Genomic DNA, 41,064 nt, shown 5'->3' on the forward strand with positions numbered 1-41,064 from the left:
GGATTATCAGCGCCACCGGTCGCGTGGGCCTCAGCCCTTCCCGCTACCAGAACTTCCTGCAAACCGATGCGTCGATAAACCGTGGTAACTCCGGCGGTGCGCTGATCAATTCGCTGGGAGAGCTGATGGGCATCAATACCCGCTCATTCGATAAAAGCGACAACGGTGAAACGCCGGAAGGTATTGGTTTTGCGATCCCTACGGCGCTGGCGGTAAAAATCATGGATAAGCTGATTCGCGACGGTCGGGTTATTCGTGGTTATATCGGTATCAGCGGGCGTGAAATCCCACAGTTGCGCAGCCAGAGCGGCGATCTTGACCATATTCAGGGAATTGTCGTGACCAACGTCGCCCCCGACGGCCCGGCGGCAAAAGCCGGCATTCAGGTCAATGACATTATTACCAGCGTAAATAACAAACCGGCAGTATCAGCCATCGAAACCATGGACCAGGTGGCGGAAATGCGTCCCGGTACGGTAATCGAGGTAAATATATTGCGTAACGATCAGCGCCTGCGCCTGAAAGTGACCGTGCTGGAATATCCGCAGTCTTAACCTGAAACCATAATAAAACTAAGGGCGGCCATCGGGCCGCCCTTTTGCTTCATGCCAATGGCAGTTTATTTCACAAAATCGACGCCCTGCTCGATATCTTTCTTCAGCGTATCCAGCATGCCGGTCATCGCGCTCTGTTCAAAAGCGCTCAGGGTGCCAATTGGCTTACGCTCCTGTACGCCGTTTTTGCCCAGCAGCAGCGGCTGAGAGAAGAAACGCGCGTGCTCGCCGTCACCTTCAACATAAGCACACTCCACCACGTTGCTTTCCCCTTGCAGCGCGCGCACCAGCGCCAGACCAAATTTTGCCGCAGCCTGGCCCATAGACAGCGTTGCCGATCCGCCACCCGCTTTGGCTTCAACAACTTCTGTACCGGCATTCTGGATGCGTTTAGTCAGATCTTTAGCTTCCTGCTCGCTGAAGCTAACGCCTGGGATCTGCGACAGCAGAGGCAGGATGGTCACGCCGGAATGGCCGCCGACTACCGGTACGTTCAGTTCTTCCGGATTTTTGCCTTTCAGTTCGGCAACGAAAGTATTCGAACGGATAATATCCAGCGTGGTTACGCCGAACAGGCGGTTTTTGTCATAAACCCCGGCCTTCTTCAGTACCTCTGCGGCGATGGCGACAGTGGTATTGACCGGGTTAGTAATAACGCCAATCAGCGCTTTCGGACAGGTATCGGCCACCTGCTGAATAAGATTACGCACGATGCCAGCGTTAACGTTAAACAGGTCAGAGCGATCCATGCCTGGCTTACGCGCCACGCCCGCAGAGATCAGCACCACATCAGCGCCCTTCAACGCAGGCGTTGCGTCTTCGCCGCTGAAACCTTCAATTTTCACCGCGGTGGGAATGTGGCTAAGATCTACGGCGACGCCCGGCGTGACGGGTGCGATATCGTAAAGTGAGAGTTGTGAACCGGCAGGAAGCTGAGTTTTTAACAGAAGAGCCAGCGCCTGACCAATACCACCTGCTGCACCGAGAACTGCGACTTTCATCCTAAAACTCCTATATAGTGAGCATAAAGCGCCAGGGGAACCAAAAGTTATCAATCTGAACAAACAGACCGGGCTGCGGTGATGACCTCAGTAAGGTTATGTACCTTGCCGCATTCACAGGAATAATCGCAACGGATGAAGCATCCACGGACAAGTCCTGCTGATTTTTAACCTCTGCAAACCCTGACAGCAATAGTTAATCCCGTAGTGATTTGACAAATCCACTGAATTTTATAACAACATATTAACTTATCCAGTCCACGCGTCGCAAAACAGACTTTTTTCCTCTTCGCCCATTTTGCTAAGCTGCACGTTATACGCACCGGGAAGCGACAAGCCACTCATTGCATAACCATGCAATAAAGTGCATAATCATCTATTATTCTGGTCACTCTCCTTCGAAGCATTTTTATTGAGCGGAAACTTATGCGAACTCCATCTAAACAGGAAGACTTGATCAAAGCCTTTAAGGCGCTGCTGAAAGAGGAAAAATTCAGTTCGCAGGGTGAAATTGTCATGGCGCTGCAGGAAGACGGCTTTGAGAATATCAACCAGTCAAAAGTTTCCCGTATGCTGACCAAGTTCGGCGCCGTGCGCACCCGCAACGCCAAAATGGAGATGGTCTACTGCCTGCCAGCTGAACTGGGCGTTCCCACCACCACCAGCCCGCTGAAAAATCTGGTGCTGGACATTGACTACAATGACGCACTGGTTGTAATCCACACCAGCCCCGGCGCCGCGCAGTTGATTGCACGTTTACTCGACTCACTCGGCAAATCTGAAGGCATTCTCGGCACCATTGCCGGCGATGACACCATATTCATCACGCCCGCGCGTACCTTTACCGTGCGTCAGCTGTATGCCGCAATTTTGGTTCTGTTCGAGCAGGAGCTCTGACGGCAGGCTATCCCACCCGCTACTCTGCCATTGACTTATGCAGGTTTTAATCATTACGACGTCAGCGCCGCCGCTGTCGTTTAGCGTTATTTACATAACAAATGATAAGAAAATAAAAAACTACAATACTGCCATCAGAACAGAATTTAGGACCAGCCTTACTCCTCTGGCGATGTAATCAACCAAAAACCTCGCACTAATCGCTAAATTTCACCAACCTGATGATTTCTCACGAAATTAACAGCGAAAGTTCACATTAAGTGCTTTTTTTATAACTTACAGTTATAAAAATGCCTCAAAGCGCAAAAGTCTCCCAACAAAACATTATTAGCCTGCTATTAATTTTTCTCGTTACCAGACCTATAATTATTTTCGTGATGTAAGTCACACCTAATAAATAGAACAAAACATCAGACGAGGAAAAAAACATGCCTATCAAAACTACCATCGCAGCCGTTAGCTTGCTTTCAATATTGTCATTCGGCGCTTTTGCCGCAGATTCTGTTAACAGTGACCAGGCGAAAAATCTTCAGTCCGTGGGCGTAGTTAGCGTCACCGTCGGCGGTGGTTCCCCCATGGATCTGCACAACGCATTAGATAATAAAGCGGCTGAACAAGGTGCTTCCGCCTATCGGGTAATCGAAGCCCGTGAGTCAGGTAACTGGCACGCAACGGCAGAGCTTTATAAGTAAGCCACGGCAGCATTTGTAGCGGTTAAACAACAAACAAAATACCCCCGACCGTCAAAATGATCGGTCAACCAGTCGGGTATGCGAAAAAATCAGGAGCGTTCACCATGAAAACTAAATTAGCACTCGCCATCGTAGGTCTGACATCCGTTCTTTCATTTGGCGCCAGCGCCGCCCAGTTGGTAACTGATGAAGTTGCTCAGCAGCAAAATCTGCAGCCAATCGGAACGATCAGCGTCAGCGGCATCGACAGTTCGCCAATGACAATTCGTCAGGATCTATCGCAGAAAGCCGATGCGCAAGGCGCCAGTAAATATCGCGTCGTTGAGGCTTATAACAACGGCAACTATCACGCAACGGCTGAAATATATAAATAAGCTGCGTTCAGACGCCTGCCCGGGCATCCGGCGTTTACCGCTGGCCGATACCGGTCCGTTGAATGCACTGAAATGAGGAGACAGTTATGAAAAATAGAAAAATCATCACCGTATTTGGTCTGCTGGCTGCCATGAGTTTCGGCGCGTCAGCGGCACAGCTGGTAAACGACCAGCAGGCAAGCGGTTTGCAATCCGTTGGAACCGTATCGCTGGGCGGCGTAGCCGGCGCACCGGCAGATATCCGCCAGCAGCTGTCGCAAAAGGCAGATGCTCAAGGCGCCGCAGCCTATCGTATCGTCGAAGCACGCAACAACGATACCTGGCATGTGACCGCCGAGCTGTATAAATAATTCCTCGTCAGCTTGAATGACGAACCCTTGACCCCGCTCGCCGGGGTCTTTTTTATTCCTTTAATTGCAGATTAAAACGTAGCTGACCTTCCAGCTCTTCTTCCGCTTCGTCAAATAAAAGAATCAATGCGCCATAGCGCCGCTTCTGCCCACTGCCCAGATTGGCGAAGACGATTTCCAGCGGGAGCGGCAGTAAGGATTCCGTCACAACATCCCACAGACTGTCCAAATCGACTATCCGCTTATCCGCCAGAAAAAATCGTTCGCTGAACTGACGATAAAAATGCGCCTGATCCACTATTTGGTTAAAATCAAAAACTTCGCATCTCATGCTGGTTTTTCCCGGCCTGATAAGGGCGGAGCAGACCGCCCGATGGTTTATAATCCACCAATGTGTAAGGCCTTCACTTCGAGGAACTCATCGAGGCCTAGCACAGAACCTTCGCGCCCTAAACCCGACTCTTTCACGCCGCCAAACGGCGCCAGTTCGGTGGAAACCGCACACTCGTTAACACCAACCATACCACTCTCTAACGCGGCAGAAACCCGGAATACGCGCTGCAGATTCTGCGTGTAGAAATAAGCAGCGAGGCCATACTCGGTGTCGTTGGCGCGGCGGATAACCTCTTCTTCGCTATCAAAACGAAAGCAGGCGGCAACCGGTCCGAAGGTTTCTTCCTGAGCCAGCTGCATTTTCTCGTTGGCATCGGCGATAACCGTGGGCTGCCAGAAATTACCGCCCAGCGGGTGATGATCGCCGCCGGTGGTAATCCGGCCGCCTTTTTCCAGCGCGTCTTTAACGTGTTCCTGCACTTTTTCTACGGCGTTTTTATCAATCAGCGGCCCAACGATCACGCCGTCGTCCATACCGTTCCCCACTTTCAGCTTGCCGACCTCTTCAGAAAGCTGGCTGACAAAGCGGTCATAGATGCGGCTATGAATAAAGAAGCGGTTAACGCTGACGCACACCTGACCGGCATTGCGGAATTTATTGGCAATGGCGCCTTTAACCGCAGCGTCGATATCGGCGTCTTCAAACACAATGTATGGGGCGTTGCCGCCAAGTTCCATCGACACCTTTTTCATCGTTTCAGCCGCATTGCGCACCAGCAGTTTTCCCACCTGCGTGGAGCCGGTAAACGAGATTTTACGTACCCGCTTACTTGCCATAATCGCGTCGCTAATCGCCGACGTATCGCCCGCAACCGCGTTGAGCACGCCATCAGGCACGCCGGCTTTTTTCGCCAGAGCCAGCAGCGCAAACGCACTCAGCGGCGTATTGTTCGCAGGCTTGATAATTCCGGTACAGCCGGCCGCTAGCGCTGGCCCCAGCTTGCGCGTTAGCATCGCCATCGGGAAATTCCACGGGGTGATCGCCGCCACCACGCCAACCGGTTCGCGGGTAGCCAGGATTCGGCTACCGGCTTTAGCCGGGGGAATAATTTCACCGTTAGCGCGCTTTGCCTGCTCGGCGAACCATTGGATAAAGCTGGCGGCGTATTCAACCTCACCTTCGGCTTCTTTCAGCGGCTTGCCCTGCTCCGCCGTCATCAGTTTCCCCAGCCAGCTTTTATGTTCGATCATCAGCTGATACCAGCGATAGAGAATTTCTGAGCGTGATTTTGCAATGCGGGCGCGCCAGTCAGGGAAGGCCTGATATGCGGCATCAATAGCCGCTTCAGTTTCGCTTTTGCCTGCGCGCGCAACCCTGGCGATAAGGTCGCCGGTTGCGGGATTGAGCACCTCGAAGGTATCACTGAGGCTAAGCCACTGGCCGTTGACGAGATAACCCGTCCGGAACAGTTCATGCTGCTGCAGGGTCTGCATATTCATCTTGTCCTCCAGTTGTTTAAGCATCCTGAAGGATAAGTATAGATGGCAATAGCGGCCTGCCGCCGTAGGTGGGTACGCTTTCAGACAACAGGCGCTCAGAACGACGCGACTTTATATTTGCACCAGCGCATTTTGATATTTTTTCAGCATCATCACCAGCCGTGAAACGGGCTCGCTAACGCTAACGGGGGCCTGGTACTGCACCAGTTTTTGCTGATAAATGTCCAGTTCATCCAGCAGATGTTGAAAATAAATTCGACGACGGCTGTCGCTGCGCGCGGCGATCACCCGATCCGCACTGTGGCGCAGCTGCTTATGAAAGCCAGAAAGGTCAGCATTGACCGGCACATCCGCATTACGTAAACGCTGGTGGCATATAATCAGCGTCAAACCGATGCGGTATTTATCGATATCGCCGGGGAACAGGTTCAGCAATAAAAACAGCTGCTGGTAAAGCGCTGGCAGATGGTTTTCCTGACGGCGCGCTTTGTTGGTGGTCATCGCAGATACTGCGGCATACATCAGCCGGTTAAGCAGTTTACGACCGGTTCGGGCGCGAGAATTATCGCGGATCAGCAGGATCACCATCAGAGAAACAAAGCAGCCAATCACCTGGCCAAGAGTGTTATCCAGAAAGGCGTTGATGTTAAAAGACATCGGATTATCCAGGACCAGCACGTTGATCGTTCCCACCAGAGCTCCCAGGGTACCGATCTGCCGGCGCTGGGTCAGAATCCCGGCAATAAAGGCCATGACGCCCAGCGAAATGCAGAGCAATAGCATACTTTGCTGGGTTGCCGGCATGATGAAAGCAAAATAGAACAACCCCAGCGGCAGAGCGACGATCATGCCGTAAAGAAAGTCTTTTGCCATCATTAGCGGATTGGGCGTACGCATTGCCAGCGCGGTAATCACCGCCAGCATCACCATACAACCGCTGCCGGAGCTCCAGCCGGTCCATAACCAGAATAACGAGCCGGCGGCAGTGGCGACAAAAGTGCGGATACCGTTAATCATTGCATGATGGGTTTCGGCAGATCGCGCTTTGATCACCACTTCGCCTTCCATCACTTCTTCTTCCGTGCGGCTAATACTGCAGTTAGTATGCACGCCCTTCATCAGCAGGGAGTAGCGCGTCGCCGCGCCCACCCAGTTGCTGATAGTTTCAGGTGAGTTGCTGTTGCCGCCGGCGGTAATCACACGACGTAGCAGTTTTAAACGCTTACGAACTTCCTGCGCGCTTTCCACTGGTTGTTCAAAAAAGACGCGAAAATGAGGCGGGATGTATTCGCTGCTCGAATTCTGGATCAGAAAGGTTTCACCGGCCTGGGTTATCAGCATCAGCGACAGCGAATTCAGCGCCTTAAGGCGCCGGTTAACCCGCAGCCAACGGGAGGACTCCATCATCAGATTACTACGCATGCCGTTTAACGCCGTGGTACGCCGCACCAGCGCTGCCCAGGATTTATCAACATCGTCACGATCCTGATGTGCAACGCACAGCTGCATCAGGTGGTAATGTTCGATCAGCAGCGCTTCTATTTCACGATCGATCTCATTTTTAATCGATCGCGGCGAAAACAGCAGATCCGCCAGCACCGCACAGACAATGCCGATGATGATTTCACTACAGCGTTCAACGGCAAACTGCGGCGCTAACAGCAGCGAGCCCTGCGCATCGGCGCTGACGACGATAATTAATGCGGTGTAGCCTGCCAGCGCCAGGGCGTATGAGTTCTCAACCCGCACCAGCGAAGAAAGCCAGACGCAGCCACCGGCCCAGATACAGCACAAAAGCAGCATCACCACCGGTGCGCGGATAGTGGTTATCATGATCGCCAGCGCGGCGATGCAGCCGATAAAAGTACCGATAATACGCAGCATGCCGCGATAGCGAAGCGCGCCGGAATAGGGATCGCCGCCGGCGACAAATGCCGTGCCGCCGGCAACAATACAGGCAGTCATTACCGCCCAGCGCGGTGTCTCAAGATTAAAGTGAAAACCGATCGTCAGCGCCAGAACCAGCGCAAACGTCAGTTTTACCGGGAAACGAAGCTGATGCCAGGACATAGACGGCGCTTAACCGAATTCACGCAGGCGATTAACCAGCTTCATCAGCGGCGAAGTTTCGCGCTGCTGACGATCTTTTTCGCCGGTCACCACCACGGTCGCGGTTGTTCCTGCCGGATAGAGATTGCCGGGCTGCCTGTCGAGGCGAATACGCACCGGGACACGCTGCGCCAGCCGGACCCACTCAAGGTTGGAATCGACGGTCGCCATCCCTTTGCTGTCAACACTGGTACTGCTATTGGTGACGCCTGCGGCAATGCTTTCAACCGTGCCTTTCAATATCTGATTACTGCCAAGCGGGGTGATTTCCGCCCGGTATCCGGGATGAACGCCCGCCAGCTTAGTCTCTTCCATATAAGCTTGCAGGTAATAACTGCCGGCTTTTACCAGCGCAACCGCCGTTGAGCCACGGGTAATAAATTCGCCGGTATAAACGTTCAGATTAGTGACCCAGCCATCGGCAGGGGCGCTTACCGTGGTACGCGCCAGATCGAGTTTTGCCATATCGCGCACGGCGATAGCTTTCGCCAGCTGATGCTGCGTGGTTTGCAAATCGTTATTGGCCTGATCGATGGCCTCACGCGACATTGCCGAGGTTCCTAAGCGGTTGCGGCGCGATGCTTCACGCTGCTTTTCGGCGGCCAGCGACTGGTAATAGGCAACGTCGGCTTCATCTTCTTCCAGCGCTTTCTGGTAGCGCAACCGGTCAATGACAAACAGCACGTCGCCCTGCTTAACCCGTTGGTTATCATGCACCATGACCTGCGTTACCAAACCGGTAACGTCCGGAGCAATCGCGACGACGTCGGCACTGAATTTTGCATCGCGCGTCCAGGGCGATTCGGTATAAAACACCCAGGCACGGAAAATAACCACTACCGCGATGATGACCAGAATAAGCGTGATGGCGAAACGGGAAATTTTTCTTGTTAGAGCTTTCACTGTGACCTCAAACGAACAGGCGTGATACCAGATAAAACAAACAGCAATATAGCGCAGTATTGAAAAGTGCCGGATGCCAGACGAAATCATAGATGCCGGTTGGCGTCAAAACGCGACGCGCTAACCAGAACAGCATCAGTGCGATGATGATTTCGACAAATACGGGGGGAAACGACAGCCCAAATATGACAATAACCGGAAACACACTCATTTTTAGTCCTCAGGAAAAACGGACCGGCGCTCCCCTGATTAGCACCCGGCGCTGCTCTGCGACCGGATTGGTAACAGTTAACGGCTTGCTGATGACCAGGCTTAAGGTACATTATCAATGATAATCGCCACCGCCAAACATAAAGCTGCCGTAAAAACCAAACGCGACGTTAAGGGGCGATTACGGCAGGGAACACTTGCCAGAAACCGTATAGTAACGTTGTTTACTATAACTAAGCTAGCAAATGTGATCTAAATCACTTTTAAGCCAGAGTGAATAATGGAAAGACTCAAGGGGATGTCCGTCTTCGCCCGGGTGGTAGAGATGGGGTCATTTACTGCCGCCGCGCGCCAGCTCAATATGAGCGTTTCAGCTATCAGCCAGATTGTATCCCGGCTGGAGGACGAGCTACAGGTTAAGTTACTGAATCGCAGCACCCGCAGTATCGGACTTACCGAAGCCGGACGCATCTATTATCAGGGCTGTCGCCGCATGCTTTCTGAAGCACAGCAGGTGCATGAGCAGATTTATGCGTTTAACAATACGCCGGTAGGCACCTTGCGCATCGGCAGCTCCACGACCATGGCGCAGAATGTCCTGGCGCTGATGACGGCTGAAATGCTGAGGGAGTTCCCCGGCCTGACAGTAAACATACTGACTGGCAACCCGGTTCCCGACCTGATCACCGACGGCCTCGATTTGGTTATCCGCGTTGGCACACTCCAGGACTCCAGCCTGTATTCACGACGTCTCGGCAGTATGCCGATGGTGGTGTGCGCCGCACGCCGCTATCTTGCCGAACAGGGAATACCAGAAAAGCCTGCCGATTTGAATAATTTCACCTGGCTTGAATACAGCGTGCGCCCGGATAACAGCTTTGAGCTGGTATCCCCTGAGGGCACGGTATCGCGCCTTTCACCCCAGAGCCGCTACGCAACGAACGATCCCCTGACGCTCAATCGCTGGTTGAAAAGCGGCGTGGGCATTGCTTACGTCCCAATGCTGTGGGTGATCGATGAGCTTAACAATGGCGAAATCGAGACCCTGTTCAATGGCTATCAATCGCCGCCGAAGCCAGTTTATGCGGTCTACACCGAAAAAGATAAGCTTCCGCTAAAAGTCCAGGTCTGCATTAATTACCTGACCGACTACTTCGACAAAGTTGCGCAAACCTGGCATGCGCACCGGGATCAAAATTAACAACAGGCGTTCAGTAAACTGAACGCCTGCCAGATTGTGGTTAAATTTAAACGGGCGCTGGCGCGATTAGGCGGTGCCGCCAACGGTGATTTTATCCAGCTTAAGGCTGGGCTGACCCACGCCCACCGGCAGGCTCTGCCCCTCTTTACCGCATACGCCAACGCCTTTATCCAGCGCCAGATCGTTGCCGACCATAGAGATCTGCTGCATAGCCTCAATGCCTGAACCGATCAGCGTTGCGCCCTTCACCGGTTTCGTTATTTTCCCTTTCTCAATCAGCCAGGCTTCAGAAGTGGAAAACACAAACTTACCGGAGGTGATATCAACCTGCCCCCCGCCAAAGTTAGGTGCATACAGGCCGTAATCAACGCTTTCAATAATTTCCTGCTGGGTTGATGTACCCGCCAGCATGTAAGTATTGGTCATGCGCGGCATCGGCAGATGCGCATAGGATTCGCGCCGGCCATTCCCGGTGGGCGTCATGCCCATCAGGCGGGCATTCAGCTTGTCCTGCATGTAACCCTTGAGGATGCCGTTTTCAATCAGGACGTTGTATTGCCCCGGAACCCCTTCATCATCAATAGCCAGCGAACCACGCAGCCCGTCAAGCGTACCATCATCGACGACGGTACAGAGTTCGGAGGCCACTTTCTGCCCCATCTGCCCGCTGAAAACGGAGGTACCCCGGCGGTTAAAATCCCCCTCAAGCCCGTGACCGACGGCTTCATGCAGCAGCACACCCGGCCAGCCGGCGCCCAATACCACGGGCAGCGTTCCGGCGGGAGCGGCAACCGCCTCCAGGTTTACCAGTGCCATGCGCACCGCCTCCTTCGCCCAGGCTTCTGCCCGGACTTCGCCGTTATCATCAGCGAGGAAGAATTCATAGCCGGTACGTCCACCGCCGCCGCTGCTGCCGCGCTCGCGCTTACCATTTTCCTCAACCTGAACGCTGACCGACAGGCGCACTAACGGGCGAACGTCGGCCGCCAGGGTGCCATCTGTGGCCGCAACCAGCACCTGCTCATAAACGCCGCTAAGGCTGGCGCTGACTTCCTGAACCCGCGAGTCAGCGGCGCGCGCGGCTTTATCAACCCGGTGTAGCAGCGCGATTTTTTCTTCGCGCGACAGGCTTTGCAATGGGTCCTGGGCGGTATACAGCTGACGATTGACCACCGCGCCCAGCGTATGCGCCTGGCCATTTCCGGCTTCGCGCACGATGCTGCGCGCAGCGGTAGCACTGAGCTGCAGAGCATTCAGGGTTATCTGGTCGGCATACGCGAAGCCCGTTTTCTCGCCGCTAATGGCGCGTACGCCCACCCCCTGATCGATATTCCAGGAGCCATCTTTAATGATGCGGTCTTCGAGAACCCAGGACTCATGAAAGCTCGACTGAAAGTAGAGGTCGGCATAATCCACTTTACGCTCGGAAAGCTGACTAAGCAGCGTATACAGGTCTTGTGGATTGATGTTATTGGCAGCTAGTAACTGCTCACTTACCATATTTAGAGTCATGAATTCTCGCTCTGGCGTGTAGTACCAGCCGGGACTGGTAGCAGAAAAAACTTATAGTCTAGCCTGAGGCAATTCTCAGACGGCGTCAAATTCACTTCGCCTTGCTCTGTCTTGGCTGGCGCAGTACTTCATCAATTTTAGGTTTATCCAGCGGTCCGCTGATGTGATAACGCAGCACTGATATTTTACTCCATAGCGGACCCAGCACTTTGCTGGCGGCAAAAACCGCCGCGCCAACCACTGGATTTACCGCAAATGCCGTCGCCACCCCCACCGTTGTTGAGATTTCCGGCGCAACAACCGCCTCCATACTCAACTGACGGTTTACCAGATCAACCTCACCCTGCATCGCAATATCAGCTTCCAGACCATCCACTAACAGGTTGTCGCTATGCATGACGCCGTTTTCAATCCAGGCCGTGCCGTTGATTGAATCAAATGAGAATCCCTGGTTAAAGGTATCGCTGAAATCCAGCTGGAGCTTGCGTAACAGCGCATCGACGCTGAACAAACGCAAAATTTGTCCGGCACGGCCGGTATTCACATCAGCAATTTCCCCGGCGCCAAAATGCGTTTTCAGCGTGCCGCTCAGCGTCGATACAGAAGGCTGCCACGGCGTTGAACGCCAGTGCAGATCATAATCAATATTAAAGGGCGCATTGCGGATGGGTGACTCAACGCCAAACCAGTTAGCCGCATCATTCACATTTTTACCGCTGAGCTTGCCCTTCAGCGACGTGCGCATGTCTCCCGGTTTGTTGACCCACTCGCCGCTGAGCTGCAAACGCGCTTTTCCGATATCAATCAGGCCCTGGCTGAGGGTCAGCGTGTCCGCATTATGGGTCAGTCTGCCCTGAACCTTGCCGAAATTTTGCCCGCGCAGCCAGCACTGCTGGCAGCTCAGCTGTAGCGAAGGCCAGCGGCGGAAATCGACGGCGTTACTATCCTGCGGCAAAGGAGACGAGCCTTTGCCATTCGAGGCCCACTGCGGGTTGTAATAAAGGTACTTCAGGTCGACGTTCCACTGCGAACCCGGCGCGACTGCCAGCGTACCGTCAATTTCCTGACCTTTGGCCCGCACATTTAGCCCGCCGTGCTGGTCGTGCGTCAACGACGCATCCAGGTCGTGCCACTGCTGGCCGCCCAGTTCGAGCATCGGCGTATGCAGCTTCAGGTTACCAGGCAACTGCGAGGCCTGCGGCAGCGCAACGCTGTTTGCCGCAGAAGATGCGCGCCTGCCGCGTTTATTTTCCGAAGCCGGCTCATGGGAAGAGCCTAACAGCGCCAGCCAACGGTCGCCGTCCAGCGCCGGAAGATTCAGCACCATACCGCTGGTTTCCGGCAGCGGCGGCACGGATTTCGCGTCGTTAAGCCAGATACCGCGTTCAACGCGTAAAGGTTTAGTCAGCAGCCAGCGGCTGTTGAAAAACTGATTAGCGCCAGCTTTACCGCTGACCGTCAGCGTATTGATATCTCCGCTGGCGTTAACCGCAATGGGGAACGCACTATCGCCCGGCTTGTCCAATGGTGGAGGTAAGTGACTACTCACTCCCTTTAGATCGCTGCTAAAGTTAACTTTATAAGTGCTATGGCCTTTATGGGGCAGATCCACCGCCACGTTACTTTTCCAGGCAGCGCTGCCTTTTAGCTTATCGCCAAGCGATGCAGGCAGGCCCGGCAGTGCGTTCAACGCCCAGTTGCCGTTCAGATCGACGCCAATGTTAAAGTTATCAGCGCGCTCCCGGGTATTAAAGCGTACGTCCAGCGGCTGCCCCAGCCACTCGGCGCGCATCGCCTCGCTGTCGAGATCGCCGTTATTAAAACGAAAGCGCCCGCTGAGATTATGCAGCGTACTGCCAATAGGCTTAATCGTCAGGCTATTATTTTGCATCAGCACATCGCCGCTGGCACGCACGATGCCAAGCTTATGATCGAGCGGAATATCCAAATGTAAGCGACTACTCACTTCGCCGCCAATCGGCAATTCATTTAAAGCGGTCCCCAGAGTATCCCGCAGCGCTGACTGATTGAAATAGTCGCTGACGTCCGCCCCTTGCCCCCGCAGGTCGCCATCAATCAGCAGACGTTCTTTGCCGTAATCAGGAATGGTCGCGGAAACATTCGTCGCCTGAACCTTGCCGAGCATCGCTTCCCGCGCGTTCATCCACAGGCCGTCATTAATAAAATCGAGGTCGATAGCCAGATTCTGGATTGCCGGCCAGTCCGGCTGAAAAGCAAAGGTTGCATCGCGCAGTGGCACCGCCACCTCGAACATACCTTCATAATGCTTAAACGGGAACTGCTGCGGATTGCCTGAAAATAGCAACGTGGCGTCTTTAGTTTTACCGCCTTTTATCGCTCCGGTCAGATAATCCACCAGCGCTTTGCCCATTAGCGGCTGCGGGAAATAGCGCCAGGCTTCACGCGCGTCACTGACGTCAATGCCGGACAGGATAGCCAGGTGCGGCGGTCCGTTGGCGGGATTATTGAAGGTAAAGTCGCCGTGCGCTCTGACGGCGAGCGCCCGGAGATCAATATCACGCCCGCTGAGCGTAAAACCCTGAGGGCCATACAACCAGTTAACCACACCGGAAAGCGATTTAATTTGCAGTGGCGCTTTAAACATCCGCTGGTAATCCAGCGCGGTTTCCGGCAGCGCCAGGCGCAGCTGACCATCCGCCACGCTGCCGCTCAGCTCACCGTTCAGCTTCTGCATCTGCGGCAGCAGTTCCCACGCGTGCCAGCTCAGATTTTTCCAGCGCGCCTGAAAACGGGTTTGCTCCGGCTGGTTTAGCGGAATATCCAGCGCAATAGACTCAATCTGACCGCGCGGCTGCAGTTGCTGCCAGTTATCCACTAGCTGGGGAGAGAGCCGACTGGCCAGTGAAATAAAAGGCTCCAGCCGCGCGAGATCAAGCTGCGTGGCGCGAATGCGCAGCTCTTCCGGATGCGCCGGACCGGGCAAAAAGTCGCTTTCCGGCTGCCAGAGCATATCGAACCGACCTTGCGACCAGCTTTTGCCGTCGGTCATCAGATGGGTCTGCGGCAGGCTCAGCTGCCAGCCGCTATTGATGCGGCTAAAGTGCGCGGTCTGATTATCTACCTGCAGACTGTGAGATTGCCCCTCACCCTGCCAGCCAGCGCCGCCGCGCTTCAGCCAGAGATCGCCATCATAAATATTGCCATCTTTCAGGTTAATCCATGCCGCCAGCGTGAAGCGCGCGCTCTGCAACGTCGTGTTGTCTTTCACCCACTGGCCCAGCCACGGCTTGACGTCCACATCATCAGCCTGCATCCACACCCGGCCATCGTTCAGCAAGCCGTTGCTGTCGCGCAGATCCATGCGCACCTGCAACACCCCGTGCTGACCGTTCAGGCTCGACAGGCTCACTTCACCTTCGGCGCGATGGCGATTTTTTTCATTGAACCAGGTCAGTTTCGGCATTGCCAGCGTCAGCCGCTGGCCCGATGGCGCCGGAAAGCTCAGCTGGCTGTCACGTAAAATGAAGTGGTCGAACTGGTGCAAAAACAGCTTGTTGATATGATCGCGCTGGAAGTGGCGCGTTTCGTCACCGCCGCCGGTTAACGGCGTATTGGTTTTCAGATTAAGCTGGTAAAAGGTCAGGTCGCGAAACTGCCAGCGGCCATGTAGCAGCGACTGCCAGACGTTGAGCGCCAGATTGACGCGCGTTATTTTCAGCTCACCGCCATCTTTCATGGCAACGTGGACGTTACGAATATCCAGCGACGGGCCAAAATTTTGCCAGCGTCCGTTCAGTTCGCTGGCGTCTATTTGCAGCCCCGAAACGGAGGAAAGGGTATGCAGGATCGGCTGACGCCAGCTGTTAAGCATCGGCATCGCCAGGCGCAGCGCACTCACCATTAAAGCCACTATGACGATAATAGCAGCACAGGTCAGTAACAATATCCGCGGCAGTTGCCTCACTCCCCTCTCCTTGTCCAGCGTGACGCTCACACGTTGGCTCGCATCTTTTCTACCTCTGCGCGCCATGCCGGCAAAGCATATTCAGGCAGCAACCGCTAGTTTAGCGTATTTTATCCGCAACTTTTAAGGCCGTAGCCCGAAATTAAGCTAAAAACGCGGGCTTTTCATATCAAACGTTATTACATCATCACCACATCAAACTGCTCTTGAGTGTAGAGCGGTTCGATCTGTACTTTTACTTCTTTGCCAACGAACAGCTCCACTTCCGCCAGCGCATGCGACTCATCGCTTTTCAGCGCGTCGCCGACGGTGGGCGAGGCGTAAACCAGAAAGCGGTCGGAATCGTAAGCATGATGGACGCGCACAATCTCGCGCATAATTTCATAGCATACCGTTTCAACCGTCTTCAACGTACCGCGGCCCTTACATACCGGACAATGGCCGCAAAGTACGTGCTCAATGCTCTCGCGCGTTCGCTTACGCGTCATTTCGACCAGTCCCAGCTGCGAAAATCCGTTAATGCTGGTTTTCACCCGATCTTTGCTCATAGCCTGTTCAAGCGAGTGCAGCACCCGGCGGCGGTGATCTTCATTACTCATATCGATAAAATCGATAATAATGATGCCGCCAAGGTTACGCAGGCGCAGCTGGCGGGCTATCGCCTGGGTGGCTTCGATGTTGGTGTTGAAAATAGTTTCATCAAGATTACGATGGCCGACAAACGCGCCGGTATTAATATCGACGGTGGTCATCGCTTCGGTCTGATCGATGATCAGATAACCGCCAGACTTCAGCTCGACTTTGCGGTCGAGCGCGCGCTGAATTTCGTTTTCCACATCGTACAGATCGAATATCGGCTGTTTACCATTGTAGTGCTCAAGCTTGCCGGTCATATCAGGAATGTATTCACTGGTAAACTCCAGCAGCTGCTCAACCGTCAGGCGTGAATCCACCCGAATGCGATCCAGCTTGGCGCCGGCAAAATCGCGCAAAATACGCTGAGCCAGGGCAACCTCGCCATACAGGCGGCAGCGAGTCTGATTGCGCTTTTTACGCTCCATCACTTTGGTCCACAACCGCTTGAGGAAAGCCGCGTCAGAGGCCAGCTCCTGCTCGCCGATCCCCTCCGCTGCGGTACGGATGATATAGCCGCCCTGCTCATCGCAGTATCCCTGAACCACGGCTTTAAGGCGCTCGCGCTCGGCCTCGCTTTCAATGCGCTGAGAAACGCCGACGTGCGAGGCGCCGGGCATAAACACCAGATAGCGTGACGGCAGGGTGATATCCGTGGTCAGGCGCGCGCCTTTGGTGCCAAGCGGATCTTTCACCACCTGTACCATCAAATCCTGCCCCTGACGGACCAGCTCGGCGATGTCGCGCACGGCAAAATTTTTCTGCTCTTCACCCGCCACGCATTCGGTATGCGGCATAATATCCGAGGCGTGGAGAAATGCGGCTTTATCCAATCCAATATCGACAAAAGCCGCCTGCATCCCCGGCAGTACACGGCTAACTCGGCCTTTGTAGATATTGCCCACGATGCCGCGACGCGCGTCGCGCTCAATGTGGATCTCCTGCAGGATGCCGCCGTCAATATAGGCGACTCGCGTTTCGGAAGGGGTAATATTAACCAGTAGCTCAGCTGTCATGATGCTCTCCTGTCATCCGCAGCGATTGAAACTGGCTGAAAAGCTCAGCGGTTTCTACCAGCGGCAGACCGACTACCGCATGATAACTGCCGTTAATTTTGCGGACAAAGTTCCCGCCCAATCCCTGAATACCATAAGCTCCCGCTTTATCCATCGGCTCGCCGCTGGCGATATAGTGCGCAATATCATCCGCCGTCAGGTGGCGAAACGTCACCTCCGTTTGCACCATCGTCTGCAGACAGCGCTGGCGATCGGCAAAAGCAATAGCCGTCATTACCTGATGAGTCTCCCCGGAAAGGGCACTGAGCATCTGCGTTGCGGCGGCGGCATCGGCCGGCTTTTCCAGCACCTCGCCATTCAGAACGACGATGGTATCTGCACCCAACACCGGGAGATCTTGCGCGGCCATAGCGACGCCCGCCAGCGCTTTGTCACACGCCAGGCGCCTGACGTACTGCTCAGCGCTTTCACCCGTCAGGCGTTGTTCTTCAACGTCAGTAATAAGGCGGCTAAACACCAGTCCAAGCTGGGTAAGTAACTCATAGCGTCGCGGCGAACCGGAAGCCAGATAAAGGGAGGTCATAGATGTCCTTATTGTACGGCAAACTGACGACGAACTTTTCTCATCAATAAGAATAGCCAGGGCCAGAGAATACCATCAACCAGGCTACTCCAGAAAATTTCCGGCCGGAATGAGACGTTAATCACCAGGAACTCCGACCAGAACACGATGACATCCATCGTCAGAGAAAGCACCATGACCATCAGCGCCTGCTGCCAGAGCGCCAGATTGCGGAAGAGCTGAAATTTAAAGGCCACCAGATAGGTAATAATACTTAACGCCAGCGCCCTGACCCCCAGCGTTGAACCTGAAACCAGGTCCATTATGCCGCCCATCACGAAACCGGTACCGACGCTGACCCGATGAGGTAGCGCCAGCGTCCAGTAGATAACGATCAGCATTAGCCATGAAGGCCGGAACATATAAAACTGCGCCGGCCAGGGCATAATTTGTAATATCAAAGCAAATAAAAAAGAAAGCCAGATCACCCAGCGACCGTGGCTGCGGTAGCCGCTCAAGGGTGACCTCCACCAGCATTCGTCTGCCCGCGCGCAGCGGGAGAGGTGCCGTTACGTGAGTCTGCGGACTGAACGCGCTTCATCCCGCCGGCGCCGGCGCTACCAGCAGCGGCCGGGGTCTGATTTATTGAACCCGATGCTGGCAGCGGGCCTGGCGCGGTCGTACCCGGCGCGATCGGCGCTGGCGGTCCCATCGCCCCCGCCGGCGGCAGAACCTGAGGCATCATTTGCATCAGGCGCTCGTTGGCCACGCGATGCACCTCCTGCGGCGACATCGGCCTGGTGCCATCCCGGTCCGCGCCCCAAAGCAATAACAGGTAGCGCAGTCGCTGTAAGCCCGCGGTTGGACGCGCCTGAATTACCGTATAAGCGCGCTGGGTATCAACTTTGACCGATGAAACCACCGCGACCGGATACCCTTCAGGGAAGCGTCCACCCAGACCGGAGGTGACCAGCACGTCACCCACGCGAATGTCAGTATTGCCCGGCAGATGCTCAAGCTGCAGATCTTCCGTACAGCCGTTACCGGCGGCAATCACGCGGATATCATTACGCAGCACCTGAACCGGTAGCGCATGGGAAGGATCGCAAATCAGCAGCACGCGGCTGGTATATTTCGCGACAGCAATCACCTGCCCCACCACGCCTTTGTCACTGATAACCGGCTGACCTTCATAAACGCCGTTGGCGCTGCCTTTATCAATCACCACCTGGTTACTGTAAGGGTCGGTGCTGGTCGAGATGACCTGCGTCACCATTTTATGTTCGTCCTGACGCAGCGGCGATCCCAGCAGCTCGCGCAGCCTGGCGTTTTCCTGCTTATATTGCCCTAACAGCAGGAGCTCGCTGTTTTTCATTATTAGCTCGCGCTGCAGCGCTTTATTTTCCAGCTCAAGCTGCTGGCGCGAGGTCAGGGAATCAGAAATGCTATCCAGAACCTGGCTGGGTCCGTTAGCCAGAAAGTAGAAGGGACTGACAGCGGTATCCATATAGGTACGGATACGAGAGAACGCGCCCAGCCGACTGTCTGCCACTATCACCACAATGGCAACCAGCACGGCTAAAAACAGGCGCAGCTGCAGGGAAGGGCCCCTGCTAAAAATTGGCTTCATAAAAGGTGCGTATTCCTCGACAACAAGAGACGGGCGGTTAAACCGCCCCCAGGCTGTGGCCCCTCTCTGGTCACGGACCCGTCGCCATCGCGACGCTCACAGCCTGATACAGACGACTTATTCTTCGCTGAACAGGTCGCCGCCGTGCATGTCGATCATTTCCAACGCCTTACCACCACCGCGCGCCACACAGGTCAACGGGTCTTCAGCAACGACGACCGGAATTCCGGTCTCTTCCATAAGCAGACGATCAAGATTACGCAGCAGCGCGCCGCCGCCGGTGAGCACCATACCACGCTCAGAGATATCGGAAGCCAGCTCTGGCGGGCATTGCTCCAGCGCCACCATCACCGCGCTAACGATCCCCGTCAGCGGCTCCTGTAGCGCTTCAAGAATTTCATTAGAATTCAGCGTGAATCCACGCGGAACGCCTTCAGCCAGATTACGTCCGCGCACCTCAATTTCACGCACTTCGTCACCGGGATAAGCGGAGCCAATTTCGTGCTTGATGCGTTCAGCGGTAGCTTCGCCAATCAGCGAGCCGTAATTGCGTCGCACATAGTTGATAATAGCTTCATCAAAGCGATCGCCGCCAATGCGTACTGAAGAAGAGTAAACCACGCCGTTCAGCGAGATAACCGCAACCTCTGTTGTCCCACCGCCGATATCAACCACCATCGAACCTGTTGCTTCGGAGACCGGCAGACCCGCGCCGATAGCCGCGGCCATCGGTTCTTCAATCAGGAATACTTCGCGCGCGCCAGCGCCCTGCGCCGACTCACGAATTGCGCGTCGTTCGACCTGGGTCGCGCCAACCGGGACGCACACCAGCACGCGCGGGCTTGGGCGCATGAAGCTGTTACTGTGAACCTGCTTGATGAAGTGTTGCAGCATCTTTTCGGTGACGAAAAAGTCGGCGATAACGCCATCTTTCATCGGACGAATCGCGGCAATGTTGCCGGGGGTACGACCCAGCATCTGTTTAGCATCATGCCCGACAGCGGCCACGCTTTTAGGTGATCCGGCACGATCCTGACGGATGGCAACGACGGAAGGCTCATTGAGGACAATGCCCTGTCCTTTTACATAAATCAGGGTATTCGCGGTACCCAGGTCAATGGACAAGTCGTTGGAAAACATGCCACGAAATTTTTTAAACATACTAAAGGATAATCCTGCAAGCTGGGGGCGGAATTTAAAATCCGCTTACTTTACCAACCACGCGCAACAGCGACAAGGCGCAAAATCGACCTGAGCCGGTGAAAAAATCACCAACTCCAGCATCTAAGATAATTCTTAGACACATTTAAAATGCACAAAGCCGTATCTACACCACTTTCCTCTGCCCGGTTGAAACAATAAGCGGCTATTACTGTTATAAAATTTAACATTTTTCTCGGTTTCGCTCTGGCTCGCCGGCGAAACTTTCCGGGGACCACAACCGCGCGATGATTCTACGTCAAATTACGCGCGGCGGCAGGTCAACCTTTCATTCAGGGCGAATATTTTTTTGGTTGCGGTTAACTAACAGCGTCGCAGCAAAAAAATCTCCCTGCCCACCGGTGACGCCCAGTTTCTCCAGGGTTCGCCATTCCTGTGCATTTTTCACCCCGGCAGCAAAAACCCGGGTCGGCGTCTTAGCACAAACGTCCACCAGGCTACGTACAAACAGCTGGTTTTCCGTACGGCGATCGATATTACGTACCAACCCCGGGTGAAGCTTAATCAGCTCGACCGAAAACTGCTTGATGTAGGCGGTACTGACTACCGTTAAACCAGCCTGGTTAACCGCCACCCGGCAGCCAAATCCATATAACAATCGAAAGACAGGCTGTAATCGGCTGATGTGTTGACAAACATCCGCCTCAGCAAGTTCAAATAAAATGCGTTTTCTTTGCGATATGCTGCACTGGAGCAAGGTATCGCGCAGCCAGTTAATGAATGAGCGCTGCAGCAATGAGTCAATCGTTACCGGTACGGCGAGGGCTTCCTGCGGCCACATATCCAGCAGCGACAAGATGCCGCTTACCATCTGGCGATCGTAATTCTCCGCCATGCCCATCTGCTGGACCATCGGCAGATATTCTGCCGACAGCACCTCTTTTTCACCGTCAAAAATACGCGGCATCATCTCACGATGATGGACAACATTATCGCTGGTTAACGCCGGCTTCTGATACAGCCGCGTACCGCCGCGATTAAGGGTTTGCTCCAGCAGCGTGCGCCACTTCACGCTACCGCGGCCAAAGATTTGCGAGGTGCCTTCACCTATTGACCAGCTATTCCCTCCCTGCAGGGCGGCATTACGCGTAGCCCGCTCCACGCTGTCCATGACCTGCTGCGTCGTCTGTTCGCTATGCCAGGCGGTGATGCCGATATGGATCATGTCATTACGATCGAACAAGCGGGTAGGCGGCAGAGAGTCGACAGCGTTTATCAACTGGGCGGCGATGCTGTCAGCTTCCTTTAACGTTCGGTGAGGCAGTAATACCGCATAATCGCTGCGAAAATAGCGCGCCAGCAACGCGCCGGGATAGCGCATAATAAATGTGGAAAGCATATTCACAATATCAAACTGGTACTCATCGATGCGGTGCGTGCCCCAGCGCTCGCGAACTGACTCTATATCCGGCAGGCGGATCATCATCACCACGCCGTGCGTGCCTACGTTTTCAGGATCTTCCAACAGATTAGTAAGCTGGCTATCGAAGAACAGGCGATTATACAAACCGGTGTGGGCGTCCTGCGAGGCAAAAGCGCGGATCAGCGTATCGATGCGAATGCGCTGTTCGCCAGACTCCCGCAGGTCAGCGAGCAGCAGGTCGAGGGCGCTACTGGTTCGCGGCGGCCACTCATGTACCGACCCCTGCTCCACGCTGCCGCGCTCGCCGGTGAGAATGCGCCCGGCGCGGGCTTCCAGCTGCTCCATTCCTTTTAGCTGCCGGTAAAGCCAGCGATTAGCCACCAGCAGGATTATCATCATCAACAGCACCACAACGCCAACCGCAGCCATCAGCGAAGAGCCAATCAACGAGGTGAACCAGGTTTTCAGGGTGTCCAGCCAAAAAATGCGCAGCTCCAGCTGGGGATGATGGGGCAATCTGATGCGGGTCTCGGCGTAACGATTCGGCTCATCGCTGATCAGCGCGTCCTGATGCTGCATCACCTGCAACAGCGTCTTATCCTGCTGTACCAGATCGATACGCACGATTTGCATTGGCAGCATCATTTTGCGCAGCCAGTCGCCGATTTCAACGGGCTGCTGATGCTGCAAAGCCTCATCGACTTCCATGGCGATGATATGTACTCGCTTCTCGACGCGCTGATTACCCAGCCAGAAAAAACTCACTAAGCAGCCGACCAGCATTAACAGCATTGCCAGCACGCTAAGAAAGGTAATAAACGCAGAAAGTTTGGTGGTTAATCGCATCCCTGTGCCTGTATTCACTGCGGTTTATGAAATCATCACTCGTCAGACTCAGTCCAGTAAGCCAGGGCGGTGACGGCCTGTCAGCAATTTGTAACGGCTGTGGCAGCTGGAAAAATACCACAACTTTCGCAGCCTGGCTTGCCCGATATCACGCAGAATGGAATTTTCGCGAGTATAGTTTGTTAATATCCATTTTCGCCGACAATCACCTATTTTTCAGGAGATTCTTATGCAGGCTTTGTTACTGGAACAGCAGGACGGACAGACGCAGGCACAACTGCGGGATATCTCACCGGATGCGCTACCCGAGGGCGAGGTTACCGTTGAAGTGGACTGGTCAGGCATAAACTATAAAGATGCGCTGGCCATTACCGGAAAAGGGAAGATTATTCGTCAGTTCCCGATGGTTCCCGGCATCGACTTCGCCGGACGCGTGCTGCACAGCAGCGATCCGCGCTTTCATCACGGCCAGTCAGTGATTCTCACCGGCTGGGGCGTCGGCGAAACGCACTGGGGCGGGCTGGCTGAACAGGCAAGGGTGAAAGCCGACTGGCTGGTTGCCATGCCGGAAGGGCTGGACAGTCGTAAAGCGATGGTTATCGGTACCGCCGGCTTTACCGCCATGCTGTGCGTAATGGCGCTGGAAGACGGCGGCATTACGCCACAGAGCGGTGAAATACTGGTGACCGGCGCCGGCGGCGGCGTTGGCAGCACCGCCGTCGCGCTGCTGCATGCGCTGGGCTATAAGGTCTGCGCCCTGAGTGGCCGTAGCGCAACCCACCCGATGCTACAGCAGTTGGGAGCGGATACCATTATTGGCCGGGAAGCGCTAAACGGCGATTGTCGTCCGCTGGAAAAACAGCGCTGGGCTGGCGCCATCGATACCGTGGGCGATAAAGTGCTGGCCAACCTGTTAACCCAGATTCACTACGGCGGCGTTGTCACCGCCTGCGGTTTGGCCGGCGGCGTTAACCTGCCGACGACCGTTATGCCGTTTATTTTGCGCAACGTTCGCCTGCAAGGCATTGATTCAGTTAGCGTACCCGTCGCGCGCCGCGTTGAAGTCTGGAGGCGGCTGATCAAAAACCTGCCGGCAACCTATTACCAGTTGGCTACCCGTGAAGTGGCGCTGGCGGATGCCGCTGAAGCCGCACGCCAGCTGCTGGCGAACAACGTTACCGGTCGTACGCTGGTCAAAATACGCTAACCTTGCCGCGCCCTGACAGCAGTTCAGGGCGCTGCTCGGCTGGGAAATTTCATATTTAACGCTAAAAACTCGCCGCCAATGCGGATTGATCTCATGCTTACTGCCAGAGCTGCAGACTTTATGGGAGACCGCAATGAACGCACCGTTCAATAAATTCACTGAAAATGACGTAACACCCGAGGCGATTTTCAACGCCAACCGGCGTCAGCTTTTGAAACGGCTGGGGCTCGGCGCGGCGGCGATAAGCCTGCCCGGCATGGTGCAGGCCGATGTTCTTTCATGGTTCAAGGGTAACGATCGTCCGAAGGCCCCCTCGGGTAAAAAGCTGGCGTTTAGCCAGCCGGAACAATACCAGGCAAAGCTGACGCTGACGCCGGAAGATAAGGTTACCGGTTACAACAACTTTTATGAGTTCGGGCTGGATAAAGCCGATCCGGCGGCCAATGCCGCCAGCCTGAAAACCGACCCGTGGAAAATCGAAATCGGGGGCGAGGTGGCCCGGCCCATGACGCTCGATATGGATGACATCGCTAAGCGCTTTACCTTTGAACAGAGAATTTATCGCATGCGCTGCGTTGAAGCCTGGTCAATGGTAGTCCCCTGGATTGGCTTTGAATTGGGCAAATTACTGAAAGCCGCAGAACCCACCAGCAACGCACGCTACGTCGCCTTTCAGACGGTGTTTGCGCCGGACCAGATGCCCGGCCAGAAAGATCGCTTTATCGGTGGTGGCCTGCCCTATCCCTACGTTGAAGGATTAAGGCTGGATGAGGCGATGCATCCTCTGACACTGTTGACTACTGGCGTATACGGCAAAGCGTTGCCGCCGCAAAACGGCGCGCCAATTCGCCTCACGGTGCCGTGGAAATATGGCTTCAAAGGCATCAAGTCGATTGTCAAAATAATGCTGGTAAAAGATATGCCACCCACCACCTGGAACCTGTTGGCGCCCGGTGAGTATGGCTTTTACGCTAACGTTAATCCCCATGTCGATCATCCTCGCTGGTCGCAGGCTACCGAGCGCTTCATTGGCTCTGGCGGGATCCTTGATGTTAATCGGCAGCCAACATTGTTATTTAACGGCTATGCTGATCGGGTCGCATCCCTTTATAAAGGGCTGGATTTACGGGAGAACTTCTAAGTGCGGCGACTCAATGTTAAACAAATCGGCTGGCTAAAAGTTGTGCTGCACATGGCGGCTTTTCTGCCGCTACTCTGGCTAATCCTGTCGATAAATCAGGGATGGTTCAGCGCCGATCCGGCGAAAGATATTCAGCACTTTACCGGCCGCATGGCCTTAAAATTGCTGCTGGCGACCCTCGCCGTGACGCCGCTTGCACGCTACGGCAAGCAGCCACTGCTAATTCGCGTGCGCCGCCTGCTGGGACTGTGGTGCTTTGCCTGGGCCAGCCTGCACTTAATCAGCTATTCGCTGCTGGAGCTTGGCATCAACAATCTTAGCCTGCTGGGTGAAGAATTGGTTTCGCGTCCCTATCTGACGTTGGGCATCATTTGCTGGTTTATTTTGCTGTTACTGGCGCTGACATCTTTTCAGCGCGCGCAGAGAAAATTAGGTAAGCGCTGGCAAACACTGCACAACGCCATCTATCTTGTGGTTATCCTTGCGCCGATTCACTACATCTGGTCAGTTAAGATACTTTCTCCGCAACCGCTGATCTATGCCGCTATCGCGCTAATTCTGCTGGTATGGCGCTGGAAAAAGTTTGCTAACTGGTGGCAATAATGTGGCCTGTACCGCATATCCACTATCCAGACGCAGGTCATAGCGGCCTGAGGTTGATAATCTTCGCTGATAAGACCAGTATTTAGCTGCTAATTGCGCTGATATCGTTATAATGCCCGCCTTTACTCGTCAGGAAAGTGCCTTTTTTGCAGTTAAAGGTGACAAATGTCTTTTCGCGAGGTATTTTGTGCGATGCTCATGTTATCGCAGGAGATGGCAGCAAGATGACCATGAACTTCCACATATTGCTTTTGAACGGTCCAAACCTCAATCTGCTGGGGACGCGCGAGCCAGATAAGTACGGCAGCACCACCTTAAGCGAGATTGTCAGCCAGTTGACCGAACGCGCGGCAAATATGGGCGTCACTCTGAGTCATCTCCAGTCAAATGCGGAATATCAGCTGATTGACCGCATTCATGAAGCACGTGGCAAAGTCGATTACATCATTATTAATCCCGCGGCCTTCACCCACACCAGCGTTGCGTTGCGCGACGCGCTGCTGGCCGTGAGCATTCCTTTTATCGAAGTTCATCTGTCGAATGTACACGCTCGCGAACCCTTCCGTCATCACTCTTATCTTTCCGATATTTCGGCTGGCGTTATCTGCGGGCTGGGTGCTGACGGCTATACGTGGGCGTTACAAACGGCAGTCAAACGTCTGCAACATTCTAAATAAACCAAGTACGGAACCCCTTCATGGATATTCGTAAGATAAAAAAACTGATCGAACTGGTTGAAGAATCAGGTATTGCTGAACTGGAAATTTCTGAAGGTGAAGAGTCAGTTCGCATCAGTCGAGCACCTGTAAACACCGGTTATCCTGTTATGCAGCAGGCTTATGCTCCGCAATTTCAACCGCAACCAGCGCTTGCTACCGCCGTTGCTCCGGTTGCTGCGCCAGTGGCTGAAGCGCCGGCCAGCGCAGAGTTGAGCGGTCATATCGTGCGTTCCCCGATGGTGGGTACCTTCTATCGTACGCCAAGCCCTGATGCTAAAGCATTCGTGGAAGTCGGCCAGAAAGTTAATGCAGGCGATACCCTGTGCATTGTTGAAGCAATGAAGATGATGAACCAGATTGAAGCTGACAAGTCTGGCGTGGTGAAAGCCATTCTGGTCGAAAGCGGCCAACCTGTTGAATTCGACGAGCCGCTGGTCGTCATCGAATAACGAGGCGTACCATGCTGGATAAAATTGTCATAGCTAATCGTGGAGAGATCGCCCTGCGCATCCTCCGCGCCTGTAAAGAATTAGGCATTAAGACCGTTGCCGTGCATTCAAGTGCGGACCGCGATCTCAAACACGTCCTGCTGGCGGATGAAACCGTGTGTATCGGGCCACCGCCTTCAGTAAAAAGTTACCTTAATATTCCTGCGCTGATTTCGGCGGCCGAGATTACCGGCGCGGCAGCAATCCATCCTGGCTACGGCTTTTTGTCTGAGAACGCCGATTTTGCTGAGCAGGTTGAGCGTTCCGGCTTTATCTTCATTGGCCCGAAAGCGGACACAATCCGCCTGATGGGCGATAAGGTGTCCGCCATTAACGCCATGAAAAACGCCGGCGTTCCCTGCGTGCCCGGTTCAGGTGGCCCGCTCGGCGATGACATGGATAAAAACCGTGAAGTCGCGAAAAAAATTGGCTACCCGGTGATAATCAAAGCCTCCGGCGGCGGCGGCGGACGCGGCATGCGCGTAGTGCGTGCTGAAAAAGATCTGGAACATTCCATCACGATGACCCGTGCGGAGGCGAAAGCCGCCTTCAATAACGATATGGTCTACATGGAAAAGTACCTGGAGAATCCGCGCCATATTGAAATTCAGGTCATGGCAGACGGCCAGGGCAACGCTATTTATCTGGCTGAGCGCGACTGTTCAATGCAGCGCCGTCACCAGAAAGTGGTGGAAGAAGCGCCAGCACCGGGCATTACGCCGGAACTGCGCAAATTCATCGGCGAGCGCTGCGCCAACGCCTGTATTGAAATCGGCTATCGCGGTGCGGGCACCTTTGAGTTTCTGTATGAAAACGGCGAGTTCTACTTCATTGAAATGAATACGCGTATTCAGGTAGAGCATCCGGTTACTGAAATGATCACCGGCGTCGATCTGATCAAAGAGCAGCTGCGAGTTGCTGCCGGCCAGCCGCTGTCGCTGAAGCAGGATGAGGTAAGAATCAAAGGCCACGCGGTTGAATGCCGTATTAATGCTGAGGATTCAAGCACCTTCCTGCCAAGCCCCGGCAAAATTACGCGCTTCCATGCGCCGGGCGGCTTTGGTGTTCGCTGGGAGTCACACATTTACGCCGGCTACACCGTGCCGCCGTACTATGACTCCATGATCGGCAAGCTGATTACCTATGGCGATACCCGTGAAGTCGCCATCGCCCGTATGAAGAATGCCCTTGCAGAATTGATCATCGACGGCATTAAGACCAACGTTGAGCTGCAAATGAAAATCATGTCTGATGAGAACTTCCAGAAAGGTGGTACCAACATCCACTATCTGGAGAAGAAATTAGGCATTCACGAATAGTGATGCCCGGCATCACGCTCCGTGTAAAGGCCGGTTTACCGGCCTTTTTCTTTATGCCCATTGCAAGGTGAAATGCATGGACAGTCGCTTTATTCAGGCACACAGAGAAGCGCGCTGGTCGTTCTGGCTGGCGGTGGCTTATCTGGTGCTCTGGGCTCTGACAGCCGGGCTTGCCGGTTCGCAGGCCGGCATTACCGGCCTTCCCCGCTGGTTCGAGCTTTCATGCCTACTGGTGCCGTTGCTGTTTATACTACTTTGCTGGCTGATGATCCGCATGGTGTTTCGCGATATCCCGCTGGAGGATGACAATGACGCGCCAACTTGAGGTCATTTTGCCGCTGTTGGGCTATCTGCTGCTGGTCGCCGGCCTGTCGCTATACGCAATGCGTAAGCGGCGTGAAGGGAATTTCCTTAATGAATATTTCCTCGGCGGCCGTTCAATGGGCGGCTTCGTGCTGGCCATGACGCTGGCGGCGACCTATATCAGCGCCAGCTCCTTCATCGGCGGCCCAGGCGCCGCCTATAAATATGGACTGGGCTGGGTGCTGCTGGCGATGATCCAGGTGCCAACCGTCTGGCTCTCACTCGGCGTACTGGGTAAAAAGTTTGCCATCCTTGCCCGCCGCTATAATGCGGTGACCCTCAATGACATGCTCTATGCGCGCTACGGCAGCACGCTGCTGGTGTGGCTGGCTAGCCTGAGCCTGCTGGTGGCATTTATTGGCGCCATGACGGTACAGTTTATTGGCGGCGCGCGCCTGCTGGAGACCGCCGCCGGCATTCCTTACAACACCGGGCTGCTGATTTTTGGCGTCACTATCGCCTTTTACACCGCCTTTGGCGGCTTTCGCGCCAGCGTACTGAATGATGCCATGCAGGGGCTGGTGATGCTTGCAGGGACCTTCCTGTTGCTGTTCGCAGTTATCCATGCGGCCGGAGGCACCGGTCAGGCGATAGCGAAGCTGCAGCAGATAAACCCGCAGTTAATCGCGCCCGGCGGGGCTGACAATATCATCACGCCAACCTTTCTCGGCTCCTTTATCATCCTGGTATGCTTTGGCGTCATTGGCCTGCCACACACCGCCGTGCGCTGCATCTCTTACAAGGACAGTAAGGCGGTCCATCGCGGCATGTTTCTCGGCACCATCGTGGTGTCGGTACTGATGCTGGGAATGCATCTGGCGGGCGCGCTGGGTCGGGCGGTACTGCCGGATCTGAAAGTCCCGGATCTGGTGATCCCGACGCTGATGCTCGAAGTATTGCCGCCCTGGGCGGCCGGCGTATTCCTGGCGGCGCCGATGGCGGCCATTATGTCATCGGTCAATGCGCATCTGCTGCAATCTTCCGCCACGATAATCAAAGACCTTTATCTGCGAATCGCGCCACAGCATGCGGCTAACGAAAAGCGCCTGAAGCGCATTTCCGGGATGGCAACGCTGCTGCAGGGTATACTGCTGCTGTTGGCGGCCTGGCGGCCGCCTGAGATGATCATCTGGCTTAATCTGTTATCCTTCGGCGGTCTCGAAGCTGTCTTCCTCTGGCCGCTGGTGCTGGGCCTTTACTGGCAGAATGCCAATGCAGCGGGCGCCCTGGCCAGCCTGATAGCCGGCGCCGTGAGCTATACCTTGCTGGCCAGCTTTAATCTGCAACTCTGGGGATTTCACCCCATCGTGCCTTCGCTGGCTTTCAGCTTGCTGACTTTTATTATTGCTAACCGTTTTGGCCGGGCTGCTCCTCAGCCGTCGGCCCCATGACTGAAAAGAGAATGCTATGCCCTGGATACAGATGAGAATTAACACCACCGGCGCTCAGGCGGAAGAGCTTGGCGATGCCCTGATTGAGCAAGGTGCGGTATCTGTAACCTTTCAGGATACCCACGACACGCCGGTTTTTGAGCCGCTGCCCGGAGAAACCCGGCTGTGGGGAGACACGGACGTGATCGGACTGTTCGATGCCGAGACAACCATGGACGAAGTGGTCAATGCGCTGGCAGATCACCCGCTGCTGGGCGCCGACTTTCGCCACAAAATTGAACAGATTGAAGATAAAGACTGGGAGCGCGAATGGATGGATAACTTCCACCCGATGCGCTTTGGCCAGCGCCTGTGGATTTGCCCCAGCTGGCGTGACGTGCCCAATCCCACAGCGGTCAACGTGATGCTCGATCCGGGACTGGCCTTTGGTACCGGAACCCATCCGACCACGGCACTCTGCCTGAGCTGGCTTGACGGCCTTGATTTAGCCGGAAAAACGGTGATCGACTTCGGCTGCGGCTCGGGCATCCTCGCCATTGCGGCACTGAAGCTGGGCGCTGCGCAGGCCATCGGTATCGACATCGATCCGCAGGCTATCCAGGCTAGTCGCGACAACGCGCAGCGCAATGGCGTTTCCGAGCGCCTGGCGCTCTATCTACCCCAGCAGCAGCCGGCCAATCTGCACGCCGACGTGGTGGTCGCCAATATTCTTGCCGGTCCCCTACGCGAGCTGGCACCGCTTATCAGCGTGCTGCCAAATGCCGGCGGCCATTTGGGCCTGTCCGGCATCCTGGCAAGCCAGGCTGAGAGCGTTAGTGAGGCCTACAAAGGCCTCTTTGCTCTCGATCCGGTGGCAGAGAAAGAAGAATGGTGTCGCATTACCGGGACAAAGCGCTAACTTGCTCAGCGGGCCGTCAGCATGGGAGTAGCCCGGCCGCCAACCGACAGGCTTGGTAATATCGCCGGTCTGCGCAAGCTGGCCTGAACAAACTATGTGCAGTTATTGTGGCAAATTTCAGCGGCATATGTAACGCCCGAAGCCTGCCAGGGCGTGGATTATCCCGTAATTCGATTCTTTAAAAGAAAAATTTTTGCTCACAATTTCAGCATAATTAGCTAACTTGTTGTTATAAAAAGCGATTGTAAAGTCATGCGTTAGCCGGTGACAATTACATTGATCTGTCAACAGGAATTGTTCAAAGTTTGGCCTTTCATCTTACGTAAAAAATGCGTAATATACGCCGCCTTGTGGACACACTATGGTCACGTTGTACATGCGCATAGGACATCATCAGCTTCGCAATCGTCTGATTGCCGCGCCGATGGCTGGCATCACTGACAGACCGTTCAGGACGCTATGTCATGCGATGGGAGCTGGCATGACCGTATCGGAGATGTTGTCGTCCAATCCCGAAGTCTGGGCCAGCGATAAATCTCGTCTGCGTATGGTGCATCGTGATGAATCCGGTATTCGGGCCGTGCAAATTGCCGGCTGCGATCCTGATGAGATGGCGCAAGCGGCGCGCATTAATGTGGCCTCTGGCGCTCAGCTCATCGACATTAACATGGGGTGCCCCGCCAAAAAGGTGAATCGCAAGATGGCTGGTTCTGCTTTATTGCAGTATCCCTCACTTGTCGCTTCGATCCTTAAAGCGGTGGTCAACGCTGTTGATGTCCCCGTTACGCTCAAAATACGTACCGGGTGGAATAGCGAAAACCGTAACTGTGTAGAGATTGCCCAATTGGCTGAACGCTGTGGCATTCAGGCTTTAACCATTCACGGGCGTACCCGCGCCTGCTTGTTCAATGGTGAAGCAGAATACGACAGCATTCGGACAGTTAAGCAGAACGTTGCTATTCCGGTTATTGCGAATGGCGACATAACTGACCCGCTTAAAGCCAGGGCAGTGCTCGACTATACCGGGGCGGATGCCCTGATGATAGGACGTGCTGCTCAGGGAAGACCCTGGATCTTCCGGGAAATCCAGCATTATCTGGACACTGGAGAGCTGCTGGCACCGATGCCACTCGCTGAAGTCAAGCGCTTGCTTATCGGGCACATACGTGAGCTACATGACTTTTATGGTCAGGCTAAGGGATATCGTATCGCTCGTAAGCACGTTTCCTGGTATTTACAGGAACACGCTCCAGATGACCAGTTTCGGCGCACATTCAACGCCATTGAGGATGCCAGCGAACAGCTGGAGGCGTTGGAGGCATACTTCGAAAAACTTGCGTAAACAGAAATAAAGAGCTGACAGAACTATGTTCGAACAACGCGTAAATTCTGACGTACTGACCGTTTCTACCGTTAACTCTCAGGATCAGGTAACCCAAAAGCCCCTGCGCGATTCGGTTAAGCAGGCACTGAAGAACTATTTTGCTCAATTGAATGGCCAGGATGTTAATGACCTTTATGAGCTGGTACTGGCTGAAGTAGAACAGCCACTGTTGGACATGGTGATGCAATACACCCGTGGCAACCAAACCCGCGCAGCCCTGATGATGGGCATCAACCGCGGTACTCTGCGTAAGAAGCTGAAAAAATACGGCATGAACTGATAGCACTGAGCTATCTTCTCATGCATAAAAAGGCGTTAGTCATATGATTAAACGCCTTTTTTATGCCTGAATATATCCTGTCAAAAAATGGCGTACATTAAGCCCTGAAACCAATTGGCCTCAATGGCGAACCGGAACCATTAATAATGGGTAGCGGAGCGGCAACAAAATAGCTACGCAGGCCAAGCTTGTCCAGATTCGTCAGCATTTCGATAATCAAAATATTATTAGGCAGCCAGTGCTTCAGATGTCCCGGAGCAGGCCCAGCTACGCCATCAACAATCGCGATTTCAACCGCGACGGTATCAGCACCAATCGCTTTTATGTTGCGCTCTTTGAACAGGATAGCGGCGTCCTCAGCCATTCCAGGCGAATTATTGGCATACCATTGAGCATGGTTATCTGCGCGCCAGTAGCGCGCCATCCAGCCAAAATTTATCAATGCGATCTCCCCTTCGCCGACGGCTACGTTATGCTCAGCTTCATAATCCCTAATCATTGCAGCCGTAATCAAATCTCCTGGCCCAAGTACCAGCGGGGCAAAATCATACACAACAGCCGGACCAATCAGGCAGGTCACCTCAAGCTCATCAACACTACATAGGCCTGCATGATTATGAAAAGGCGCATCAACATGGCATCCCGCATGTTCGGGTAGCATCAGGCACTGACAAGCGTAGCCGTCATGCTCATGATTGACCGTAGGATCAATAATCAGATGAGGATGCGTTGGCCACTTTGGAATACCAGGCTCAAGACGCGGTGCCAAATCAATCGCCTCGGCGCGGCTAATCAACTCATGTATTTTATTCGTAAAATCAGATGGATAAGACATTTACACCTCATTAAAAACGTTTTTAATTTCATTTACGTATCTCAGATGATTGGATGTTGTTCAAGCCTTCGCCGGGTGATTCATAAAATTACGACTGAGCAAAATACGGCCAAAATGGGCAATAACCAGTTTATTCATCTTTAAAACCTATTAAAGCAATTACTTAATCCAATAAATATAAATTTAAAAAAATAAAAAACTAATTTATGGTTTGGGAGCTGGATCAAGGATTCCGCATAAATGTAAAAAAATTGTTGGAATGTATGAGCCATCAAGCCCGATTTATGGTTAGAATAAATACTAAATAAAAACGTTTTTATTTTTTCAAGGCGGTAAATGACGAATAATTACTCATATCAATCAGCAAGTAAAATCGCCTTTCCGGTGAAACAAGGCGCGGCTGGCAGACCGGATAACGCGTTCTGAACTCCTGTTCAGACACATCTCCGGGAAAGCGGCTCATCAGCGCAGGTGTAATTTATTGACTGAAGAAATACCCTCCGGAAAGGAATACATATACCCTGATAATAAAATAATTATCAGGCAAGGACTATCGCCTAAAAAATAAAAATTTATTCAATACATTAATAAACCAGTTTAAACATGAATATTATCGCTGTCAGAATAATTTATATTACCCACCTTCAATCAGAGAATCCGCTTTATGAAAAGTTATAAGTCACGGTTGTCTCTTATGATGTTTCTTGAATATTTCATTTGGGGCTCATGGTACGTACCACTATGGGCTTTTCTTAGTAGCAATGGATTTTCAGCAGTAGAAATAGCCTGGTGCTATTCATGTTCAGCCATTGCGGCAATTTTGTCACCGATTCTGGTTGGCTCGCTAGCTGATAGATATTTTCAGGCACAAAAAGTACTGTCATTTTTATTAATCGCCAGCGGGATATTAATATTCTTTGCTGCCCAACAACATCACTTTAGTACATTTTTACCCATACTGATGCTTTACGCACTGGCATATATGCCAACTCTGGCATTAACCAACAGTATCGCATTTTCTTATGTCGATGATGTTGAACGCGATTTTCCCCGGATAAGAGTCATGGGGACCATAGGTTGGATCGTTTCAGGACTTTTCTGCGGCTTCCTGCTGCCATCAATGGGACTGGGGAACGTTGCTGCCAGTAATATTCCACTGCTGGTAACGGCAGTCGCATCGATAATTTTAGGCATATATTCTCTGACTTTACCGGCAACAGAGCCTAAAAGTACTGGAAAATTTAGCTTTAGCCTGGCGCTAGGTCTTGATGCGTTGCAACTATTAAAAAATAAAAGTTTTCTGGTCTTTTTCATTTGCTCATTTCTCTTTAGCGTTCCTCTGGCTTTTTACGCCATATTTGCAGAAGGCTATCTCACCGAAGCTGGATTACCAAATGCTACTGGCTGGATGACGCTTGGACAGCTATCAGAAATTTTTTGCATGCTGGCATTACCCTTTTTTATTAAGCGTTTCGGCATTGGCAAAGTATTATTATTAGGCTTTATTACTGCAGCCTTGCGTTACGTATTTTTCTACTTTGGTGGCGATCAAAATATACTAACCTTTGGTCTATTGTTCCTTGGTATATTAATGCATGGCGTAAGCTACGATTTTTACTTCGTCACTGCGTATATCTATGTGGATACTAAGGCGCCAGTAGAAATACGCAACTCAGCGCAGGGGTTGATCACCGTGGCTTGTCAGGGAATTGGTAGCCTGCTGGGATTCCGCCTGGGCGGCTATCTGATGCAGGAGCTGTTTGCTTATGATAAGCCGCATAATGGCCTGACCTATAACTGGTCCGGTATGTGGCTGTTTGGTAGCGCTATTATCGCGGTAATTATGTTCGCTTTTATCCTGCTTTTCCGCGATGGCAAACGGACTGGTGAAGTACCGGTAGCGCTAAATGGCAAAATAGCCTCCGAAAGACAAGAATAAATCTCGTTACAGTGCCCGCAATTACCCGCAGGCTGTAGGGGTCGTCAGGCCCGGTTATCAGAACTCAAAAAGCGCTATATCTGACGTGTAGCGCTTTTTATCTTCTTATCTTTCAAAATTTCCTCACTACTCTAGCTAATCGCGCTTTGATCACAGTTTTTTAACATTACCTTACCGACTTGCACCAATTGTGATCGGCAATATTGTTTTGCCCCCTTATGGTGCGCAATATTAGTCTATCTTTCAAAATGTAACCGTTCACTGAGAAACATCTTCAATAAATTCAGGCCGCTGCTGTGTTGGCATCAGCTTTGCAGTGTCGTGAATGGCTTGCGCCGCAGACAGGAAAAACGCACCGAAGTGCATCACCGATAACAATATGATTTTGCCACACAGGATGCTTATGAAAAAAATCACGCTTACCACTCTGATTACCGCCGCAGTGCTCTTTTCGGTTGCAAATCAGGCTCACGCTGGCGCCACTCTGGACGCTATTAAGAAAAAAGGTTTTATTCAATGCGGCATCAGCGATGGTCTGCCCGGCTTTTCTTACGCCGACGCTAGCGGTAAGTTTACCGGTATCGACGTTGATGTTTGCCGGGCTGCCGCGGCGGCAGTATTTGGCGATGACAAAAAAGTGAAATACACCCCGCTGACGGCCAAAGAGCGCTTCACCGCGCTGCAATCTGGCGAAGTGGATATCCTGTCGCGCAACACCACATGGACCTCTTCGCGTGATGGCGGAATGGGCTTCTTATTTGCTGGCGTGAACTATTACGACGGCATTGGTTTTCTGACCCATAAAAAAGCCGGGCTGAAGAGTGCTAAAGAGCTCGATGGTGCAACCGTGTGTATTCAGGCGGGTACCGATACCGAGCTCAACGTTGCGGATTATTTCAAAGCCAACAAAATGCAATACACGCCGGTAACCTTTGACCGCTCCGACGAGTCCGCCAAAGCGCTTGATACAGGCCGCTGTGATACCCTGGCTTCCGATCAGTCACAACTCTATGCTTTGCGTATTAAGCTGGGCAAACCTGATGACTTCATCGTGCTGCCGGAAGTTATCTCCAAAGAACCGCTGGGACCGGTAGTGCGTCGTGGTGATGATGACTGGTTTACCATCGTCAAATGGTCGCTTTTCGCAATGCTGAATGCTGAAGAAATGGGAATTTCATCTAAAAATGTTGACCAGATGGCGGCCAAACCCACTACGCCAGATATGGCACATTTACTTGGAACCGAAGGCGATTTTGGCAAGGATCTGAAACTAAACAACAAATGGGCTTATAACATCATTAAGCAGGTTGGTAACTATCAGGAAAGCTTTGAGCGTAACGTTGGCAAAGATAGCCCGCTGGGTATCGCTCGCGGTCAGAATGCGCTGTGGAACAAAGGTGGCATCCAGTACGCTCCGCCGGTTCGTTAATTCCTTTTTGTCACTCAGGAGCGCTTTTTTGCGCTCCTGATTTCTCTATGCAACAGAGGTTTTAACATGTCACAACGCCCAACCGGCAAAAGGGATTTTTCTTTCGGTAATCCTGTAGTACGTGCCTGGGTATTTCAGATTATTGCCGTCGTGGCCGTGGCAACGACGCTGATATATCTAATCCATAATACGATCATTAACCTTGATAATCGCGGTATCACCTCCGGATTTGGTTTTTTACAACGCAGTGCCGGTTTCGGTATTGTTCAGCATTTAATCGACTACAGTGAAGGCGATACATACGCTCGCGTCTTTCTGGTCGGCCTGACAAATACCTTACTTGTCTCAGCCCTGTGTATCGTTTTTGCCTCCATCCTTGGCTTTATCGTTGGCTTATCACGCCTGTCGGACAACTGGCTACTGCGGAAACTGTCGACCGTTTACATTGAGATTTTCCGTAACATTCCCCCTTTACTGCAGATTTTCTTCTGGTACTTCGCCGTACTGCGTAACCTGCCAGGTCCGCGTCAGGCACTGAGCGCCTTTGATCTGGCATTTGTCAGTAACCGCGGGCTTTATATTCCCTGGCCGGAATATACCTCAGGTACACTGCCTTTTTTAGCTGCACTATTAGTCGCACTGGCTTGCGCCATTGGACTGTTTCGCTACAACCGCACTCGTCAGCTGAAAACAGGCCTGCTACATCGCAGCTGGCCGTGGATAGTGACTATGTTTATCGTCTTCCCTGCGATTGCTCATCTGTTCGCCGGCGCGGCAACCCACTGGGACGTTCCCGCCCTGCGCGGCTTCAACTTTCGCGGCGGCTTTGCCCTGATACCGGAGCTGGCCGCACTCACGTTGGCGTTATCTATCTATACCTCAACCTTCATTGCCGAGGTCATTCGCTCTGGAATCCAATCCGTACCCCATGGACAGAGTGAAGCCGCCCGCTCTCTTGGTCTGCCGAATCAGGTAACGCTTCGTCAGGTGATCATTCCGCAGGCAATGCGCGTCATAATCCCACCGCTGACCAGTCAGTATCTGAATATTGTCAAAAACTCATCATTGGCGGCGGCTATCGGCTATCCGGATATGGTGTCACTGTTTGCCGGTACGGTGTTAAACCAAACCGGGCAGGCCATTGAAACGATTGCCATTACCATGGCGGTCTATCTGGTTATCAGCCTGTGCATTTCGTTATTAATGAATATTTATAACCGCAAAATTGCCTTGATCGAGCGCTAAGAGGTACAGGACAGATGACAATATCGACACATGAAACACCTCCTGTCGCCAGCTCGCCTTTAATTCGCATGCTGCACTGGGTACGTAAAAATCTGTTTTCCAGCTGGGGGAACTCCCTGCTGACGCTGGTTTGTCTGTGGATTATCTGGTCGGTAATCCCACCGGCCCTTAACTGGCTGATCTTCCAGGCTAACTGGATTGGTGAAACCCGAGCCGACTGCACTAAAGCCGGTGCTTGCTGGGTCTTTATTCATCAACGCTTTGGCCAGTTTATGTATGGACTCTATCCGCACGAACTGCGCTGGCGCATCAATCTGGCGTTGGTGATCGGTCTGCTAAGCATCCTGCCGATGTTTATCAAAGCAATGTCACATCGTGCCCGTTACATTGCCTGCTGGGCCATTATTTATCCGGTTATTGTCTGGGTGCTGCTTTACGGTGGCTTCTTCGGCCTTGAACGGGTTGAAACCCGCCAGTGGGGCGGGCTGACGTTAACGCTGATTATCGCCTCGGTCGGTATCGCCGGCGCGCTGCCGCTGGGGATTTTGTTGGCGCTGGCTCGCCGTTCCGATATGCCTGTCGTTCGCACGCTGTCGACAATTTTCATCGAATTCTGGCGCGGCGTGCCCCTTATTACCGTGTTGTTCATGTCCTCGGTAATGCTACCGCTGTTTATGTCTGAAGGGACCAGCATCGACAAGCTTATCCGCGCGCTGGTTGGCGTGGTGATGTTTCAGTCCGCCTACGTTGCCGAAGTGGTGCGTGGCGGGTTACAGGCGCTGCCCAAAGGACAGTATGAGGCGGCGAAGTCACTCGCTTTAAGCTACTGGAAAACGCAGCTGTTAGTCATTTTACCGCAGGCGTTAAAGCTAACGATTCCGGGTCTGGTCAATACCATCATTGCCTTATTCAAAGATACCAGCCTGGTGATCATCATCGGCTTATTCGATCTGTTCAGTAGCGTACAGCAGGCAACAGTTGACCCGGCGTGGCTCGGCATGTCGACTGAAGGTTACATTTTCGCCGCGCTGGTTTACTGGATTTTTTGTTTTAGCATGTCGCGCTACAGCCAGCATCTGGAAAGGCGCTTTCACACCGGGCGTAAATCGCACTGAGGTATTATATGACGCAACTCACTTCGCCATCTGTTGATGCGATTATCACGCTCGAAAACGTTAACAAATGGTACGGCCAGTTTCACGTGCTGAAAGATATCAATCTGTCGGTAAAATCCCGCGAACGTATCGTACTGTGCGGCCCGTCTGGCTCGGGTAAATCGACAACCATCAGATGTATCAATCATCTTGAAGAGCATCAGCAAGGACGCATTGTGGTTGATGGTATTCATCTGAATAACGACCTGCGCAATATTGAAAAAGTGCGCACTGAAGTGGGCATGGTATTTCAGCACTTCAATCTGTTTCCGCACCTAACCGTACTGCAAAACTGCACTTTAGCGCCGATCTGGGTGCGTAAGACTGCAAAAAAGGAGGCTGAAGAGCTGGCGATGCATTACCTTCAGCGCGTAAGGATCGCGGAGCACGCGCATAAATTTCCCGGACAGCTATCCGGCGGCCAGCAGCAGCGCGTGGCGATCGCCCGCTCGCTGTGCATGAAACCGAAGATCATGTTGTTCGATGAACCCACTTCTGCGCTGGATCCGGAGATGGTCAAGGAAGTGCTGGACACCATGATCGGCCTTGCCGAAGACGGCATGACCATGGTTTGCGTTACGCATGAGATGGGATTTGCTCGTACGGTAGCAGACCGGGTGATCTTCATGGATCGCGGCGAGATCGTTGAACAAGCCCCTCCCGGCGAGTTTTTCGCCAACCCGAGGTCAGAACGCACGCGCGCTTTCCTGTCGCAGGTTATTCACTAATTGACGTGATAACCTGATATTCACCCGGCGCACGCCGGGTTTTTAATAACAGCCAGTTAATCCAGACGCTTCGATATCCCTCTTTATCTACTGTCATATCTACCAGCAGCGTCCACACGAGATGATACTGGTAGCGACAGAATAGGTGTGAGGCGGATTCACATCGGCTTCTGCGACACCGATTTGTTAACCGCAAATCAAGGCAGGATTTAGCAGGCGCATTTTGCGGGCAAAGTGCCACATCAACGCTGATTTATAAGACTGACAAAGCAAAAAAGCCCCGCGCTTTCGCACGGGGCTTCTTCTTTATATGATGCCTGGCAGTTCCCTACTCTCGCATGGGGAGACCCCACACTACCATCGGCGCTACGGCGTTTCACTTCTGAGTTCGGCATGGGGTCAGGTGGGACCACCGCGCTAAAGCCGCCAGGCAAATTCTTTTTACCGAACTCGTGCTTTAACTGGTGCTGATACCCAGAGTCGAACTGGGGACCTCACCCTTACCAAGGGTGCGCTCTACCAACTGAGCCATATCAGCACGCTTAATTTACATTCTGAATCTGCAGGCTATTTTTAAAGGTTCACCCTTTAGTTCTGTTCTGCTTTAGTTAGTGATACCGTCAAAAGATATCTGATTCAGTTTTTAATTTGATGCCTGGCAGTTCCCTACTCTCGCATGGGGAGACCCCACACTACCATCGGCGCTACGGCGTTTCACTTCTGAGTTCGGCATGGGGTCAGGTGGGACCACCGCGCTAAAGCCGCCAGGCAAATTCTTTGTGCTCCGTCCGGTCCCTTTTGCACTGCGGCTGCGTTGGCTGCATGCGCGTCGCTCAGTCACATACCGCTGTATGCTCCTTCTCACGCCGCATTTGCCGCCTTGCCTCAGCACAAAAGCTCTCCGGACTTCAGCCCGCAGGATTTCTCCCGCCGGCCGCACTTATCCGTTAACAAGCTGAATATTCTCTCATCCGCTTTCGCAGAACGCCTCTGGCGTTGTAAGGTTAAGCCTCACGGGTCATTAGTACCGGTCAGCTCAACGCATCGCTGCGCTTACACATCCGGCCTATCAACGTCGTCGTCTTCAA

The 41,064-nt window shown here is 53.2% G+C and carries 37 protein-coding genes, 1 tRNA gene and 3 rRNA genes (1 of these 41 running past the window's edge); 22 read left to right on the forward strand and 19 right to left on the reverse strand.

The features are described 5' to 3' along the window. Positions 1 to 554: the 3' portion of an outer membrane-stress sensor serine endopeptidase DegS gene (degS, locus tag BTJ39_RS14965; protein WP_078003497.1), read on the forward strand. It extends 505 nt beyond the left edge of the window; the window shows 554 of its 1,059 coding nt (coding positions 506-1,059); its start codon lies off the left edge, out of view; the stop codon is at positions 552 to 554. A gap of 65 nt (positions 555 to 619) precedes the next feature. Here degS and mdh read toward each other — a convergent pair whose 3' ends face one another. After that, positions 620 to 1,555 (reverse strand): malate dehydrogenase, encoded by a 936-nt coding sequence (gene mdh / locus BTJ39_RS14970; RefSeq protein ID WP_078003498.1) that lies wholly within the window; start codon positions 1,553 to 1,555, stop codon positions 620 to 622. A gap of 426 nt (positions 1,556 to 1,981) precedes the next feature. Between mdh and argR the strand changes: the two genes are divergently transcribed. The 4 genes from argR to yhcN (BTJ39_RS14990) all read left to right on the forward strand — a co-directional run bounded on the left by argR (position 1,982) and on the right by yhcN (BTJ39_RS14990) (position 3,868). Continuing rightward, entirely contained in the window at positions 1,982 to 2,452 is a 471-nt protein-coding gene (gene argR / locus BTJ39_RS14975) for a transcriptional regulator ArgR (protein WP_078003499.1), read from the forward strand. A gap of 428 nt (positions 2,453 to 2,880) precedes the next feature. Continuing rightward, positions 2,881 to 3,144: a peroxide/acid stress response protein YhcN gene (gene yhcN, locus BTJ39_RS14980; RefSeq protein WP_078003500.1), complete on the forward strand. Its 264-nt coding sequence runs from the start codon at positions 2,881 to 2,883 to the stop codon at positions 3,142 to 3,144. A 104-nt stretch (positions 3,145 to 3,248) separates the two neighbouring features. Then, positions 3,249 to 3,518, forward strand: a complete 270-nt coding sequence (yhcN, locus tag BTJ39_RS14985; protein WP_078003501.1) for a peroxide/acid stress response protein YhcN — start codon at positions 3,249 to 3,251, stop codon at positions 3,516 to 3,518. Between the two features lie 86 nt (positions 3,519 to 3,604). Beyond that, a complete protein-coding gene (gene yhcN / locus BTJ39_RS14990; protein WP_078003502.1) occupies positions 3,605 to 3,868 on the forward strand; it encodes a peroxide/acid stress response protein YhcN in 264 nt (87 codons plus the stop codon). 52 nt (positions 3,869 to 3,920) lie between these two features. Here yhcN (BTJ39_RS14990) and BTJ39_RS14995 read toward each other — a convergent pair whose 3' ends face one another. The 5 genes from BTJ39_RS14995 to aaeX all read right to left on the reverse strand — a co-directional run bounded on the left by BTJ39_RS14995 (position 3,921) and on the right by aaeX (position 8,924). After that, complete coding sequence (locus BTJ39_RS14995) at positions 3,921 to 4,199, reverse strand: barstar family protein (protein WP_078003503.1); 279 nt, start codon at positions 4,197 to 4,199, stop codon at positions 3,921 to 3,923. Positions 4,200 to 4,246: 47 nt separating this feature from the next. Further along, the gene (locus BTJ39_RS15000; protein WP_078003538.1) at positions 4,247 to 5,695 is read right to left on the reverse strand and encodes an NAD-dependent succinate-semialdehyde dehydrogenase; all 1,449 of its coding nucleotides are present in this window, start codon (positions 5,693 to 5,695) and stop codon (positions 4,247 to 4,249) included. A gap of 117 nt (positions 5,696 to 5,812) precedes the next feature. Next, positions 5,813 to 7,771 carry a p-hydroxybenzoic acid efflux pump subunit AaeB gene (gene aaeB / locus BTJ39_RS15005; protein WP_078003504.1) on the reverse strand — a complete coding sequence of 653 codons (1,959 nt, stop codon included), beginning with the start codon at positions 7,769 to 7,771 and terminating at the stop codon, positions 5,813 to 5,815. Between the two features lie 9 nt (positions 7,772 to 7,780). Beyond that, a complete protein-coding gene (aaeA, locus tag BTJ39_RS15010) occupies positions 7,781 to 8,713 on the reverse strand; it encodes a p-hydroxybenzoic acid efflux pump subunit AaeA (protein ID WP_078003505.1) in 933 nt (310 codons plus the stop codon). Between the two features lie 7 nt (positions 8,714 to 8,720). Further along, entirely contained in the window at positions 8,721 to 8,924 is a 204-nt protein-coding gene (gene aaeX, locus BTJ39_RS15015; RefSeq protein WP_078003506.1) for a p-hydroxybenzoic acid efflux pump operon protein AaeX, read from the reverse strand. Between the two features lie 279 nt (positions 8,925 to 9,203). On the opposite strand from aaeX, the gene aaeR reads away from it, so the two are divergent. After that, on the forward strand, positions 9,204 to 10,124 hold the full coding sequence (gene aaeR, locus BTJ39_RS15020; protein WP_078003507.1) for an HTH-type transcriptional activator AaeR: 921 nt from the start codon (positions 9,204 to 9,206) through the stop codon (positions 10,122 to 10,124). 66 nt (positions 10,125 to 10,190) lie between these two features. Here aaeR and tldD read toward each other — a convergent pair whose 3' ends face one another. From tldD to csrD, 8 genes are all read right to left on the reverse strand, one after another. After that, positions 10,191 to 11,636 carry a metalloprotease TldD gene (gene tldD, locus BTJ39_RS15025; RefSeq protein WP_078003508.1) on the reverse strand — a complete coding sequence of 482 codons (1,446 nt, stop codon included), beginning with the start codon at positions 11,634 to 11,636 and terminating at the stop codon, positions 10,191 to 10,193. Positions 11,637 to 11,727: 91 nt separating this feature from the next. After that, positions 11,728 to 15,582 (reverse strand): AsmA2 domain-containing protein YhdP, encoded by a 3,855-nt coding sequence (yhdP, locus tag BTJ39_RS15030; RefSeq protein WP_078003509.1) that lies wholly within the window; start codon positions 15,580 to 15,582, stop codon positions 11,728 to 11,730. Positions 15,583 to 15,761: 179 nt separating this feature from the next. Next, positions 15,762 to 17,231, reverse strand: a complete 1,470-nt coding sequence (rng, locus tag BTJ39_RS15035; RefSeq protein WP_078003510.1) for a ribonuclease G — start codon at positions 17,229 to 17,231, stop codon at positions 15,762 to 15,764. Then, positions 17,221 to 17,814, reverse strand: coding sequence for a Maf family protein (locus BTJ39_RS15040; protein ID WP_078003511.1), 594 nt, complete (start codon positions 17,812 to 17,814; stop codon positions 17,221 to 17,223). The genes rng and BTJ39_RS15040 overlap by 11 nt, the downstream gene beginning before the upstream one ends. Before the next feature lie 8 nt (positions 17,815 to 17,822). Further along, complete coding sequence (gene mreD / locus BTJ39_RS15045) at positions 17,823 to 18,311, reverse strand: rod shape-determining protein MreD (RefSeq protein ID WP_078003512.1); 489 nt, start codon at positions 18,309 to 18,311, stop codon at positions 17,823 to 17,825. Further along, positions 18,308 to 19,423 carry a rod shape-determining protein MreC gene (gene mreC, locus BTJ39_RS15050; RefSeq protein ID WP_078003513.1) on the reverse strand — a complete coding sequence of 372 codons (1,116 nt, stop codon included), beginning with the start codon at positions 19,421 to 19,423 and terminating at the stop codon, positions 18,308 to 18,310. The genes mreD and mreC overlap by 4 nt, the downstream gene beginning before the upstream one ends. 117 nt (positions 19,424 to 19,540) lie before the next feature. Next, the gene (gene mreB, locus BTJ39_RS15055) at positions 19,541 to 20,584 is read right to left on the reverse strand and encodes a rod shape-determining protein MreB (protein ID WP_003855260.1); all 1,044 of its coding nucleotides are present in this window, start codon (positions 20,582 to 20,584) and stop codon (positions 19,541 to 19,543) included. A gap of 328 nt (positions 20,585 to 20,912) precedes the next feature. Next, the gene (csrD, locus tag BTJ39_RS15060; RefSeq protein ID WP_078003514.1) at positions 20,913 to 22,853 is read right to left on the reverse strand and encodes an RNase E specificity factor CsrD; all 1,941 of its coding nucleotides are present in this window, start codon (positions 22,851 to 22,853) and stop codon (positions 20,913 to 20,915) included. A gap of 229 nt (positions 22,854 to 23,082) precedes the next feature. Between csrD and acuI the strand changes: the two genes are divergently transcribed. The 11 genes from acuI to fis all read left to right on the forward strand — a co-directional run bounded on the left by acuI (position 23,083) and on the right by fis (position 32,646). Further along, the gene (acuI, locus tag BTJ39_RS15065) at positions 23,083 to 24,060 is read left to right on the forward strand and encodes an acrylyl-CoA reductase (NADPH) (RefSeq protein ID WP_078003515.1); all 978 of its coding nucleotides are present in this window, start codon (positions 23,083 to 23,085) and stop codon (positions 24,058 to 24,060) included. Between the two features lie 133 nt (positions 24,061 to 24,193). Next, positions 24,194 to 25,201, forward strand: a complete 1,008-nt coding sequence (gene msrP, locus BTJ39_RS15070) for a protein-methionine-sulfoxide reductase catalytic subunit MsrP (protein WP_078003516.1) — start codon at positions 24,194 to 24,196, stop codon at positions 25,199 to 25,201. Continuing rightward, positions 25,202 to 25,804: a protein-methionine-sulfoxide reductase heme-binding subunit MsrQ gene (gene msrQ / locus BTJ39_RS15075; protein WP_078003517.1), complete on the forward strand. Its 603-nt coding sequence runs from the start codon at positions 25,202 to 25,204 to the stop codon at positions 25,802 to 25,804. A 224-nt stretch (positions 25,805 to 26,028) separates the two neighbouring features. Next, on the forward strand, positions 26,029 to 26,481 hold the full coding sequence (gene aroQ / locus BTJ39_RS15080; protein ID WP_078003518.1) for a type II 3-dehydroquinate dehydratase: 453 nt from the start codon (positions 26,029 to 26,031) through the stop codon (positions 26,479 to 26,481). A gap of 20 nt (positions 26,482 to 26,501) precedes the next feature. Continuing rightward, positions 26,502 to 26,972 (forward strand): acetyl-CoA carboxylase biotin carboxyl carrier protein, encoded by a 471-nt coding sequence (gene accB, locus BTJ39_RS15085; RefSeq protein ID WP_078003519.1) that lies wholly within the window; start codon positions 26,502 to 26,504, stop codon positions 26,970 to 26,972. Positions 26,973 to 26,983: 11 nt separating this feature from the next. Continuing rightward, the gene (gene accC / locus BTJ39_RS15090) at positions 26,984 to 28,330 is read left to right on the forward strand and encodes an acetyl-CoA carboxylase biotin carboxylase subunit (protein ID WP_078003520.1); all 1,347 of its coding nucleotides are present in this window, start codon (positions 26,984 to 26,986) and stop codon (positions 28,328 to 28,330) included. Positions 28,331 to 28,406: 76 nt separating this feature from the next. After that, on the forward strand, positions 28,407 to 28,655 hold the full coding sequence (locus BTJ39_RS15095) for a YhdT family protein (RefSeq protein ID WP_078003521.1): 249 nt from the start codon (positions 28,407 to 28,409) through the stop codon (positions 28,653 to 28,655). Further along, the gene (panF, locus tag BTJ39_RS15100) at positions 28,639 to 30,084 is read left to right on the forward strand and encodes a sodium/pantothenate symporter (protein ID WP_078003522.1); all 1,446 of its coding nucleotides are present in this window, start codon (positions 28,639 to 28,641) and stop codon (positions 30,082 to 30,084) included. Before BTJ39_RS15095 ends, panF begins: the two co-directional genes overlap by 17 nt. A 16-nt stretch (positions 30,085 to 30,100) precedes the next feature. Continuing rightward, entirely contained in the window at positions 30,101 to 30,982 is an 882-nt protein-coding gene (gene prmA, locus BTJ39_RS15105; protein WP_078003523.1) for a 50S ribosomal protein L11 methyltransferase, read from the forward strand. A gap of 376 nt (positions 30,983 to 31,358) precedes the next feature. Beyond that, positions 31,359 to 32,324, forward strand: coding sequence for a tRNA dihydrouridine synthase DusB (gene dusB / locus BTJ39_RS15110; RefSeq protein WP_078003539.1), 966 nt, complete (start codon positions 31,359 to 31,361; stop codon positions 32,322 to 32,324). 25 nt (positions 32,325 to 32,349) lie between these two features. After that, positions 32,350 to 32,646 carry a DNA-binding transcriptional regulator Fis gene (gene fis, locus BTJ39_RS15115; RefSeq protein WP_000462905.1) on the forward strand — a complete coding sequence of 99 codons (297 nt, stop codon included), beginning with the start codon at positions 32,350 to 32,352 and terminating at the stop codon, positions 32,644 to 32,646. 97 nt (positions 32,647 to 32,743) lie between these two features. Here fis and BTJ39_RS15120 read toward each other — a convergent pair whose 3' ends face one another. Next, positions 32,744 to 33,481, reverse strand: a complete 738-nt coding sequence (locus BTJ39_RS15120) for a cyclase family protein (RefSeq protein ID WP_078003524.1) — start codon at positions 33,479 to 33,481, stop codon at positions 32,744 to 32,746. 664 nt (positions 33,482 to 34,145) lie between these two features. Between BTJ39_RS15120 and BTJ39_RS15125 the strand changes: the two genes are divergently transcribed. From BTJ39_RS15125 to BTJ39_RS15145, 5 genes are all read left to right on the forward strand, one after another. Next, positions 34,146 to 35,420 carry a nucleoside permease gene (locus BTJ39_RS15125; RefSeq protein WP_078003525.1) on the forward strand — a complete coding sequence of 425 codons (1,275 nt, stop codon included), beginning with the start codon at positions 34,146 to 34,148 and terminating at the stop codon, positions 35,418 to 35,420. A 403-nt stretch (positions 35,421 to 35,823) separates the two neighbouring features. Continuing rightward, the gene (locus BTJ39_RS15130) at positions 35,824 to 36,849 is read left to right on the forward strand and encodes an amino acid ABC transporter substrate-binding protein (protein WP_078003526.1); all 1,026 of its coding nucleotides are present in this window, start codon (positions 35,824 to 35,826) and stop codon (positions 36,847 to 36,849) included. Positions 36,850 to 36,915: 66 nt separating this feature from the next. Beyond that, entirely contained in the window at positions 36,916 to 38,094 is a 1,179-nt protein-coding gene (locus tag BTJ39_RS15135) for an amino acid ABC transporter permease (RefSeq protein WP_078003527.1), read from the forward strand. Positions 38,095 to 38,108: 14 nt separating this feature from the next. Then, positions 38,109 to 39,209 (forward strand): amino acid ABC transporter permease, encoded by a 1,101-nt coding sequence (locus BTJ39_RS15140; protein ID WP_078003528.1) that lies wholly within the window; start codon positions 38,109 to 38,111, stop codon positions 39,207 to 39,209. 8 nt (positions 39,210 to 39,217) lie between these two features. Next, the gene (locus BTJ39_RS15145; RefSeq protein WP_078003529.1) at positions 39,218 to 39,976 is read left to right on the forward strand and encodes an amino acid ABC transporter ATP-binding protein; all 759 of its coding nucleotides are present in this window, start codon (positions 39,218 to 39,220) and stop codon (positions 39,974 to 39,976) included. 315 nt (positions 39,977 to 40,291) lie between these two features. Here BTJ39_RS15145 and rrf (BTJ39_RS15150) read toward each other — a convergent pair. The 4 genes from rrf (BTJ39_RS15150) to BTJ39_RS15165 form a co-directional block, all read right to left on the reverse strand. Continuing rightward, positions 40,292 to 40,407, reverse strand: a 5S ribosomal RNA gene (gene rrf / locus BTJ39_RS15150). Positions 40,408 to 40,438: 31 nt separating this feature from the next. Continuing rightward, a tRNA-Thr gene (locus tag BTJ39_RS15155) sits at positions 40,439 to 40,514 on the reverse strand. A 115-nt stretch (positions 40,515 to 40,629) separates the two neighbouring features. Further along, positions 40,630 to 40,745: ribosomal RNA gene (rrf, locus tag BTJ39_RS15160) — 5S ribosomal RNA — on the reverse strand. Positions 40,746 to 40,976: 231 nt separating this feature from the next. Beyond that, a 23S ribosomal RNA gene (locus BTJ39_RS15165) occupies positions 40,977 to 41,064 on the reverse strand; the annotation flags it as partial.

It is taken from the genome of Izhakiella australiensis (assembly GCF_002006995.1).
In the GTDB taxonomy this organism is placed as follows: Bacteria; Pseudomonadota; Gammaproteobacteria; order Enterobacterales; family Enterobacteriaceae; genus Izhakiella; species Izhakiella australiensis.

Coding starts and splice junctions, on each gene's coding strand:
- mdh (WP_078003498.1), bottom strand. CDS start 1,555: ATGAAAGTCGCAGTTCTCGGTGCAGCAGGTGGTATTGGTCAGGCGCTG.
- argR (WP_078003499.1), top strand. CDS start 1,982: ATGCGAACTCCATCTAAACAGGAAGACTTGATCAAAGCCTTTAAGGCG.
- yhcN (WP_078003500.1), top strand. CDS start 2,881: ATGCCTATCAAAACTACCATCGCAGCCGTTAGCTTGCTTTCAATATTG.
- yhcN (WP_078003501.1), top strand. CDS start 3,249: ATGAAAACTAAATTAGCACTCGCCATCGTAGGTCTGACATCCGTTCTT.
- yhcN (WP_078003502.1), top strand. CDS start 3,605: ATGAAAAATAGAAAAATCATCACCGTATTTGGTCTGCTGGCTGCCATG.
- BTJ39_RS14995 (WP_078003503.1), bottom strand. CDS start 4,199: ATGAGATGCGAAGTTTTTGATTTTAACCAAATAGTGGATCAGGCGCAT.
- BTJ39_RS15000 (WP_078003538.1), bottom strand. CDS start 5,695: ATGCAGACCCTGCAGCAGCATGAACTGTTCCGGACGGGTTATCTCGTC.
- aaeB (WP_078003504.1), bottom strand. CDS start 7,771: ATGTCCTGGCATCAGCTTCGTTTCCCGGTAAAACTGACGTTTGCGCTG.
- aaeX (WP_078003506.1), bottom strand. CDS start 8,924: ATGAGTGTGTTTCCGGTTATTGTCATATTTGGGCTGTCGTTTCCCCCC.
- aaeR (WP_078003507.1), top strand. CDS start 9,204: ATGGAAAGACTCAAGGGGATGTCCGTCTTCGCCCGGGTGGTAGAGATG.
- tldD (WP_078003508.1), bottom strand. CDS start 11,636: ATGACTCTAAATATGGTAAGTGAGCAGTTACTAGCTGCCAATAACATC.
- rng (WP_078003510.1), bottom strand. CDS start 17,231: ATGACAGCTGAGCTACTGGTTAATATTACCCCTTCCGAAACGCGAGTC.
- BTJ39_RS15040 (WP_078003511.1), bottom strand. CDS start 17,814: ATGACCTCCCTTTATCTGGCTTCCGGTTCGCCGCGACGCTATGAGTTA.
- mreC (WP_078003513.1), bottom strand. CDS start 19,423: ATGAAGCCAATTTTTAGCAGGGGCCCTTCCCTGCAGCTGCGCCTGTTT.
- mreB (WP_003855260.1), bottom strand. CDS start 20,584: ATGTTTAAAAAATTTCGTGGCATGTTTTCCAACGACTTGTCCATTGAC.
- csrD (WP_078003514.1), bottom strand. CDS start 22,853: ATGCGATTAACCACCAAACTTTCTGCGTTTATTACCTTTCTTAGCGTG.
- acuI (WP_078003515.1), top strand. CDS start 23,083: ATGCAGGCTTTGTTACTGGAACAGCAGGACGGACAGACGCAGGCACAA.
- msrP (WP_078003516.1), top strand. CDS start 24,194: ATGAACGCACCGTTCAATAAATTCACTGAAAATGACGTAACACCCGAG.
- aroQ (WP_078003518.1), top strand. CDS start 26,029: ATGACCATGAACTTCCACATATTGCTTTTGAACGGTCCAAACCTCAAT.
- accB (WP_078003519.1), top strand. CDS start 26,502: ATGGATATTCGTAAGATAAAAAAACTGATCGAACTGGTTGAAGAATCA.
- accC (WP_078003520.1), top strand. CDS start 26,984: ATGCTGGATAAAATTGTCATAGCTAATCGTGGAGAGATCGCCCTGCGC.
- BTJ39_RS15095 (WP_078003521.1), top strand. CDS start 28,407: ATGGACAGTCGCTTTATTCAGGCACACAGAGAAGCGCGCTGGTCGTTC.
- panF (WP_078003522.1), top strand. CDS start 28,639: ATGACGCGCCAACTTGAGGTCATTTTGCCGCTGTTGGGCTATCTGCTG.
- prmA (WP_078003523.1), top strand. CDS start 30,101: ATGCCCTGGATACAGATGAGAATTAACACCACCGGCGCTCAGGCGGAA.
- dusB (WP_078003539.1), top strand. CDS start 31,359: ATGCGCATAGGACATCATCAGCTTCGCAATCGTCTGATTGCCGCGCCG.
- fis (WP_000462905.1), top strand. CDS start 32,350: ATGTTCGAACAACGCGTAAATTCTGACGTACTGACCGTTTCTACCGTT.
- BTJ39_RS15120 (WP_078003524.1), bottom strand. CDS start 33,481: ATGTCTTATCCATCTGATTTTACGAATAAAATACATGAGTTGATTAGC.
- BTJ39_RS15125 (WP_078003525.1), top strand. CDS start 34,146: ATGAAAAGTTATAAGTCACGGTTGTCTCTTATGATGTTTCTTGAATAT.
- BTJ39_RS15130 (WP_078003526.1), top strand. CDS start 35,824: ATGAAAAAAATCACGCTTACCACTCTGATTACCGCCGCAGTGCTCTTT.
- BTJ39_RS15135 (WP_078003527.1), top strand. CDS start 36,916: ATGTCACAACGCCCAACCGGCAAAAGGGATTTTTCTTTCGGTAATCCT.
- BTJ39_RS15140 (WP_078003528.1), top strand. CDS start 38,109: ATGACAATATCGACACATGAAACACCTCCTGTCGCCAGCTCGCCTTTA.
- BTJ39_RS15145 (WP_078003529.1), top strand. CDS start 39,218: ATGACGCAACTCACTTCGCCATCTGTTGATGCGATTATCACGCTCGAA.